At 67.9% G+C, this 44,689-nt stretch carries 40 protein-coding genes and 1 tRNA gene (2 of these 41 running past the window's edge); 20 read left to right on the plus strand and 21 right to left on the minus strand.

What is annotated here, in order from left to right:
- Positions 1–374: the beginning of a phosphoribosylaminoimidazolesuccinocarboxamide synthase gene (gene purC / locus O5O43_RS02630; RefSeq protein ID WP_271086369.1), read on the minus strand. It extends 385 nt beyond the left edge of the window; 374 of the gene's 759 nt are visible here — the first part of the coding sequence; it begins with the start codon at positions 372–374; its stop codon lies beyond the left edge, outside the window.
- A 300-nt stretch (positions 375–674) separates the two neighbouring features.
- On the opposite strand from purC, the gene O5O43_RS02635 reads away from it, so the two are divergent.
- Positions 675–998 (plus strand): DUF1476 domain-containing protein, encoded by a 324-nt coding sequence (locus O5O43_RS02635; protein WP_271085376.1) that lies wholly within the window; start codon positions 675–677, stop codon positions 996–998.
- A 226-nt stretch (positions 999–1,224) separates the two neighbouring features.
- On the opposite strand, the gene O5O43_RS02640 is transcribed toward O5O43_RS02635, so the two are convergent.
- The 4 genes from O5O43_RS02640 to purB form a co-directional block, all read right to left on the minus strand.
- Positions 1,225–1,842 (minus strand): fasciclin domain-containing protein, encoded by a 618-nt coding sequence (locus tag O5O43_RS02640; protein ID WP_271085377.1) that lies wholly within the window; start codon positions 1,840–1,842, stop codon positions 1,225–1,227.
- 81 nt (positions 1,843–1,923) lie between these two features.
- Positions 1,924–2,397 carry a DNA-deoxyinosine glycosylase gene (locus O5O43_RS02645; protein WP_271085378.1) on the minus strand — a complete coding sequence of 158 codons (474 nt, stop codon included), beginning with the start codon at positions 2,395–2,397 and terminating at the stop codon, positions 1,924–1,926.
- A 23-nt stretch (positions 2,398–2,420) separates the two neighbouring features.
- Entirely contained in the window at positions 2,421–3,161 is a 741-nt protein-coding gene (locus O5O43_RS02650) for a 2OG-Fe(II) oxygenase family protein (RefSeq protein ID WP_271085379.1), read from the minus strand.
- Positions 3,162–3,164: 3 nt separating this feature from the next.
- Positions 3,165–4,460: an adenylosuccinate lyase gene (gene purB / locus O5O43_RS02655; protein WP_271085380.1), complete on the minus strand. Its 1,296-nt coding sequence runs from the start codon at positions 4,458–4,460 to the stop codon at positions 3,165–3,167.
- Positions 4,461–4,540: 80 nt separating this feature from the next.
- Here purB and O5O43_RS02660 point away from each other — a divergent pair, with 80 nt between their 5' ends.
- Entirely contained in the window at positions 4,541–5,200 is a 660-nt protein-coding gene (locus O5O43_RS02660; RefSeq protein ID WP_348637155.1) for a glutathione S-transferase family protein, read from the plus strand.
- 88 nt (positions 5,201–5,288) lie between these two features.
- On the plus strand, positions 5,289–5,423 hold the full coding sequence (locus tag O5O43_RS02665; RefSeq protein ID WP_271085381.1) for a hypothetical protein: 135 nt from the start codon (positions 5,289–5,291) through the stop codon (positions 5,421–5,423).
- Between the two features lie 55 nt (positions 5,424–5,478).
- On the opposite strand, the gene O5O43_RS02670 is transcribed toward O5O43_RS02665, so the two are convergent.
- Positions 5,479–7,245, minus strand: a complete 1,767-nt coding sequence (locus tag O5O43_RS02670; protein ID WP_271085382.1) for a lytic transglycosylase domain-containing protein — start codon at positions 7,243–7,245, stop codon at positions 5,479–5,481.
- A 186-nt stretch (positions 7,246–7,431) separates the two neighbouring features.
- On the minus strand, positions 7,432–8,223 hold the full coding sequence (locus O5O43_RS02675; protein ID WP_271085383.1) for a uracil-DNA glycosylase: 792 nt from the start codon (positions 8,221–8,223) through the stop codon (positions 7,432–7,434).
- Positions 8,224–8,419: 196 nt separating this feature from the next.
- Here O5O43_RS02675 and O5O43_RS02680 point away from each other — a divergent pair, with 196 nt between their 5' ends.
- The 9 genes from O5O43_RS02680 (at position 8,420) to O5O43_RS02720 (ending at position 22,111) form a co-directional block, all read left to right on the plus strand.
- Positions 8,420–10,069 (plus strand): electron transfer flavoprotein-ubiquinone oxidoreductase, encoded by a 1,650-nt coding sequence (locus tag O5O43_RS02680; RefSeq protein WP_271086371.1) that lies wholly within the window; start codon positions 8,420–8,422, stop codon positions 10,067–10,069.
- A gap of 53 nt (positions 10,070–10,122) precedes the next feature.
- Positions 10,123–11,925, plus strand: coding sequence for a tetratricopeptide repeat protein (locus O5O43_RS02685; RefSeq protein ID WP_271085384.1), 1,803 nt, complete (start codon positions 10,123–10,125; stop codon positions 11,923–11,925).
- Positions 11,841–12,809, plus strand: coding sequence for a 4-(cytidine 5'-diphospho)-2-C-methyl-D-erythritol kinase (locus tag O5O43_RS02690; RefSeq protein ID WP_271085385.1), 969 nt, complete (start codon positions 11,841–11,843; stop codon positions 12,807–12,809). Before O5O43_RS02685 ends, O5O43_RS02690 begins: the two co-directional genes overlap by 85 nt.
- A gap of 187 nt (positions 12,810–12,996) precedes the next feature.
- Entirely contained in the window at positions 12,997–14,112 is a 1,116-nt protein-coding gene (locus O5O43_RS02695) for a fasciclin domain-containing protein (protein WP_271085386.1), read from the plus strand.
- A 210-nt stretch (positions 14,113–14,322) separates the two neighbouring features.
- Positions 14,323–15,228 carry a glycine--tRNA ligase subunit alpha gene (locus O5O43_RS02700; RefSeq protein ID WP_271085387.1) on the plus strand — a complete coding sequence of 302 codons (906 nt, stop codon included), beginning with the start codon at positions 14,323–14,325 and terminating at the stop codon, positions 15,226–15,228.
- Positions 15,228–17,360 (plus strand): glycine--tRNA ligase subunit beta, encoded by a 2,133-nt coding sequence (glyS, locus tag O5O43_RS02705; protein WP_271085388.1) that lies wholly within the window; start codon positions 15,228–15,230, stop codon positions 17,358–17,360. Before O5O43_RS02700 ends, glyS begins: the two co-directional genes overlap by 1 nt.
- Positions 17,361–17,677: 317 nt before the next feature.
- Positions 17,678–20,368, plus strand: a complete 2,691-nt coding sequence (ppdK, locus tag O5O43_RS02710) for a pyruvate, phosphate dikinase (RefSeq protein ID WP_271085389.1) — start codon at positions 17,678–17,680, stop codon at positions 20,366–20,368.
- A gap of 169 nt (positions 20,369–20,537) precedes the next feature.
- Entirely contained in the window at positions 20,538–21,422 is an 885-nt protein-coding gene (locus O5O43_RS02715) for a 2-dehydropantoate 2-reductase (RefSeq protein WP_271085390.1), read from the plus strand.
- 161 nt (positions 21,423–21,583) lie between these two features.
- On the plus strand, positions 21,584–22,111 hold the full coding sequence (locus O5O43_RS02720) for a porin family protein (RefSeq protein WP_271085391.1): 528 nt from the start codon (positions 21,584–21,586) through the stop codon (positions 22,109–22,111).
- Between the two features lie 49 nt (positions 22,112–22,160).
- Here O5O43_RS02720 and O5O43_RS02725 read toward each other — a convergent pair whose 3' ends face one another.
- The 7 genes from O5O43_RS02725 to O5O43_RS02755 form a co-directional block, all read right to left on the minus strand.
- On the minus strand, positions 22,161–22,421 hold the full coding sequence (locus O5O43_RS02725; RefSeq protein WP_271085392.1) for a hypothetical protein: 261 nt from the start codon (positions 22,419–22,421) through the stop codon (positions 22,161–22,163).
- 106 nt (positions 22,422–22,527) lie between these two features.
- Positions 22,528–23,673, minus strand: a complete 1,146-nt coding sequence (locus tag O5O43_RS02730) for a beta-ketoacyl-ACP synthase III (RefSeq protein WP_271085393.1) — start codon at positions 23,671–23,673, stop codon at positions 22,528–22,530.
- Positions 23,674–23,821: 148 nt separating this feature from the next.
- Positions 23,822–25,900 carry a capsular polysaccharide biosynthesis protein gene (locus O5O43_RS02735; protein WP_271085394.1) on the minus strand — a complete coding sequence of 693 codons (2,079 nt, stop codon included), beginning with the start codon at positions 25,898–25,900 and terminating at the stop codon, positions 23,822–23,824.
- 32 nt (positions 25,901–25,932) lie between these two features.
- Complete coding sequence (locus tag O5O43_RS02740) at positions 25,933–26,772, minus strand: CoA ester lyase (RefSeq protein WP_271086372.1); 840 nt, start codon at positions 26,770–26,772, stop codon at positions 25,933–25,935.
- A complete protein-coding gene (locus O5O43_RS02745) occupies positions 26,769–27,446 on the minus strand; it encodes an SDR family NAD(P)-dependent oxidoreductase (RefSeq protein WP_271085395.1) in 678 nt (225 codons plus the stop codon). The genes O5O43_RS02740 and O5O43_RS02745 overlap by 4 nt, the downstream gene beginning before the upstream one ends.
- Complete coding sequence (locus O5O43_RS02750) at positions 27,443–28,360, minus strand: ROK family protein (RefSeq protein ID WP_271085396.1); 918 nt, start codon at positions 28,358–28,360, stop codon at positions 27,443–27,445. Before O5O43_RS02750 ends, O5O43_RS02745 begins: the two co-directional genes overlap by 4 nt.
- Before the next feature lie 20 nt (positions 28,361–28,380).
- On the minus strand, positions 28,381–28,875 hold the full coding sequence (locus O5O43_RS02755) for a GAF domain-containing protein (protein ID WP_271085397.1): 495 nt from the start codon (positions 28,873–28,875) through the stop codon (positions 28,381–28,383).
- Between the two features lie 263 nt (positions 28,876–29,138).
- On the opposite strand from O5O43_RS02755, the gene O5O43_RS02760 reads away from it, so the two are divergent.
- The 3 genes from O5O43_RS02760 (at position 29,139) to O5O43_RS02770 (ending at position 33,037) form a co-directional block, all read left to right on the plus strand.
- The gene (locus tag O5O43_RS02760; RefSeq protein ID WP_271085398.1) at positions 29,139–30,611 is read left to right on the plus strand and encodes a sel1 repeat family protein; all 1,473 of its coding nucleotides are present in this window, start codon (positions 29,139–29,141) and stop codon (positions 30,609–30,611) included.
- A 13-nt stretch (positions 30,612–30,624) separates the two neighbouring features.
- On the plus strand, positions 30,625–32,100 hold the full coding sequence (locus O5O43_RS02765) for a hypothetical protein (protein ID WP_271085399.1): 1,476 nt from the start codon (positions 30,625–30,627) through the stop codon (positions 32,098–32,100).
- Between the two features lie 109 nt (positions 32,101–32,209).
- Positions 32,210–33,037, plus strand: a complete 828-nt coding sequence (locus tag O5O43_RS02770) for an outer membrane beta-barrel protein (RefSeq protein ID WP_271085400.1) — start codon at positions 32,210–32,212, stop codon at positions 33,035–33,037.
- Positions 33,038–33,127: 90 nt separating this feature from the next.
- On the opposite strand, the gene O5O43_RS02775 is transcribed toward O5O43_RS02770, so the two are convergent.
- A tRNA-Ile gene (locus tag O5O43_RS02775) sits at positions 33,128–33,203 on the minus strand.
- A gap of 197 nt (positions 33,204–33,400) precedes the next feature.
- On the opposite strand from O5O43_RS02775, the gene O5O43_RS02780 reads away from it, so the two are divergent.
- The 3 genes from O5O43_RS02780 to O5O43_RS02790 all read left to right on the plus strand — a co-directional run bounded on the left by O5O43_RS02780 (position 33,401) and on the right by O5O43_RS02790 (position 35,647).
- Complete coding sequence (locus tag O5O43_RS02780; RefSeq protein ID WP_271085401.1) at positions 33,401–34,162, plus strand: SIMPL domain-containing protein; 762 nt, start codon at positions 33,401–33,403, stop codon at positions 34,160–34,162.
- A gap of 290 nt (positions 34,163–34,452) precedes the next feature.
- Positions 34,453–35,166 (plus strand): pirin family protein, encoded by a 714-nt coding sequence (locus O5O43_RS02785; protein WP_271085402.1) that lies wholly within the window; start codon positions 34,453–34,455, stop codon positions 35,164–35,166.
- Positions 35,167–35,257: 91 nt separating this feature from the next.
- Positions 35,258–35,647 carry a DoxX family protein gene (locus O5O43_RS02790; RefSeq protein WP_271085403.1) on the plus strand — a complete coding sequence of 130 codons (390 nt, stop codon included), beginning with the start codon at positions 35,258–35,260 and terminating at the stop codon, positions 35,645–35,647.
- 73 nt (positions 35,648–35,720) lie between these two features.
- Here O5O43_RS02790 and O5O43_RS02795 read toward each other — a convergent pair whose 3' ends face one another.
- Positions 35,721–36,509: a PhoH family protein gene (locus O5O43_RS02795; RefSeq protein WP_271086373.1), complete on the minus strand. Its 789-nt coding sequence runs from the start codon at positions 36,507–36,509 to the stop codon at positions 35,721–35,723.
- A 292-nt stretch (positions 36,510–36,801) separates the two neighbouring features.
- Here O5O43_RS02795 and O5O43_RS02800 point away from each other — a divergent pair, with 292 nt between their 5' ends.
- On the plus strand, positions 36,802–37,332 hold the full coding sequence (locus tag O5O43_RS02800) for a gamma carbonic anhydrase family protein (protein ID WP_271085404.1): 531 nt from the start codon (positions 36,802–36,804) through the stop codon (positions 37,330–37,332).
- A gap of 219 nt (positions 37,333–37,551) precedes the next feature.
- On the opposite strand, the gene O5O43_RS02805 is transcribed toward O5O43_RS02800, so the two are convergent.
- Complete coding sequence (locus O5O43_RS02805) at positions 37,552–38,079, minus strand: PAS domain-containing protein (protein ID WP_271085405.1); 528 nt, start codon at positions 38,077–38,079, stop codon at positions 37,552–37,554.
- A 186-nt stretch (positions 38,080–38,265) separates the two neighbouring features.
- Between O5O43_RS02805 and O5O43_RS02810 the strand changes: the two genes are divergently transcribed.
- Complete coding sequence (locus O5O43_RS02810) at positions 38,266–39,189, plus strand: hypothetical protein (protein WP_271085406.1); 924 nt, start codon at positions 38,266–38,268, stop codon at positions 39,187–39,189.
- Positions 39,190–39,315: 126 nt separating this feature from the next.
- Here O5O43_RS02810 and O5O43_RS02815 read toward each other — a convergent pair whose 3' ends face one another.
- The 4 genes from O5O43_RS02815 to hfaA form a co-directional block, all read right to left on the minus strand.
- On the minus strand, positions 39,316–42,174 hold the full coding sequence (locus O5O43_RS02815) for a M16 family metallopeptidase (protein ID WP_271085407.1): 2,859 nt from the start codon (positions 42,172–42,174) through the stop codon (positions 39,316–39,318).
- Positions 42,175–42,306: 132 nt separating this feature from the next.
- The gene (gene hfaD, locus O5O43_RS02820; RefSeq protein ID WP_271085408.1) at positions 42,307–43,554 is read right to left on the minus strand and encodes a holdfast anchor protein HfaD; all 1,248 of its coding nucleotides are present in this window, start codon (positions 43,552–43,554) and stop codon (positions 42,307–42,309) included.
- Entirely contained in the window at positions 43,481–44,494 is a 1,014-nt protein-coding gene (hfaB, locus tag O5O43_RS02825; protein WP_271085409.1) for a holdfast anchoring protein HfaB, read from the minus strand. Before hfaB ends, hfaD begins: the two co-directional genes overlap by 74 nt.
- Positions 44,491–44,689: the 3' portion of a holdfast anchoring protein HfaA gene (hfaA, locus tag O5O43_RS02830; RefSeq protein WP_271085410.1), read on the minus strand. 236 nt of this gene lie beyond the right edge of the window; the window shows 199 of its 435 coding nt (coding positions 237–435); its start codon lies off the right edge, out of view; it ends in the stop codon at positions 44,491–44,493. The genes hfaB and hfaA overlap by 4 nt, the downstream gene beginning before the upstream one ends.

The following is a 44,689-nucleotide window of genomic DNA, read 5'->3' on the forward strand; positions in this document are numbered from 1 at the left end:
TTCTTGTAGTAGAACTCGATGATCGAGCGGGGCAGGGGCGTGCCCTCTTCCTGGCCCAGGCGCGTCGCCAGGGAGCCCGCCACGATGTTGCGACACACGACTTCCAGCGGAATGATCTCGACCTCGCGGATCAGCTGCTCGCGCAGGTTCAGCCGCTTGATGAAGTGGTTTGTGACGCCGATGCCGTTCAGGCGGCTCATGACAAACTCGCTGATGCGGTTGTTGATGACGCCCTTGCCTTCGAGGACGGCCTTCTTCTGGGCGTTGAACGCGGTCGCGTCGTCCTTGAAATACTGGATCAGGGTGCCGGGCTCGGGGCCCTCGTAGAGGATCTTGGCCTTGCCTTCGTAGATCTTCTTGCGCTTCGAATTCATCATCGTGGTCCCAGACGGGGATGCGCCGTCGCCTGAAAACGAAAATCGCGCGGCCAGAGTGTCGTCTGGGCGGCGCGATCCGGTCTCGGGCTAGGCGGGAAATGGGTCTGGCGCTCCATAGCGGAATGCGCCCTGCGACACAAACGACGCCAGGCGACGGCGCGAAGCCACACCTGGGGTTTGTCAGTGTGCGGGAGGCTTGATGCGAGCCGATATCCGTTGCGTTCGATGACGCCGGGTCATAGACCAGCCCGGCGAGGCCGCCGACCTTCTGGCCCGTGACGGATGGACTGACGACTGATGACGACCTTCGATGATCGGGAAAAGGGCTTTGAGTCCAAGTTCGCGCTCGATCAGGAGCAAGAGTTCAAGGCCATGGCCCGCCGCAACAAGCTGCTGGGACTTTGGGCCGCCGAGAAGATGGGCCTGGGCGCCGATTCGGCCGAGGAATACGGCAAGGCCGTCGTCCGCGCCGATTTCGAACAGCCGGGCGACGAAGACGTCTTCCGCAAGGTCGCCGGCGACTTCAAGGCTTCGGGCCTGACGGTCTCAGAGGGCGAGATTCGCTCCAAGATGGACGAACTGGCCTCCATCGCCCGCGACCAGATCCGCGCCGGGGAGTAACCGGCCAAGCGATTTCGATCGCTTTCCAAGACTTGAGTTCTCGATCGCATCGCAGCCCGGCTGCGGTGCGATTGCCAATGTCTGAACGTCAGACAGGAAAAAGGGCCGCAGCGGGGGGTCTGCGGCCCTTCCTTTATCGGGGGCTGGGGGGAATAGCCTCACCCGATGACTTCTGCGTCTTGCGCATCATGAAAATGCGGCAGTCGGCAAAAGGTTCACGGAAAAATCAGTCAGGCATCACGACGGTGTCGATGATGTGAACCACGCCGTTCGACTGCAGGACATCGGCCTGGGTGACGCGCGCCGTTCCGCCCTTCTCGTCGGTCAAGGTGACCGAGCCGTCCGGGTTCACGTTGGCGGTCAGGGTGTCGCCCTCGACGGTGGTCAGCTCGACCTTGCCGCCGTTGGCCTGGGCCTGGGTAGCCAGATCGGCGGCGGTCAGGCGGCCGGGCACCACGTGATAGGTCAGGATTTCGGTCAGGTCCGCCTTGCCGGCCGGCGCCATCAGGGCCTCGCGCGTGGCGGCCGGGACCTTGTCGAAGGCGGCGTTGTCCGGCGCGAAGACCGTGAAGGGGCCCGGTCCCGACAGGGTCTCGGCCAGGCCCGCGGCCTGCACCGCGCTGACCAGGGTGGTCAGGTTCGAGGCCTTCGCTGCGTTGGTGACGATGGTGTCGTTGGGGCTCATGGCGGCGCCGCCGACCACGGGGTCGGTCGAGGCCGGGGCCATCGGCGCGGCCGGGGCGGCGGTCTCCGCGGCCTTCTCGGCGTCGGAGTTGTTGTTGCACGCGGCTAGACCCACGAGGGCGGCCGAGGCGACGGTAAGGGTGAGAATGCGGGCGTTCATGCGTCTACTCCTGAGGGCCGCCTGTGCTCGGCGGTGTGCGATCAGAGACGGATGAGCGCGGGAAAGGATGCACCTGCGTCATCAGGGCGCGGGGAGAAAGGCCTTGAGAACGGCCCAGCCTTCTGCCTTTTCCGTCAGGGTCCGCGCCGCATACGCTGGGCTGGAAGAGGGCAGGTCGACCAGGGTCAACCCCTCCGCGCCCGCCAGAATCCTCCGCCCGCGCTTCGCCGCCATCGCGCCGTTGAAGGCCACGGCCTTGAGGTCCGGCAGCCCGGCGGTCAGGCCGACCAAATCCGCCGCGTCGGGCGACCGGATGGCGGCATCCAGACTTCCCGCCCGCTCGGCCGAGGCGATCACGTCCCACAGGCCTACGCCCGCCGCCCGCAAGGCCTCGACCCGGTCCGGATAGGCCATGGCGTGCAGGTCGCGCCCGATCACCCCGCCGATCAGACGCCAGAAGCCGTTCTGCGGATTGGCATAGTACTGGGCCGCCTTCAGGGAGGCGTCGCCGGGCAGACTGCCGAGAACCAGAACGCGGGTCCGCGCATCGACCAAGGGCGCGAAGGCCCGCTTGAGCGTCAGCGGCCGGACTCGGCGTAGGGCTTGTCGTCGCGCAGCCAGCCCGTGATCGACAGGCGCGGCGCCCCGGCATAGGGCGCGACCGTCGCCACCGTGTGCCACTGCGGCGTCCTGAACAGGGTCAGGACGTTGAACCGGGGCATCAGGCCGCGCGGCACGTCACCGGCCGCATCGTGGAACAGCAGCTGCCCGCCCCAGTCGGTCCGCCAGTCCCGCGACAGCCCCAGCGTATAGGCGGCCCGTCGCTCCCCCACGCCGGTATCGTCGTGCAGGGTCAGATAGTCCCCGGGCCGGAAAAGGGTCGCCTGGGCGTCGATCTTGGTGATCCCGGTCTCCCCGGCGACGGCGGCGCAGAAGTCGCGGGCCTCGGGGCTGTTCAGCACCACGGCCAGTTCGTGGGTCGCATGCCCCGGATCGCGACCCGCCACGAGGGCGTCGATGATCGGATAGGACAGGAAGCTGAACCCGAAGCCGGTCCGCGCCGCCGCCATGGCGTCCCGCGCCTTCGCCGCCACCCCGTCGCGCCCCAGGGTCTGCAAGGCCTCGGGCGACAGCCACTCCCCCTTGCCGCCCGGACTGACCGACAGGCCCCAGGGCGTCGCGGTCTTCAGCGCCGCCTCCAGCCGGTCGGCGCTCTGGGGCGTCAGAAAATCCGACACCTGCACCACACCGTCGCGCTGGAACGCCTCCGCATAGTCGCGGGCGTCGAGCGTGGGGTTCAGGCGGATCGGATCGGACACGCCCTATCCGAACACGCGCCTGAAGACCGTGTCCACATGCTTGGCGTGATAGCCGAGATCGAACAGGGCCTCGAGCTCGGCATCCGGCACGATGACCTCCGGATCTTCCTTGAGGAAGTCGAGAAAGTTGCCCTCGCCGCGCCACACCTTCATCGCGTTGCGCTGGACCGCCGCATAGCTGTCCTCACGCGACTGGCCCAGCTGCGTCAGGGCCAGCAGAACGCGCTGCGAATGGACCAGACCGCCGAGCTTATCCAGGTTCTTCTGCATATTCTCCGGATAGACCAGCAGCCGCTCCATCACCCCGGCCAGGCGATTCAGGGCGAAGTCCAGGTGAATGGTGGCGTCCGGCCCGATGCCGCGCTCGACCGAGGAATGGCTGATGTCCCGCTCGTGCCACAGCGCAACATTTTCCATTGCGGGCGTGACCGACGAGCGGACCAGACGGGCCAGACCGGTCAGGTTCTCGGTCAGGATGGGGTTGCGCTTGTGCGGCATGGCCGACGAGCCCTTCTGACCCTTGTCGAAGAACTCCTCCGCTTCCAGCACCTCGGTGCGCTGCAGGTGGCGGATCTCGACGGCCAGACGCTCGATCGACGAGGCCACGACGCCCAGCGCCGCGAAGAAGGCCGCATGCCGGTCGCGCGGGATGACCTGGGTCGAGACCGGCTCGACCTGCAGACCCATCTTGTCGGCGACATATTCCTCGACGGCCGGATCGACGTTGGCGAAGGTGCCTACGGCGCCGGAGATGGCGCAGGTCGCGATCTCCTCCTTGGCCGTCACCAGACGCCGCCGCGCCCGCTGGAATTCGGCGTGATATCCGGCCAGCTTCAGGCCGAAGGTCACCGGCTCGGCATGGATGCCGTGCGAACGGCCCACGGTCGGGGTGAATTTGTGCTCCTTCGCCCGCGCCTCCAGCGCCGCCAGCACCCGGTCGACCCCGGCGATCAGCAGGTCCGACGACCGCGCCAGCTGCACCGCGAAACAGGTGTCCAGCACGTCCGAGGACGTCATCCCCTGGTGCAGGAAGCGGGCTTCCTCGCCCACCGTCTCCGAGACGTGGGTCAGGAAGGCGATCACGTCGTGCTTGGTCGTCCGCTCGATCTCGTCGATGCGATCCGAGTCCCACTGGGCGTCCTTGCCCTTGGCCCAGATCGCCTCGGCGGCCTCCTCCGGGATCACCCCAAGCTCGGCCATCTTGGTGGCGGCATGGGCCTCGATCTCGAACCAGATCCTGTACTTGGTCTCCGAGGACCAGATGGCGACGGTTTCGGGGCGGGAATAGCGCGTGATCATGGGCGGGGGTAAAGGCTTCCCCAGCCGAATCTGTCAAGGAAAGTCGGCGTCATCAGGGGAGAACGGCCATCGAACTGATCATCGGAAACAGGGCCTTCTCGACCTGGTCGCTGCGGCCCTGGCTGGTGCTGAAGCGCTGCGGGGCGGAGTTCACGGTTCGCGAAATCCCCCTCTATGGCCCGGAATCGGCGGCGGCGCTGGCCGAGCATTCTCCCTCCGGCAAGGTGCCGGTGCTGAAGGTCGATGGCGTGGCCATCTGGGATTCGATGGCGATCTCGGTCTTCGCCGCCGAGCGGTTCCCGAACGCCCGGCTGTGGCCCGCCGACGCCCACGCCCGTTGGCTCGCCCGGTCGGTGGCCTGCGAGATGCACTCGGGCTTCAACGCCCTGCGCAGCGAATGCGGCATGGGGCCTGACGCCGCCGGCATCATCCACACCATGGTCGGCCCCGACCGCGCCCCGACCCCGACCTCAGAGACCGTCGCCGCCGACGTTAGGCGCTTCGTCGCTATCGTCACCGAGATGCGCGCCCGCTTCGGCGCCGGCGGGCCTTATCTGTTCGGCGAATGGTCGATCCCGGACGCCTTCCTGACGCCCGTCGCCACCCGCTTCCGCCACTACCAGATCGATCTCGCCGCCCATGGCGACAGCGACGGCGTGGCCACAGCCTATGTGGCCGAGCTGCTACAGCAGCCCGACTTCCTCGAATGGACGGAACAGGCTGTCACGGTTCGGCCTTAGGTCAGGGTCACAGCCGATTAATCAGACCTGCGAACTGGCCCTTAAGGGAACGGCGTTACGGTCCTGATCGAACCGAGACTCGAAAGCCATGTCCGCCCAGACGCCGACCGCCCAGAACGTCACGCCGCCGGAGGCCCAGCAGCGTCCGACCCTGATGACCTACGGCGTGTTCATCCTCGTCGGCTGCTGCCTGTGCGCCTCCCTGGTCGGCAGCATCCTTTAGGGTGCAAGGCCGCCTGACCGGTATTGGTTAGAAAAAACCGATCTGAATCAGTCAATTATGGACGATTTCTGGGCTGTCGCTCAGGTGTTGGACTCTCTGGACTCTGGACTGCTCGAGTCCAACCCGTCCCTGCGGACGTCGCCGAAGCCACCTGCACCGGCTCGGTCGAGAACGGCGTCGGCTCCTGTCCCGGCGGCGGCGCGACATAGTCCAGCCCGATCGGGATCAGGGTCTGGCCCGCCACCACGGCGTCAAGGGTGTTGAGCGGCCCGCCCGACATCCGCTGATAGATCCAGTAGGCCGCCACGACCTTCTCGACGTACTCACGCGCCTGGGGCACGTCGATCGTCTCGATCAGCAACAGGGGATCGGGATTCGGACCCAGTCGGCGCAGGGCGTCCAGCATCGGGCCCGGCCCGGCGTTGTAGCTGGCCACCGCGCGCAGCAGATCGCCCTGGAACTCGGGTCGCGCCAACATCCGGTTCACATAGGTCTGGCCCAGCCGGACGTTGGTCGCCGGGGTGAACAGCCGCTGTGGGCTGGAGACGAAACTCCGGTCGCCCGTCATCTCGGCGGCCGTCGAAGGCATGACCTGCATCAGACCATAGGCGCCCACGGGCGACCGGGCCGAGGCGTTGAAGCCGCTTTCCTTCCTCGCGATCGCGTAGACCAGCGACCTTTCCAGGGTCCAGCCGCCCTCGGGGACGATCTCCGGCATCGGATAGTTGGCCACGTCGATGCGCGCCCCGTCGTTGCCGCCGCCGCCGAGACGCGGCCCCAGCACGCGGGCGAGGCCGGTCCACAGGCGACGCGTCCGGTCGGTGGCGGTCCGCAGGCCGTTCCTCAACTCGTCGCGAGCATCCGCCCCCCGACCGATTTCGAAGAAGGCCACGGTGCGCCGGGCGCGGGCGTCGCTGTTGAGGAAGTCGTCCATCTCGCGCTGATTGACGTTGATGGGGCCGTCATTGGCGGAAGGGGTGCGGGCCACGGCCTCGTAGGGCGTAGGACCGTCGCCGTTCAGGATCGCCGGCTCCTCGCCCAGCTGACGCAGAGCGATCTGGCCGTAGAAGGTGGCGGGCCAGCGCGCCGAGATGCGCAGGAACTCCTGGATTCGATCCTGACGGCCGATCTGGCCTGCGGCGCGCGCGGCCCAGACGCCGGCTCCGGCGCGGGTCCAGCTGTCCTCGGTCGGATCGACCGCGACGCGTTCGAAGGCGGTGAAGGCGCGCGGGTAGTCGCCCAGACGCCAGGCGGCCAGGCCCACGACCCACCAGTCGCCGATCTGCTCGCCTTGGGCGACCGCGCCCTGAAGGTCGTCACGGTTCAAAGCGACGCGCGCGGCCTTGGCCGGATCGCTTTCGGAGTTCCCGCCGGCCGCCGCGATCTGGTCCCAGGCGCGGCTGAAGAAGGCGCCGGTCGGACGGCGCGGCTCCTCGGCTCCGTCGGGACGGCGACGCATGGCAAGGGCGTACACTCGCTGGGCGCTCGGCAGGTCGGCGTAGTCGTTCAGCCAGGCCGACAGCTCGTCGTAGGAGGCCGTGTAGTTCGGATGGAACAGCCGCTCGAACTCGACCTGGCCCAGCAGGACCCGGTCGCCGGCCTGACGCGCCGACGCTCGCGCCGCATCCAGATCGCCGCGACGCAGGGCGTCGAAGGCCGAGGTGTAGCTGATGCGATCCGCGTTGGAGAGGGCGTTGGTGCTGATCCGGATGCCCTGCTCGCCCTCACCCTCTGGCGCGGCTCCGCTGGCCTCGCTCGCGACCACCGACAGGTAGGGTTCGGGAGCGGCCAGGGCCGGGCTCGCCACGGCGGCGAGCAACAAGGCGAACGTCGACGCTCCGAGAGCGTGGCGGCGGAAACTGAACAAGGCGGCGGCCCCCTCGTGCTTCGCGTTCCCGTCTCGATTCAGGAGACGCGTGCTCTGCGATCGGTCGTCAAACAGCAAGTATGCCGCAATGCGTCGAATCCCTCAATCACATCAGCGGCATGGAACCCTGTAACTTTGGTTCTAGGCGGAATCCTGTCCGTCCAACCTGACCGCGAGCTCGAGCATATCGGCCCAGACCTGACGCTTGGCCTGGGGCTGACGCAGCAGAAAGGCGGGATGGAGCGTGGGCATGACGGGCGCCGCGACGTCGCCTTCGGCCAGTCGCCAGTCGTGCCACTGACCCCGCATCCGCAGGATGCCCTCGTCGGTCTTGAGCACCGCCTTGGCCGCCGCCGCGCCCAGCAGCAGCACGGCCTTCGGCTTCATCAGATAGAAGGCCCGTTCCACGAAGGGGGCGCAGACCGCCTGCTCCTGCGGCGTCGGCGTGCGGTTGCCCGGCGGCCGCCAGAAGACGGTGTTGGTGATATAGACCCGGTCTGTCAGTCCCGCCGCCGCGATCATCCTGTCCAGCAGCTTGCCCGCCTTGCCCACGAAGGGCTGGCCCGCCGCGTCCTCGTCCGCGCCCGGCGCTTCACCGATGATCAGGATCGGCGCATGCGGATCGCCGCGTCCGAAGACACATTGCCGCGCCCCCATACCGACCAGTTCGCAGCCCTTGAAACTGGCCGCGGCCTCCGCCAGCGCCTCCATCGTGTCCGCGCCATTCGCCAGCCGACGCGCCTCCGACGTCTGATCGACCAGATCCACCACCGGCGTGACCGACTCGGTCGCCTTGGCTACGGCCTTCAGGGCCGGAGCGATGACGATTGTCCGATCGACCGCCGCTTCCTCGAAACAGGCGTCCACCCCCGCGTCGGCCCAGAAGGCGAGCAGGCTTTCGATTGCGGCGATGTCCGAGGTTTGAGCGTTCATGATCTTGGCCCGCAGGGATAGTCCTTGACCGCCCCTGCGTCACGTTCCGATAACCGGACAACCACACGACGCGCGAGGAATAATAAGCGACATGGCCGAGCAAGCGATCGAAGGCGGCGCCACGACCCCCGCGCAGGAAGCCATCCTCGACAACCTGCCGCCGCTCGAGGCGCTGCAGGGCGTCGAGCGCGAGGTCATGGAGTACGACGTCCTGATCGTCGGCGGCGGCCCCGCCGGTCTCGCAGCCGCCATCCGCCTGAAGCAGCGGGCGGAGAAGGACGGCAAGGAGATCAATGTCGCCGTGCTGGAGAAGTCGGCCGAGATCGGCGGCCACATCCTGTCCGGCGCCGTCATCGACCCCAAGGCGCTCAACGAGCTGTTCCCCGACTGGCAAGAACGTGGCGCCCCTTTGGAGACTCCGGTCACCGAGGACCGCTTCATGATCCTGGGGCCAATGGGTCAGGCCAGCCTGCCCATGGCTCTGCTGCCGCCCATGATGCACAACGACGGCTGCTACATCGCTTCGCTTGGCAACGTCGCGCGGTGGCTGGGCGAGCAGGCGGAAGGCCTGGGCGTCGAGGTCTATCCCGGCATGGCCGCCAGTCACGTGGTCTGGGACGAACCGACGGGCCGGGTGAAGGGCGTCGTCGCCGGCGTCTTCGGCATCGATAAGCACGGCCACCCCACGGGCGACTTCCAGCCGGGCATCGAGCTGCACGGCAAGTACGTCTTCATCGCCGAGGGCGTGCGCGGGTCGCTGGCCAAGACCATCATCGCCCGCCACCAGCTGGCCAAGGACTCCAGCCCCCAGAAGTTCGGCATCGGCCTGAAGGAGCTGTGGCAGATCCCGGCCGAGAAGCACCACCCCGGCCTGGCCCAGCACACCACCGGTTGGCCGCTGGACGAGTTCACCGGCGGCGGCTCCTTCATGTACCACTTCGGGGACAACTACGTGGCCATCGGCTACGTCGTGCACCTGAACTACAAGGACCCGTTCCTGTCGCCATTCGACGAGTTCCAGCGGTTTAAGCACCACCCCGCCATCGCCGACCACCTGGAAGGCGGGACCCGCATCTCTTACGGCGCGCGCGCCATCACCGAGGGCGGCTTCCAGTCGGTGCCGAAGCTGGCCTTCCCCGGCGGCGCCCTGATCGGCTGCTCGGCCGGCTTCGTGAACGTTCCGCGCATCAAGGGCAGCCACAACGCCATGAAGACCGGCATGCTGGCCGCCGACGCCGCCTATGACGCCGTCATGGCCGGCCGCTCGGGCGATGAACTGGTCGAATACCAGACCGCCTATGAGAAGAGCTGGGTCGCCAAGGAACTCAAGGCCGTTCGCAACGCCAAGCCCTATCTGACCAAGTTCGGCACGACGCTTGGCGGCGCCTTCGGGGTCGCGGAGATGTGGCTGGCCTCCTTCGGCCTGACGATGCCGTGGACGATGAAGCACTCCAAGACCGACGCGGCCTCGACCGAGCCGGCATCGAAGCACAAGCCGCGCGTCTATCCGAAGCCTGACGGCAAGCTGTCCTTCGACAAGCTCTCGTCGGTGTTCATCTCCAACACCAACCACGCCGAGGAACAGCCGGCCCACCTGAAGCTGATCGACCCCTCCGTGCCGATCCGCGTCAACCTGCCGAAGTATGGGGAGCCTGCGCGCCTCTATTGCCCGGCGGGCGTCTACGAGGTCGTCTACGCCGACGAGACGAACAGGGCCGATCCGAAGTTCGTCATCAACGCCCAGAACTGCGTCCACTGCAAAACCTGCGACATCAAGGACCCGTCGCAGAACATCGTCTGGACCACGCCCGAGGGCGGCGGCGGCCCCAACTATCCGAATATGTAGCAGGGCGGGCGAGGGGCCTTGTCGCGGCCGCATAAGCCGGTGAATGTCGGGGAATGCGTCACGCCCCCCTCCGATCGATCCTGATCGCCGTCACCGCCCTGACGGCCGCGCCCGCCTTCGCCCAGGAGGCGCCACCCGTCGCCGATCCCGCGCCGGCGATCCAGGACGTCGTGCCGACCCCGCCGCTCGCACCGCTGATCGTGGTGGGTGAGGATGCCGAGGCGCCCGCCCCGACCATCGACGCCGTCCCCCGCGTCTGGGCCCCCGTGCCCCGGGACGCTGAGGGCCGCACGGCCTATGGTCTTTACCTCTCCGGCCGCTCCGCCCTCAGCCGCGGCGAGGCCGAGGAGGGCGCCGCCTACCTGAGCGCCGTCGAAAGCCTGACGCCGGAACAGCGCACGGTGCGCGATCAGGCCTTCACCGCCGCCCTCCTGGCGGGAGACCTCGACGTCGCCGCGCGCATCTCGCCCGACCGCGAGACCGCCTCGCCGGTGATCGCCGAGGCCGGAGCGCTCGTCACGGTGGTCCAGACTTTCGTCGCCGGAGACGCCCGCGAAGCCAATGCAGAGCTGAAGGCCCGGCCTGTCCTGGCGCCCCATGCCCGCGCCGCGACCCTGATCGCGCCCTGGATCGCCGCCGCGGCCGGGGACTGGGAGACGGCGCTGGCCGAGCCCAACCCGACCGGAGACGGGCTGACGGTCCTCTTCGGCCGCCTGCATCGGGCGGAATTGATGGAGCATCGTCGGCGTTTCGACGAAGCCGAATCCGAGCTTCACGCCCTGGCTTTCGATGCCCGGTCCGCGCCTCTGTTCCGCGCTCCGTACGGGGCGTTCCTGGAGCGTCGAGGCAAACGCGAAGAGGCCCTGGCCTTCTACGATGCGACCCTGGCGTCCGGGGCCTATGATCCCATGATCGTCGCCGCCAAGGCTCGGGTCGAGGCGCGGGGCCGGGCTCCGGCCCTGTCCGGCTATCGTCAGGGGGCCGCGCGGGCTCTGATCGTCGCCGCCCGTCAGGCCGGCGGCGAGGGCGCCAACGAGTTCGCGGTCGTCTATCTGCGCCTCGCGCTGAACCTGAACGACGAGCCGGAGACCGTCTACCTGCTAGGTCAGACCCTCGCCCAGGCCAATCTGGACACGGCGTCGCGCGCCGTCCTCGCCCGGGTGCCGCGCTCCAGCCCGGTCCTCTACGCCAGCTCCCAGATCGCCATCGGCGTCAGCCTGTCCGAGGACAAGAAGCTGGATGAGGCTCTCGCGGCCTTCCGGGCCGCAGGCGAGGTCGCTCCCGACGACCCCCGCGTCGCCTTCGTGACGGCGGGTCAACTGGTCCAGCTGAGTCGCTACGAAGAGGCTCTGACCCTGTTGAACGGCCCCTTGCTGGACACCGCGACCCAGAGCGCCGACGTCCGGTTCATGCGCGGAGCCGCCTACGAGTCCCTGGGCCGGATTCCGGAGGCGGAGGCGCAACTGTGGGCGGCCCTGCAGGAAAAGCCGAACGATCCGACCTATCTCAACTACCTCGGCTACCTCTGGGTCGACAGCGGAACGCGCGTGGCCGAAGGCGCCGAGATGATCAGCCGAGCCCACGTCGCCGATCCTGACAACGGCAACATCCAGGACAGCCTGGGTTGGGCTCTCTACCGCCAGGGTCAGTTCGACAGCGCGGTGGAAACCCTTGAGAGCGCCGTGGCCAAGGAGCCGGCCAACGCCGAGATCAACGACCATCTGGGCGACGCCTACTGGCAGGTCGGGCGTCGCCGCGAGGCGGGCTTCCAGTGGAACCGCGTCTTGACGCTGGACCCCGACGACGAACGTCGCGCCGAAGTCGAACGCAAGCTGACCGACGGGTTGCCGCTCTGACGTCCCTGACGGCGGTCGCCCGAGCCAAGGTCAACCTGTTCCTGCACGTCGGGCCGCTGGACGCGAACGGCTACCACCCGCTGGCCAGCCTGGTCGCCTTTGCCGACGCCGGGGACGTGGTCACGGTCGCCCCCTCGGACCGGCTGTCGCTGACCGTGACCGGACCCTTTGGCAAGCCTCTGGCCGGAGAGGGCGACAACCTGATCCTGAAGGCCCTGCGCGCGCTGGGTGAGGCGACCGGCGGGGGCGAACCGGCCCTGGCGGTGACCCTGGACAAGCGCCTGCCCATCGCGGCCGGTCTGGGCGGGGGATCATCGGACGCGGGGGCCGCCCTGCGTCTGGCCGACGAGGCCCTGGGACTGAACCTGGGGGACGACAGCCTGACGGCGCTGTCGCGAGCGGTCGGGGCGGACGGGCCCATGTGTCTGGCGATGCGATCGGCCTGGGCCGAAGGCGTCGGCGACCGACTGTCGTTCGAGCCCGCCTTGCCGCCGCTGCATGCCGTCTTGGCCAATCCTGGCCGGCCCTCGCCGACGGCTGCCGTCTATGGCGCCTATGACGCCGGGTCCACGCGGGCCGCGGATCGGCCCGCGCCTCCCCCGAATTGGTCATCCGGCGAAGTGATCGACTGGCTCGCCCGACAGCGGAACGATCTCCAGGCGCCCGCCGTCTCGCTGGAACCGGCCGTCGGCGAGGCTCTGTCGGCCATGGCCGCCACGGGCGCGCGTCTGACCCGGATGTCGGGCTCCGGCGCGACGGTTTTCGGGCTCTTCGAGACTGCAGACGCCGCGCGCGAGGCCGCCGGTAAGCTGCGAAAACTCCATGATAACTGGTGGATCGAACGGGCTGTATTCGGTGATGAACGGGACGAAGCGTCACAATAAATCGAAGTCAAAGCCGAGGGGCGTCAACGACGCCTGAGGTGACGCGAAGCTCTGCTTTGTCGACCCAAATAACGTTAAGTGGTGGAACCTGCACCGTGTGAAAGCCTTTCACTGGCTTCGTAACACTGAGTAACGGGTCGCGAGCGTTTCCTCCCCGACGGCCCCGCAGCATTGAAAGGATACTGTCATGCTTCGCACGCGTCTTCTGACCGCGACCGCTGCTGTCGCCCTGTTCGCCACCGGCTCCGCCTTCGCCCAGACCGCGCCGACCGCTCCGGTCGGCCCCGCCACCACCCCGCCTGTCGCCGCCGAAGAGCCGACGCAGGAGCAACCCATGGCCCCGGCCGCGCAGGCCGCTGCGCCGGCGACGACCCCCGCCGCTCCGGCCCAGACGGCCGCCGCGACCCAGAACACGGTCGTCGATGTGCTTCGCGCCAACGGCCAGTTCACGACGCTGCTGGCCGCGCTCGACGCCGCCCAGCTGACCGAGACGCTCAGCACCCAGCCGGCGATCTCCATCTTCGCCCCGACCGACGCGGCCTTCGCCGCCCTGCCGGAGGCGGACCGCGCCCGCCTGCTAGACCCGGCCAACGTCAATGAGCTCCGCCAGGTTCTGCTCTATCACGTCGTCGTCGCCGATGTTCAGTCGAGCCAGATCGAGGGCGCCAAGGGCGGCGTCCAGACCGCGGCCACCACCGAGGTTCAACTGGACGGCACGGGCGACGCCATCAAGGTCGACAACGCCACGGTGACGACGGCCGATCTCGACGCCGGCAACGGCGCCGTCTTCATCATCGACCGCGTGCTGAACCCGGCCGAGTCGATGGTCGCCGCCGGCGATGCCGAGGAAGCGACCACGCCGGCCGCTGACGACACGGAAACCGCCGCCCCGCCCGCCGAAGACGACAGCGTGGAAGCCACGCCGCCGGCAGGTGATGACATGACGGACGACTCGGCCACCGCCGACGCCATGGACGCCGACAGCGCCACCGACGAGGGCGCCGTCGCTCCGCCGCCGACCACCCCGGCCGCGCCTTCGGCCCCGGCCGCTGCGCCGACCGCGCCCATGACCTCGGCTCCGGCCGCTCCGATGACGCCGCCGGTCGCCTCGCCGATGACCGCCTCGCCGACCACGACGACCGCCACCACCCGTCCGGCGACTGGCGTGAACGCGCCGAACGGCCAACCGGCCGCGACGACGACCACGACTGTCGCTTCGCCGACCGTCCCCAACCCGACCGACGGTCAGGTGGATGATGAGGACGAAACGGACGATACGGCCACGCCGACTCCGCAAGCCTAATCAGGCCCACAGCGGTTGAGTTGGAAGGCGGCAGACCTCGAGCCTGATCGCCAAAAAGAAGCCGGGGCCGCTGCGCGGTCCCGGCTTTTGGCGTGAATCAGGCTCGAATTGTCGCTGGGGCGCGATCCGACCGGAAAACCGGGTTCCACTTTTCCGGATCGCGCCCTAGGGTCCGCCGCCTTTCTCTTTGCCCAGAAGACTGACCTCCCCGTGGCCACACCGTTCAAAGCGCCGGACAAGCCCCTGGCTTTCCAGGACCTGATCCTGACCCTTCAGAAGTATTGGGGCGAGCGAGGCTGCGCGATCCTGCAGCCGTATGACGAGCAGGTCGGCGCCGGCACCCTGCACCCGGCGACCGTGCTGCGGGCGTTGGGCACGAAGCCGTGGAAGGCCGCCTACGTCCAGCCCAGCCGCCGCCCCGGCGATGGCCGCTATGGCGAGAACCCCAACCGCCTTCAGCATTACTACCAGTTCCAGGTCATCCTGAAGCCGAACCCGGCCGACCTGCAGGATCTCTATCTGGGCTCGCTGCGCGCCATCGGCATCGACCCGGCGCTCCACGACATCCGCTTCGTGGAGGACGACTGGGAAAATCCCACCGTCGGCGCCTGGGGTCTGGGCTGGGAGGTCTGGTGCGACGGGATGGAGGTGACCCAGTTCACCTATTTCCAGGGCGTCGGCGGCATCGAGTGCGATGTCGTCTCCGGCGAGCTGACCTATGGGCTGGAGCGTCTGGCCATGTACGTCCAGGGCGTCGACAACGTCTATGACCTCAAGTTCAACGAAGACGGCCTGACCTATGGCGAGGTCTTCCTGGAGAACGAACGCCAGCAGTCCGAAGCGAACTTCCACGGCTATGATGTCGAAGGCCTGAAGCGCCGCTTCGAGGACATGGAGCGCGAGAGCGCTCGCCTGCTGGCCATGACCGGCCCGCAAGGCCAGCAGCTGGTCCTGCCCGCCTACGATCAGGTCCTCAAGGCGTCCCACCTGTTCAACCTGATGGACGCCCGCGGCGCCATCGCCGTCGCCGAACGCCAGAGCTACATCGGCCGCATCCGCGACCTCTGCAAAGCCTGCGCCCTCGCTTACGTCGAACAAGAGCGGAAAACCGCCTGATGCCTCAACTCCTCCTCGAACTGTTCTCCGAAGAGATCCCCGCCCGCATGCAGTCGGGCGCCGCGCGCGACCTGGAACGCATGGCGTCGGAACGGCTGAAGGCCGCCGGCCTGACTTGGGACGCGCTGACGACCTATGCCGGTCCGCGTCGCCTCACCCTGGTGATCGAAGGCCTGCCCGCCGCGACGCCGGATCGCTCCGAAGAGCTGAAGGGCCCGCGCGCCAACGCCCCGGAACAGGCGCTGGAAGGCTTCCTTCGCAAGACCGGCCTGACGCGCGATCAGCTGACCGAGCGCGACGGCGTCCTGTTTGCCGTCATCGACCAGAAGGGCGTCGAGACGACCGCCGTCGTCGCCGAGACGGTCGAGCACGTCATCCGCAACTTCCCCTGGCCCAAGTCGATGCGCTGGGCTGATGCGACCCTGCGATGGGTCCGCCCGCTGAAGCGGATCGTCTGCCTGTTCGACGGCAAGGTCGTGCCCTTCGCCATCGCCGACGGCTCGCCGGAGGGCCGGATCGTCAGCCGCGACACGACCGAGGGCCACCGTTTCCTCGGTTCCGGCCAGCCGTTCGCGGTCAGGGATTTCGCCGACTACCGCACCAAACTCGAACAGCAATTCGTCCTGCTCGACGTCGCCGATCGCAAGCTGAAGATCCTCGAGGCTGCCCGCGCCGCCTGCCAGGCCAAGGGTCTGGAGCTGGTCGATGACGACGGTCTGCTGGAAGAGGTCGCGGGTCTCGCCGAATGGCCGACGCCGACCCTGGGCGACATGGACCCTCAGTTCCTCGACCTGCCGCCCGAGGTCGTGCGTCTGTCGATGAAGGTGCACCAGAAATACTTCGCCGTGCGCGACCCGCAGACCGGCAAGTTGGCCCCGAACTTCATCGTCGTCGCCAATGTCGAGGCCTCGGACGGCGGCGTGGCCCTGGCCGCCGGCAACAGCCGGGTCCTGTCGGCCCGGCTGAACGACGCCCGCTTCTTCTGGGACGAGGATCAGAAGGTCGGCTTCGACGCCTGGCTGGAGAAACTCTCCGGCGTCACCTTCCACGCCAAGCTGGGCACGATGGCCAAGCGCGTCGACCGCATCTCAGCTCTTGCCCGCGAGATCGCCCCCTTGGTCGGCGCCGACGCCGATCAGGCCGAAAAGGCCGCCCGCCTCGCCAAGGCCGACCTCGCCTCCGGCATGGTCGGCGAGTTCCCGGAACTGCAGGGAATCATGGGCGGCTACTACGCCCGCGCCTTCGGCCAGCCCGACGCCATCGCCGACGCCGTCCGCGACCACTACAAACCCCAAGGCCCCGCTGACACCGTCCCGACCGCCCCCCTGACGGTCGCCGTCGCCTTGGCAGACAAGCTCGACACCCTCGTCGGCTTCTTCGCCATCGACGAAAAGCCCACCGGCTCGAAGGACCCGTTCGCGCTGAGGCGTGCGGCGCTGGGGGTTATCCGGTTGGTGCTGGACAACGGCCATCGTCTCCCGCTGACGGATGTCTGCGAGTACGCGATGCGCGGGGCCGGACCGGAGCGCCCGCTCGCTATCTCGGAGTGGACGAAGACCGCCGTTAACAACGAGAACGGTCGGAAGATGAACAGCGAGATCGAGGTCGGCTACGAAGTCGTCGCGTTCTTTGCCGACCGCCTGAAAGTCCTCCTCCGCGACCAGGGCGAACGCCACGACCTCGTGGACGCCGTCTTCGCCCTGGGCGACGACGACCTCGTGCGCATCGTGCGGCGGGTGGAGGCGCTGGACGCCTTCCTCGCCACCGACGACGGGGCGAACCTGCTGGCCGGCTACAGGCGTGCCTCCAACATCCTTAAGGCCGAAGAGAAGAAGGGCGCCGTCCCGACCGGGATGGTCCAGACCGGTCTGCCGAACCAGCCGCCCGCCGAGACCCAGCTCGCCATGGCCGTCGCCGCCGCCTCCAACGCCGTCGATCAGGCTTTGGAGACCGAGGACTTCGCCGCCGCCATGACGGCCCTGGCCGCCCTTCGCGCCCCGGTGGACGCCTTCTTTACCGACGTCCTGGTCAACTCCAACGTGGCCGAGGAGCGGGAAAACCGCCTGAAGCTGCTGGGCCAGGTCCGTGCCGTCATGGGCAAGGTCGCCGACTTCGGGCAGGTGGCAGGCTGACTCTGATCCCTCTCCCGGTGGGAGAGGGCTTGAGGCTCGCAGAGCGAAGCGATGCGTCTTCAGCCGAGAGCGTGAGGGTCGTCTCTTGCCTGTGAGGGCAAACCCTCACCCTTTCGCACAAGTCTGATCGCCTGGCGGCTCTCAGGTGCTCAAGCCCTCTCCCCACGGGAGAGGGAAGTCGTCGGGCGTCTGGAACCGAAACACGCCATCACCCTTTGTTACAGCCCGCCCTCGCCTTCGCGCTCGCAGCACGGTAGTCAGGGCGGCACGCGAGCGGGGACAACCCGCCGGCACGATCCGACTTCAGGGGACTACCGATGACTCAGTGGGTGTACGGCTTCGGCGGCGGCTCGGCCGATGGCGAGGCGTCGATGAAGAACCTTCTCGGCGGCAAGGGCGCCAACCTGGCCGAGATGGCCAAGCTGGGCCTGCCCGTGCCCCCTGGCTTCACTATCACGACCGAGGCCTGCGTCCACTATTTCTCGAACGGCGCCCAATACCCCGCTGACCTCGCCGATCAGGTCGCGGCCGGGCTGAAGACCGTCGAATCGATCGTCGGCAAGACCTTCGGCGACGCCGCTAACCCGCTCCTCGTTTCGGTCCGCTCCGGCGCCCGCGCCTCCATGCCGGGCATGATGGACACGGTCCTGAACCTCGGTCTCAACGACGAGACGGTCGAAGGACTGGCGAAGCTGTCGGGCGACCGCCGCTTCGCCTTCGACTCCTACCGCCGCTTCATCACCATGTATTCCAACGTGGTGCTCGGCCTGTCGCACGACGACTTCGAAGAGGTTCTGGACGACCACAAGGACCGTCTGGGCGTCACCGTCGACACCGACCTCTCGGCCGCCGACTGGGAGAAGGTCGTCGCCGAATACAAGACCGTGGTCGAGCGCGAGCTGGGCCGCCCCTTCCCGCAGGATCCGAAAGAACAGCTCTGGGGCGCTGTCTCGGCGGTCTTCGCCAGCTGGATGAACGACCGGGCCAAATTCTATCGTCGCATGCACGACATCCCCGAAAGCTGGGGCACCGCCGTGAACATCCAGTCGATGGTCTTCGGCAACATGGGCGAGACCTCGGCCACGGGCGTCGCCTTCACCCGCAACCCCTCGACCGGCGAGGCGCGCCTGTACGGCGAGTTCCTGATCAACGCTCAGGGCGAGGACGTCGTCGCCGGCATCCGCACGCCCCAGTCCCTGACCAAGATCGGCCGCGAGGAAATGGGGGAGACGGCCCCGTCGATGGAAGAGGCCATGCCCGAGGTCTTTGCCCAGTTCGTCGATGTCGTCGGCAAGCTGGAAAGCCACTATCGCGACATGCAGGACATCGAGTTCACGGTCGAACAGGGCCGGCTCTGGATGCTTCAGACCCGCAACGGCAAGCGCACCGCCAAGTCGGCGCTGAAGGTCGCCGTTGATCTGGCCGCCGAGGGCGTCATTTCCCAGGAAGAGGCCATCAGCCGCGTCGAACCCTCCGCGCTCGACCAGCTTCTGCACCCGACGCTGGACCCCAACGCGACCCGCAAGGTCGTGGCCGCAGGCCTGCCCGCATCTCCGGGCGCCGCCACCGGCAAGATCTGTTTCGACGCCGATGAGGCCGAGCGCCTGAACCAGCTCGGCGACGCCGTCATCCTGGTCCGCGAGGAGACCTCGCCGGAGGACATTCACGGCATGCACGCCGCGCGCGGCATCGTCACGGCGCGCGGCGGCATGACGAGCCACGCGGCCGTCGTGGCGCGCGGCATGGGCCGCCCCTGCGTTTCCGGCGCCGGCGAAATTCATATCGACGAAGCGGCCCAGACCTTCACCGCGCGCGGCCGCACCTTCAGGGCCGGCGAGGTCATCACCATCGACGGCTCCAAGGGTGAGGTTCTGGACGGCGCGGTGCCGATGATCGAGCCGGAGCTGACCGGCGACTTCCAGACCCTGATGGGCTGGGCCGACGGCGTGCGCCGCCTGAAGGTCCGCGCCAATGCCGAGACCCCGCTGGACGCCAAGACCGCGCGCGGCTTCGGCGCCGAGGGCATTGGCCTCTGCCGCACCGAGCACATGTTCTTCGACGACACCCGGATCGCCGCCGTGCGCGAGATGATCCTGGCCGATGACGAGGCCGGCCGTCGCACCGCCCTGGCGAAGATCGAGCCGTTCCAGAAGTCCGACTTCGTCGAGCTCTTCACCATCATGGCCGGCCTGCCGGTCACGGTCCGCCTGCTGGACCCGCCGCTGCACGAGTTCATCCCGCACACGGACGAGGACATCGACGCCCTGGCCGCCACATCGGGCATCGACGCCGCCAAGCTGAAGCGCCGGGCCAAGGAGTTGCACGAGACCAACCCGATGCTGGGCCACCGCGGCTGCCGCCTCGGCGTCGCCTATCCCGAAATCTACGAGATGCAGGTCCGCGCGATCCTCGAGGCCGCGCTGGAGGTGAAAAAGACCGCCGCCGAGGCTCCCATCCCGGAGATCATGCACCCCTTGGTCGCCCTGGGTCTGGAGATGAAATACCTCCGCGAACTGACCGACCGTGTGGCCAAAGATGTCTTCGCCAAGGCCGGGGACAGCGTCGAGTATCTCGTCGGCACCATGATCGAACTGCCGCGCGCGGCTCTCCGTGCGGGTGACTTGGCCGAACATGCGGAGTTCTTCTCCTTCGGCACCAATGACCTGACGCAGACGACCTTTGGCATCTCGCGCGACGACTCCGGCCGCTTCCTGCAGGCCTATATGGACAAGGGCATTTTCGAGACCGATCCCTTCGTCCGCCTGGACCAGGACGGCGTCGGCGATCTGATCCGCATCGCCGCCGAGCGGGGCGGGGCGGTTCGCGCCGACATCAAGATGGGCATCTGCGGCGAACATGGCGGCGACCCCGCCTCGATCGCCTTCTGCGAAGAGGTCGGTCTGGCCTATGTCAGCTGCTCGCCCTACCGCGTGCCGATCGCCCGTCTGGCGGCGGCCCAGGCCGCGCTCGTCTCGCGCGGCGGCGAGGCCCGCGAGAAGGACCGGTAGAACTTCCTTTCTCCCCTTGCGGGAGAAGGTGGCCGAGCGCAGCGAGGTCGGATGACGGGTCACCCCGACGCCGGAGATCAGACTTGCCAAATCCCATCACGATTGCCCGTGTGCTCGCTCATCCGTCAGCCTTCGGCTGCCACCTTTTCCCGCAAGGGGAGGTGGATCAGTGACCCGACTCTCCATCGCCGTCGTCGGCCCGGGCGCCATCGGCGGCACGGTCGCCGCCTGGCTGTCGCACAGTCCGTCGGTCGCCGCCGTGACCCTGTGCGCCCGCACGCCGCTGGACCGGCTGGAGGTCGTCGCCCCTGACGGACGTGTCATCAAGGCCAGCCCCCGCGTCGTCACGGACCCGTCGGAGATTACCGCCCCCGTCGACTGGGTGCTGGTCGCCACCAAGGCCTATGACGTCGCCGCCGCCGCGGCCTGGCTCAAGCCCCTCCTCGGCGCGGAGACCCGGGTCGCGGTGCTGCAGAATGGCGTCGAACACGTCGAGCGCTTCACCCCATTCCTCGACGCCGACCGCATCGTCCCTGTCATCGTCGACATCCCGGCCGAACGCAGTGCGCCGGGTCGCATCCACCACCGCCGCGACGGCACGGTCACCGTTCCGGCGGGCGAGGCGGGCGAGACCTTCACCTCCCTGTTCGCCAAGAGCGTCATCGAGGCCTCGACGACCGACGACTTCACCACCGTCGCCTGGACCAAGCTCAGCCTGAACTGCGCCGGCGCCATCAACGCCCTGACGCGGCAACCGGCCGGAGTGGTGCGCAAGCCCGGCGTCGCCGACCTGATGCGGGCCATGGTGTGGGAATGCGTATGCGTCGGCCGGGCGATCGGGGCCGATCTGAGCGATAATATTCCCGACTGGGTCTTGGAGCGGACCGAGAGCTCCCCGGCCGATTCTGTGAACTCTCTGCTGGGCGACCGTCTGGCAGGCCGTCGCATGGAGTGGGACGCCCGCAACGGCGTCATCGCCCGTCTCGGCACGAAGCATGGCATACCCGCACCGTTAAACAGTATGGCGGCGACCCTGCTGTCAGCGATGGAATAGGGCGATAAGGCGGCGAGTATAACGCTGTCTGTGCTCTCGTGCGCACAGTTTCTTCCTTGTAATCGCGCGGCCATGGAACGGCCCAGCCTACTACATACTTGAGCAATCGCTGGATGGGGCCGGGGCGATCAAGTCCCGCATCTAGGAGTTAAAAAGAAACAATGCGTAACATTCTTCTCGCGACCGCCGCTCTTTCTCTGATGGCTGTGCCGGCCATGGCTCAGACCGTTTCGAACCCCCAGTGGTACGGCACGGGCGGCTATACCCACCTCGACGCCGAGGGCGCCGATCTGGGCGCCATTACGGGCCGCCTCGGCGCCCGTCTGTCGCCGAACTTCGCCGTCGAAGGCGAAGGCTCGATCGGCGTGCGCGACGATGAGTTCAGCACCGCCGGAGTCACCACCAAGGTCGAGCATGACTACGATGCCGCCATCTACGGCGTCGGCATCCTGCCTGTGAGCCCGAACCTCGAACTGTTCGGCCGCCTAGGCTACGGCACCACCAAGCTCAAGGCCAGCGCAGCCGGCGTCTCGGTGGAAGAGGATGGCGAGAGCTTCAACTATGGCCTCGGCGCCAACTACATGCTCGACGCCCAGAACGGCCTGCGCGCCGACTGGACTCGCCGTGATTTCCGTGATGACGGCGGCGAGGCCGACACCTACGGCCTCAGCTACGTGCGCCGCTTCTAAGCAGAAGATCTGAGATGGAGCCCCGTCCGCATCGCGGGCGGGGCAGTTCTCACGCGGGTTCCGCGATCAGCGCCCAACGCTTCGACCCGTCGCCGAAGGGCCGGGTGAACCACTCCGAAAACGCCTCGAAAGCCTCGACCACGGCCTGGCGCAGGTCCTGCGTGACGGGTTCGCCGCGCGTGCGTTTCAAAGCCGCGACGCAGTCGATGACCGTGTCCTGATGCGCTGAGCCGCCGAGCGACTTCAGCACCATCGCCACGTCCCGGGCGAGAGATTCAAGGAAGCCGGGTTTTGCGGGCGTCTGGGTCAATCCGGACTCTCCGTCGCATCGGTGTCTTGGATGCCACAGTGCTTCTCAGAAACATCCGGCCACTGCAAGCTAAGCCGGTGTTCTGTGGGTCATCTCTTTGTGAGACTCACCGTTTGCGAACGAAGACCGTCCCCGCAGAGTAGCCTGCGCCGAAGCTGCAGATCAGCCCCACCTCACCGGTCTCGAACCCCTGCTGGTTCAGGTGGAAGGCGATGATCGAGCCGGCCGACGACGTGTTGGCGTACTCGTCCAGGATGATGACGTTCTCCTGCGGTTCCGGATCGCGACCCAGGACCTTGCGACCGATCATCTGGTTCATGTTGATGTTGGCCTGGTGCAGCCACATCCGCTTCAGGCCGGTCGGCTCGATGCCCAGCTCGCCTGCGTGGTCCACGATCATGTCGGACACCAGCGGCACCACGTCCTTGAAGACCTTGCGGCCCTGCTGGATGAACAGCTTGTCGTCCTGCTGACCGGCCGCGCGCTCCGTCGGACCCGCGCCCGTCTCCTCGGCCCAGCGGTTCAGGAAGCCGAAATTGTTGCGGATGTTGTTGGAGAAGACGGTCTTCAGCCGCGTCCCCAGAACGTCCCAGCCGCCGGGACCGGCCGTGTCCGAACTCTCCACGATCACGGCCGTGCAGACGTCGCCGAAGATGAAGTGGCTGTCCCGGTCGGTGAAGTTCAGGTGGGCGGAACAGATCTCCGGGTTCACCATCAGCACGGCTTTGACCGAGCCCGAGGCGATGAAGTCCGCCGCCGTCTTGATGCCGAAGGTGGCCGAGGAACAGGCCACGTTCATGTCGAAGCCGAAGCCCTCGATACCCAGCGCCTGCTGGATTTCGACCGCCAGGGCGGGATAGGGGCGAGGCATGTTGGAGGCGGCGCACAGGACCGCCCCGATCTCCGAGACCGGCTTGCCCCAGGCCTCGATCGCCTGACGCGCGGCCCTCACGGCCATCTCGGCCATGATCGACAGCTCGTCGTTGGACCGCTCGGGCAGGTTCGGCGCCATCCGCTTCGGATCGAGAATGCCCGCCTTGTCGAGCACGAACCGGCTCTTGATGCCCGAGGCCTTCTCGATGAACTCGACCGAGGAGGGGGTCAGGGCCGCGACGTCGCCCTCGGCGATCTGCAGCGCGTGGTCCCTGTTCCACTGATCGGCCCAGGCGTTGTAGGCCTCGACCAGTTCGGCGTTGGAGATCGACTGTTCGGGGGTGAACAGGCCGGTAGCGGCGATGACGGCGTGGGTCACTCTTTTTCGTCCCTATCGCTCGGCGCGCGGCGCCTCGCTGCTTGAGGGACATTTGAGTGTCCCTATCGCGGGCCTCGCGGAGGCTCGCTGCTTCAGGGACGGCTTGGCCCGTCCCGGTCGAGGGATGTCATCGCCCTCGTTGATGGTTTCAATAGGCCGGTGGCGGGCGGCGGTCGAGACTGGCGCGAATGCCCTTCCACCACCGCGCGATCTGGTGCGGCGGCGCGGCGGGCGGCGGATCGTTCCGGGCGGCGATCAGGGCCGCGACGAGATCTTCCGCCTCGCAAGGCCAGCCCTCGGGCGTGACGTAGATCGGATACTCGATCAGAGCGGCGGCCACGATGGCGTCAAGGCTCGACCGCCGCGTACGGCGCTCATAGGTCATCCGGTCCTGGGTCAGCCCCCAGCCGCCGTAGAAGGGTCGGCCGTATACGGCGACCGTCTTGCCCCGCAGCAGGGCCTCGAACCCCGACAGGGACGTCAGGGTCGCCAGCCCGTCGCAGGCCTCTAGACAATCGATGATGTCGAAATCGTCCGCCGTCGCATCGACCGCCTCGATCGCCGAGGCGTTCAGCATCCCCGGCCGGTTGCCGTTCATGACGTCGGGGTGGTTGCGGTAGATCAAGTATGCGTCGGGGAAGTCCGCACGCGCCGCCGCGACCAGACCCGAGTTGGTGCGAATGTCGCCGCAGCCCTTCAGGATCGACTTGTCGTTCTCGACCTGACCGACGACGAGCACCTTCTGGCGATCCGTCGGCCAATCGGGCCGCGCTTGGCTGGCCGCCAGATTGTATTTCGACAAGCCTGCCTCGACGACACGGGTTCGCAGCATCGCCGCCCGCGCCAGCATCGCCTCCGACTGCCCGCCGCCTTCGATCAGGCTCTCCAGCCGGGATGGCCGGGTCGGGTCGTAGTAGACGCCCTGATCATCCAGGGCGACGCTCAGCGCGCCGAAGAAGTCCGAGCCCAGGCCGCGCGAGCGGATGAAGCCGTCCTCCATCCGCACCACCGGCGCCCTGGCCGTCTCCGCTACGGCGGCGATCTCCGCCGTCTCCTTGCCGGCCCAGTAGATCAGCCGCCCGCCGAGAGCCTCCGCCTTGGCCGCCGCCCGGCTGGCCGAGGCGAAATACTTCATCCTCGTCTTTGGCCCGTTCAGCAGCCGCCGGATCGGCGGCCGCTTCGCCGGCGAGAAACCGACGCCCGCCCAGTAGCCCGCAAGTCGGTGCGACCGCTCGCGCAGCGAGATCAACCGCTCCACCGCGGCCTCGGCCTCGCAGCGCAGCCCTGTCACCGGATCGACGTAGCGCGGATAGGCGATCAGGGCGGCGGCCGTCACGGTCTCCAGATCGCGCGCGACCCCGCGCCGCCCTGTCTGGACCTCGTCCGTCGTCAGTCCCCAGCCGGAATAGAACGACGCGCCGAAGCATCGGACCGGCAGGCGGCGCAGCAGTGCCTCGAACCCCAGCGCCGAGGTCACGCACCACACCTCATCCACCTCGGCCAGCAGTTCCGCCGGACGCACGTCGGCGTCCAACATGGTGACGCCGGACAGGTCGGCCTCGGCGATACAGCCCTTCTTCCTGCCCGCTGCGACGGCCGGATGCCTTTTGACGATCAGCTGGGCGTCGGGGCGCTCGTCCTTCGCTGTCCGCACCATGGCGGCGAAACTCTCCGGCCCCGCCAGACCGTTGCCGATCGAGGCGTCGCCCGCCGTCTGGTCGACCAGCAAAATGCGCTTGCCCGGCCTCAAGATCGACCGATCCAGCGGCCCGCCCATATTGGTCTTCGACAGACCCGAAGCGACGATCCGCTCGATCAGGGCGCCCGCCCGCGCCCGCATCGCGCCGTCGCACCAGTCCTCGGCGGTCTCGATCAACTGCTCCAGCCGCGAGGGTCGGGTCGCGTCATAGTAGACCCCGACCTCGTCGACGATCAGGCTCAGCGACGCCGCCCCGGTCTCGCCCAGACCGATGGAGCGCAGGAAGCCGTCCTCGAGGGCGACGTAGGGCAGGCCCTTGGCCGCGGCGCGATCCCGCCCGATCTTCGAGGTGTCCTTCAGCCCCCAGCCGACCACGGCGTCGATGGCCGTAAACGGACTGGCCTTGAGGTCGAACTCGGGCAGGAAGGTCCGCAGGAAGGGAACCTCCAGAATGCCCGGCGAACACACCCAGGCGCGCCGCGGCGAACCGCCGGGCGCATCGGTGCTGAGAGGGACAGGGTGTTGCAACCGTTACGCTTTCGCCGAGCTCGGCTGCTGGTCTATCGACTGACGGCCGCGCGCGCCAGCACGGCTTGAGCCCGCGCAAGATGAAGGCGCTCGACCATGGCGCCTCCGACGCGGATCGCGCCCAGCCCCGCAGCCTCCGGCGCGGCGTATGCGTCGACGATGGTTTCGGCCTGCGCGACTTCCTCCGGGGTCGGAGAAAAAGCCGCGTGGCAGGCCTCGATCTGGTTCGGATGGATCAGGCTCTTGCCGTCGAAACCGTAGAGCCGCCCCTGCGCGCATTCCGACGCCAGCCCCTCCGGGTCGCTCAACCCATTGAAGACGCCGTCGATGGCCGCCAGCCCGTGGGCCCGCGCCGCCGCCACCGTCGCGACCAGCCATGGCTTCAGCGGTTCCCGGTCCTTCGAGGCCCCCGTGCCGAGCGCCGAGGTGAGGTCGTTGACCCCCAGCATCAGGGCCTTCAGCGGCCCTCCGGCCCCGGCGATATGTTGGAGATCGAACAGCGCCTTGGGCGTTTCGATCATGGCGCAGAGTCGCACGTCTTCAGCCATACGGGCATCATAGGCATCGACGATCCCCGGCTCCTCGACCTTGGGCGCGACGATCCAGTCCAGCGGCAGGCCGGGCAGCGCCTCCAGATCGGCCTCGCCCCATTCGGTCCCCAGCGCGTTGACCCGCACTCCGACCGCGCCCCTGAAGCCGCCGGCCCTGATCGCCGCGACCGCCGCCGCCCGCGCCTCGGCCTTCATTTCCGGCGCGACCGCGTCTTCCAGGTCCAGAACGGCCAGGTCGCACTCCAGTCCGCGCGCCTTCTCGACGGCGCGGGCGTTGGAGGCGGGCAGGAACAGCAGGCTGCGCGGGATGTCCACGCTCAGACCCGGCCGGTGACGGGCAGGAGGGCGCCGGTGATGGCGCGGGCTTCGGGCGAGGCGAGGAACAGCATGACCTCGGCCAGATCGGACGGCTGGACCCATTTCGCCGGATCCGCGTCGGGCATGTCCTTCCTGTTCTGCGGGGTGTCGAGGATCGAGGGCAGGACGGCGTTGACGGTGACCGAACTGTCCTTGGTCTCCTCGGCCAGGGCTTCCGTCAGCCGGTGCACCGCCGACTTGGAGGCTCCATAGGCCCCCATGCCTGCCGCCGCCTTCACCGCGCCGTTGGCCCCGACATTTACGATCCGCCCCTCGGCCGAGGCCTTCAGATGGGGCAGGGCGGCGCGGCTGGCGTTCAGGACGGTGGTCAGGTTGAGCGCGAACATCCTGTCCCAGGCGGGGTTGGCGTCGTCCATCGTCTGCCAGACGAAACCACCCGCGATGTTCAGCAAGGCGTCCACGCCGCCGAACTTCGCCACAACCTGGGCGATGGCCGCCTCGGCCGCGTCCGCGTCGGTCAGGTCGATCCCGCCGATCTCCAGCGCGCCCTCCGGCGCCGCCTCGCCCGTCGCATGATCGATCAGGGCGACGTTCAGTCCCCGTGCCGACGCCGCCTTGACGACGGCCTTGCCGAGGACTCCGTGGCCGCCGGTTACGACGATTGTGCGCGTGCTCATGCGGCTTCTCCTTGAACTTCATCTAGCGACCAAAGCCGCGCCGCCCCCCGCACGCCCGAGGAATCCCCCCAGACGGCCGGCGCGATCCGTCCTTCCCAATGGTCGGAGAAGGCATAGCGCTCCACCACGGCCGGCAGCCGGTCGTACAGCTCCGTCACGTTCGACATCCCGCCGCCGAGTACGAAGACGTCGGGATCCACGAGGTTGGCGGTCATGGCGATGGCGCGGCCGAGCCGATCGATATAGCGCTCCAGGCTGTCGACCGAGGCGGCTTCGCCCCCCCGCGCGGCCGCGACGATGTCGGGCGCATCCAGGCTCTGACCGGTTCTCTCACGGTGATCGCGCTGCAGGCCCGACCCCGACACCCAGGTTTCCAGACAGCCGTTGAGGCCACACCAGCACGCCGGCCCCGGCGCCTCCTCGGCGCTGGGCCACGGCAGGCTGACATGTCCGATCTCCGCGGCGACCCCGCCCGCGCCCTCGACGAGCTTTCCGTCGACGACGAGGCCGCCGCCGCAGCCGGTGCCGATGATGATGGCGAAGGCCGCCCTGGCCCCCGCCGCCGCACCGTCCGTCGCCTCCGACAGGGCCAGACAATTGGCGTCGTTGGCCAGACGCACCGGACGGCTCAGACGCGCTTCGAGGTCTTCACCGAACCTGCGCCCATTCAGATAGACGGAGTTGGCGTTCCGCATCAGGCCGGTGGCCGGCGACTGCGACCCCGGCGTGCCCATGCCGATGGAGCCGGTCCGTTCGGTCTCCGACTCGATGAAAGCGACCAGATCGGCGACCGTCTGGATGGCCGCGTCATAGTTCCCGGGATTGGGCACGCGCTTTCGGGCCAGAACCACGCCGTCGGCGTCCAGCCCCACGGCCTCGATCTTTGTCCCGCCGAAATCGATCCCGATGCGCATGCGACGGCTCTAGCAGAGGATCAGGCGGCGAACACCTTCCCCAGCAGCCGTTCCAGCGCCTCCGCATCCACGGCGTCAAAAGCGGCCTTGCGCGTCGCGTCCACGTCGAACACGGCGATCAGCGCCCCCGACCCATCGAATACCGGCACCACGATCTCGCTCTCGGAGCGTCCGTCGCAGGCGATATGCCCCGGAAACGCATGCACATCCTCGACGATCTGAGTCTGCCGCGTCTCCGCCGCCGTGCCGCAGACCCCTCGCCCGAAGGCGATCCGCAGACAACCCAGCGTCCCCTGATACGGTCCGACCACGAGCTCCCGCTGCTTCGCCGGATCGACGACATAGAAGCCGGTCCAGAAATAGTCGTCGAACGCATCGGCCAGCATCGAACCGACTGTCGCCATCCGCGCGGTCACGTTCGGTTCGCCGTCCAGTACGGCCAGAATCTCCGCCTCGATCTCTGTATAGCGGGCGGCCTTATCGGCGGGGCGGTCGTCGCGGGCGACGTAGGACATGCGGACTCCGCCGGTTCGGTGAGGACGCGCGGCATATAGGTCGCAGGGGCGGCGAGCGCGAGGGAGCAAACGTCCGCGATCGATAAACCGCTGCTTTTTGACAGCTAAATATGGCCAAGCCTAATTTTGGCCATCCTGCGGCAACGCTTTGTCGCAAAACAGCGTTAACCATGATCGGAAGTTCACTGGACCAAACCGCTGGTTTGGGAAATGGTTAACGCCAAGCTGCGGTGAGCTTGGAAACGGGGCACGGGGTGAGGGGAATGCGCGACAGCGACGCGAGGGATGACGACCGCACGCGCAGCAGTCGTCTGCGCGGCCCCATCGTGGCCGTCGCCGCTGTCGCCGCCCTAGCCCTGACGGCTGGCGCCGTCGCCAGCTGCAGTGATTCGGGGGCGCAGTTCTGGCGCCGTGGCGACAACGCCGCCGCCAACGCCTGCCCCCGGCCGCAATCCGTGACCGGATCGGAGTTCAATGCCCAGGAAGCCGGCCTGCGCCAGCTGCGCCGCGCGGCTTTCCGGGGCGACTTCTTCGCCCAGCTGGAGCTCGGCTCTCGCTACGCCGCCCTGCGCGCCACCGACAAGAATATCGAGGACCCGATCGAAAGCGCGGTCTGGACCGGTCTGGCGCTGGCCAATGACGAGGGCTACGCCCCGATCAACCGGGCGGATCGCGGCGGCCTGTTCGGCGGGCTGCGCAACGTCTCGCGCTACGACGATTGTCGCGCCTGGGAACGCCACGTGGCCTACCAGCGACTGGACGCTCAACTCTCACGGATGACGATGGAGGAGCAGGCCGAGGTCCGGAACCGCATCATCTACGTCCTGTCGACCCAGGACGCGGAAGGCTTTCGCACTCTGGCCCGCTTGCATGACGCCCTCTACGGCCCCTTCGGCGAGCCCCAGGACAACGCCCAGGCGCGCGAGGCCTGGGGCCGCAATGCCGGCGGCCAGCCGGATCGTCGCCGCACCGGCTACTACGCGGCGACCAGTCTGTTTCCGCGCAATGACGTAGATGCCTACCTGTACAACTACCTCGCGGTTCAGACGGGCGATGTCGGCGCCTATGTCCTGCTCAAGGACTTCGAACGCTCGTCGCCCGGCCGGTCGCGCTACGGCGCCTTCGTCGAGGCCAAGGCGCGGCAGTGGGTGCCGCCGTTCGAATTCTACCCGAACGAGGCTCCGGCCTCGGGCGTGCCCTTCTCGGACGAGAGCCGCCCGCGCGGCGACGCCTATGAATATGCCCTGGGCCGGATGACCGAACTGCCCTTCGTCCACGTTGGTCGCGCCCTGCGCTACCTCGGCGTGACGGAGGAGGTGGTCCAGGCTCCCGACAAGCTGTCGGCACGCCAGATCCAGTCGCTGGAGGCCATGCTCGGCCACAACATGGAGTCGCGCCTCTCCTATCTGGAGATGGTGCGCGCCATCCAGCTGGCGGCGGTCAACGGTTCGTCGGAGGCCCAGCTCGTGCTGGCCGTCATGTATTCCGAAGGCATCGGCGTCCCGACCGACTACGCTCGCGCCTTCCATTGGTACACCCAGGCCGACAAGCAGGGCTCGCCTGAGGCCAAATTCGCCATCTCCACCTATTTCGCCCTCGGCGTCGCCGGGGTGGCGAATCAGGACAAGGCGGAGGCCGTCGCCTCTCGTATCGATTCGGCGCTGGCCGGCTTCGGCCCATCCGCCTCTCGCCTGCAGGCGGTCCTCGCCCAGGTTTCCCGTTCGCAGCGCCGCTAAGGAGGGGCGAAAGATGAAGACCTTCAGCCTCAGCCTCTTCGCCCTGGCCCTCGCCGCAGGAATGACGGCCGCCGCGCCCGAGGCCGAGGCCCAGACCCCCGCCCGCGTCGAAAGCCAGACCCGGCCGAACTTCGGCCTGCTGCTCGACCCGCCGGCCAGCCGTTCGCGCCCGTCCCGCCAGTCGGGTCGCTGGAACTACGGCGCGCATCGCCCCGACTGGCGTCCTGGCTACCAGCCGCCCTACGGCGGCCCGTTCCGGCCGGGCGCCGAGGAAATCGTCCTGGTCGACTGCGGCGGCAATCCCGGCACCAACGCTGTCGAGGACGCCGTGCGTCGCGTGCGGCCCGGCGGCACCCTGGTGATCCGCGCCCGCGCCGGCGCCTGCGTCGGTTGGCTCAACGTCGACAAGCCCATGACCATCATCGGCGAGGGCGGCTTCGACCCGCGTCGCTGGAACGAGACCACGCCCGCCGTGCTTCAGGCGCCCGACGGCATGCCCTGCATCACCGTGGCCTCCGGCGTCCGGCTGGAACTGCGCGATATCGTCCTGTCCTCGCCGCGAGGCGGGGACGCGGCCTGTATCGTCAGCTACGGCGGCTCCGTCATCGGCAATCGCCTCGGCATCCGCCACGCGGGCGACGAGGCGGCCATCTACGCCGACGGCGGCGAGGTCGATCTGCGCGACACCGTCATCGACGCCCAGACCATCGCCCCGGCCATCTATGCCGACGGCGCGACGCTGACGACCTGGGAAGCCGTCATCTCCGGCGCCCAGTCGGGCATCGAGATCCTGATCGGCGGCACGGGCCAGCCGTCACGCATCGATTCCACGACTATCAGCGGGACCGAGAACGCCGCCGGCTACGGCCCGCGTTCGATCGGCGTCCTCGTGCGCTCGCGTCGCGATCTGGGTCGGGTGGACGTCACCAACACCCGCATCTGCGGCTTCACCGAGGGCGTCGCGGTCGAGGGCGCGGCCCTGACCGTCTCCCACTCCAAGATCTGCCGGGCCGACCGGGGCGCCATCGTCTACAACGGCGAGCTGACCCTGACCGACAGCCGCGTTCGGGCCGAGGCCGTCGGCGTCGCCGTATCCTCGGGCCGCGCCACCGTCCGCAACAACACCTTCGTCGGGGTGCGCGAGGTCTTCTATCGCGACTACCGCGCCCAGCTGGACGTCTCCAGCAATCGTGTCTGGTCCGACCAGCTGTGTCGCCCGCGCTGGGAGCCGCGCTACCGCGACCGCTATGCGCCACAGTGGTACCAGCGTCCCGATCAGGGCTACGAATGCCAATTCACCGCCTACCCGCGCGACTGGTGGGACGAGATGGACGGCGCCTACGGCGACCCCTACGCGTCGAACGCCTATCTCCCGGACAACTATGGCCGGTTCCAGCAGGGCTACGGCTGGTACGATCAGAACGGCCGCTACATCGACGACAACCAGTCCCGCGGCGACGACCGCTGGCGCGACCGTCGCCGCCGGTAGCGGCAGGATGTCGCACCTGGGGCAAAAACGCGGCGTTGATGCGTCCGAAGCTTCGCTGATGCGTATCTGCTTGATCAGGCCCTCTCCGGCCGTTTGAAGGAAGACGTTGATGATGAAGACCTTCGCCGCCGTGAGCGCGGCCGCTCTCGCCGTGGTCGCCATGCCCGCCGCTGCCCAGGATTGGTCCGGCGCCTATTTCGGCGGTTTCGCCGGCTATCAGGGCCTCGGTGAGCAGGAGGGCGAGACCGTCCGTTTCGACACCAATCTGGACGGCACCTACGGCGACACCGTGCGCACGACTGCCGCAGCCGACGCCTTCTCGCCCGGCTTCTGCGACGGTCAGCCGAATGACAACAACGCCGCCGCCGGTTGCGAAGGCGACGACGACGGCAACGGCGAGTTCGGCCTGCGTTTCGGCTATGACTGGCAGGCCGGCCCCATCGTCTTCGGCGTCGTCGGCGACGCCGGCACGAGCAGCCTGGAAGACCGCGTCACCGCCTTCTCGACCACTCCGGCCAACTATGTCTTCGAGCGCGAGACTCAGTACCTGCTCGCCGCCCGCGTGCGCCTCGGCTACGCCATGGGCCGCTATCTTCCCTATGTGACCGGCGGCTACGCCACGGCCCGTCTGGAGAACAACTTCTCCAGCTCGAACGTCGCCAACAGCTTCGCCCCGCGCACGGACGAGACCGACGCCACAGGCTACCAAATCGGCGGCGGCATTGAGACCAAGGTCAGCGACCGCATCAGCCTGGGCGTGGAATACCTCTATTCCGACCTGGAAGAGGACGATCCCTACATCGTCCGCACCGGCCCCGGCACCGCCCCGGCCACCAACCCGTTCCTGCTGGTGAATTCGCAAGGCACGGACATGCGCCGCTCGAGCGAGAACCTCGAACTGCATTCCTTCCGCGTGACGGCCGCCGTCCGCTTCTAAAGGCTCCGAACCGGGCGCTCGCATCCCCCCGGAGCGCTCCCGACGGCCCGGCCCCTTCACAGGAGCCGGGCCGCTTCTTTGTCGGGAGGGTGGTAGGCCCGGAGGGACTCGAACCCCCAACCAGACCGTTATGAGCGGTCGGCTCTAACCATTGAGCTACGGGCCCCCGATGGCGAGGGATCGGCCTAGCAGGGGCCGCCGCGCCGGGAAAGGGCCGCGACACTGTCGGCGATTTCATTCCGATGAACGGTTCCTGCCAGCGGACCCCGTCCCGCCGTTCAGGCGTTCAAGGCCAAGGTTCGGCCACGGCTCGCGCAGAGAACGGGGGCCGTCACCGTTTCGCTTCTCGATGAGGACCTCCCCATGACCCGCACCTTCAAGGCCTCCTTCCTGGCCAAGATGATGGCTGCGACGGCCCTGACGTTCGTCGCTGCGCCCGCCTTCGCCCAGTCCGCCCCGACCACTCCGATGCAGGTGCACGCCATGGCCGCCCAGCCCGCCCTCAACCTCTCGGCCTATGGCGAGGTCAAGGTCGCGCCCGACATGGCCACCATCACCTTCGGCGTCACGACGGAGGCCCCGACGGCCCAGGCCGCCATGGCCGACAACGCTCGCCGCATGCAGGAGGTCTTCGCCGCCCTCAGCCGCGCCGGCATCGCCGATCGCGACATCCAGACCTCCGGCCTGAACCTGTCGCCCCAGTACGACTACCAGAATGACCAGCCGCCCCGTCTGCGCGGCTACCAGGCTTCGAACCAGGTCACGGTGGTCATCAACGACCTGACGAAGGTCGGTTCGACCGCCGACGCGGTGGTCGGCGCCGGGGTCAACCAGATCAACGGCATTTCCTTTGGCCTCAAGGATCCCAAGGGCGCCGAGGATCAGGCCCGCGTCCTCGCCGTCCGCGCCCTGCAGGACAAGGCGCGCCTCTACGCCCAGGCCCTGGGCGTCGAATTGGGCGCCGTCCGCTCGCTGAACGAAGGCGGCGGCTACACGCCCCAGCCGCCGATGCCGATGTACGCGTTGCGGGTTCAAGCCACCTCGGCCGATGCGTCCACGCCGGTTTCCGCGGGCGAGATGACCATCCGGATCGACATCACCGGGACCTACGATCTGGGTCGATAGTCGCTCAGTCTCCCTCTCCCCTTGCGGGAGAGGGAGATCGCGCACGGCGGCGAAGCCGTCGTTACGGCGCGATCGGGCGAGGGGTCGCGCCGGCTTCACCGGTAAGTTCAGCCAAACCCCTCACCCGCCGGCGCAAGAACGATCGCTGCGCTCTCGCGCGCCGCCAACCCTCTCTCGCAAGAGGAGAGTCGTTAATCGACACATGAACTGTTGCAGTTCAAAAATCGCCCCCTATGTTACCGTTCGAGCAACAGCGCGGAGGGATGTCCCCCCGCGGGGAGACCAAGACGATGATCGAGCGCAGACCGTTCGAAAGCCTGGGCGGCGCCAACCATGGCTGGCTGAACGCCAAACACCATTTCTCCTTCGCCAACTACTATGATCCGAACCGGATGAGCTGGGGCAATCTGCGCGTCTGGAACGACGACGAGATCGCCGCCGGGTCGGGCTTCCCACCGCATCCCCACTCGGACATGGAGATCATCACCTACGTCCGCGAAGGGGCGATCACCCACGAGGACAGCCTGGGCAACAAGGGCCGCACCGAGGCCGGCGACGTCCAGGTGATGAGCGCCGGCACGGGCATCCGCCACGCCGAGTACAATGCCGAAGCCACCACCACGACCCTGTTCCAGATCTGGATCGAGCCGACCAAGCGCGGCGAGAAACCCAGCTGGGGCGCCAAACCCTTCCCCAAGGGCGATCGCTCGGGTCAGTTCGTGGTCCTGGCCTCCGGTTTCGACGGCGACATCGAGGGCAAGGGTGGCGACGCCCTGCCGATCCGCACGGACGCCCGTCTGGTCGCCGCGACCCTGAAGGCCGGCGAAAGCGCGACCTATCCTCTGGGCGCCAACCGTCGCGGCTATCTGGTCCCGGCGGTGGGTCAGGTCGAGGTCAACGGCGTCCGCCTGAACGCCCGCGACGGCGCGGCCATCACCGACGAGGCGACGATCACGGTCACCGCCGTCAACGACGCGGAGATCGTCCTGGTCGACGCGGCCTGACCGCCTTGCACTTCGGCCCGTGCGGCGTAGCTTCGCCGTACGGGCCGCACCGCTTCAACGCGGTCCTTCACAACGACAGGGGCTGAAACACATGAACATTTTCAATGGCGCGTCGAAATACCAATCCCAGGCGCTGGCGATCCTTCGCATCGTCACCGGTCTGACCTTCATGGCCCACGGCATCATCAAGCTGTTCGGCTTCCCTGCGGGCGCCCAGCCGGGCCAGCAGGAAATCATGTCCCTCATGGGCGTGGCCGGCCTTCTGGAAGGCGTCGGCGGCCTTTTGATCGTCCTCGGCCTGTTCACCCGTCCGACCGCCTTCATCCTCTCGGGCATGATGGCGGTCGCCTATTTCATGGCCCACTTCCCGCAGAGCTTCTATCCGGCCGTGAACGGCGGCGATGCGGCCATCCTGTTCAGCTTCATCTTCCTCTACCTGGTGACGTCGGGCCCCGGCGCCTGGAGCCTCGACAAGCGATAAGGCGACGCCAGAAACGAGAAAGGCCGGCGGATGATGCGATCCGCCGGCCTTTTGCTTGTCCGGGCGGTGGTCCTTACAGGACGCCGATCATGCTCGCGACCAGCGGGTGCCGGACGATGTCGCCCTCGGCCAGACGCACCACCGAGATCTCAGGCACGACCTCCAGCCGGGCCGCGATATCGGCCAGCCCCGAAACGCCGGGCAGAAGGTCCGACTGATGCGGGTCGCCCGTCACGACCATGGTCGAATGCCAGCCCAGGCGCGTCAGCAGCATCTTCAACTGGGTGTAGGTGCAGTTCTGCGCCTCATCGACGACGACGAAGGCGTTGTTCAGCGTGCGGCCGCGCATATAGCCGATCGGGGCGATCTCGATCAGGCCCTCCGCCATCAGGGCGCCGACCCTTTTCATCGACAGCCGGTCCGACAGGGCGTCGTACAGGGGGCGCAGATAGGGGGCCAGCTTGTCCTCCATCGCGCCGGGCAGGAAGCCGATCGACTCACCCGCCTCCACCGCCGGGCGGCTCAGCACGATGCGCCCGACCTTGCCGGCTTCCAGCGCCTCCACAGCCTTGGCGACGGCCAGATAGGTCTTGCCCGTGCCTGCCGGGCCCAGCGCGAGGGTCAGGTTGTGGGCGTCGATGGCGTTCAGCAGCGCGGCCTGTCCCTCGGACTTGGGCTTCAGCGTCTTCAGATAGGCCTGATCGCGGTCGTCGTTCGATGGATGGGGCGACCAGCCGCCGCGCGTGTGGGGTGTCGGCAAGCGGCGGACTTTCGTGTCCTGGCCATAATCGGGACCGTCAAAAGCTCCGCCTTCGCGAGCTTGACGCTTCAGGGCTGCACGCTTGGTCATCAACGCCTCCAGGGCATGAAAAAAGGCGATGCTGCGAAAGCATCGCCTCGAACGAGGGTGGGGAGGAGAGGGAAGGCGACGACAGGCCGTCCCGGGTCGGCGATGTATCCCACATCCGACGGGCATGCCCGCCGCCGAACCGAAAGCGCCACTCGACGTCCCCCGACATCTGACCGGACCGGGATTGATCCGGCTTCGGATTCAGGGCCGAAATGGCGACCTCGAATCGCATCAACAGAGTGATGCTATCGTGGTTAGCGAAGGGTTAAACCCCTCACAGGCTTGAGAATAGGGTGATGCTTCGATGACGATCTATTCGCTGGCGGACAAGAAACCGCAGCTTCCGCCAGAGGGCGAATACTGGATCGCGGACAGTGCTGATGTCGTAGGAGACGTGATTCTGAAGTCGGGCGCCAGCGTCTGGTTCGGCGCCGTCGTCCGCGCCGACAACGAGACCATGACCATCGGCGAGAACACCAACATCCAGGACGCCAGCGTCCTGCACTCCGATCCGGGTTCGCCCCTGGTCATCGGCCGCGATGTGACCGTGGGCCACAAGGTCATGCTTCACGGCTGCACGATCGGCGACAACACCCTGATCGGCATCGGCTCGGTGATCCTGAACCGGGCGGTGATCGGAAAGAACTGCCTGATCGGCGCCAACACCCTCATTCCCGAGGGCAAGGTGATCCCCGACGGGTCGCTGGTCATGGGCCAGCCGGGCAAGGTCGTCCGCGAACTGACCGAGGCCCAGATCGCCGGTCTGGCGATGTCGGCTCAGCACTATGTGCAGAACTGGCGGCGATACGCGGCGGAGCTGATCCCCCTGTCATAGGACCTGACCCCTCTGCCGAAGGCAAAGGGCGCAACCATCTTACCCCATCAACGCATGCCGAAAATTCCCGAGCCGCTCTAACGTATTAACAAGAACTGCAGCTCAATTCTCGACGCTCCTCACGCCCGTGCGACAATGCCCATGGTCTTTGACATCGCAAACCCCAATCCGACTTAACGGACTATCCCGACTCCAGACTCCGGAGTCTGGTGATTTCGACTAGGCGATCCGCCGCCCATCTAGGGCCGCCAGGGTCAACGGCGCGCGGCTCGGCAGTCCAACGCCGATCGACAGGCGCGCCGAGAGGGGCCCGACCGCTTCGGAGCGACGCTCCTGCTCCATGATCGGCTGATAAAGGCCGATCAGGCGATTCGGCGTCCCGTCCGGCCGACGCACGGGGGCGATGACGATCTCCAGCACGCCTCTCAGGCGCGCCGCCTCGGCGACCATCACGACGGGGCGAGCCTCCCGGAAGATCTGGACCACGGCGTCGGCCACCAGGGGCCGGCTGTCCGGCGCCCACAGCTCCAGCCAGGACACGCCGCGCATCGGCCGGGCGTGCAGGGTCTCGATCCAGGCTCCCGCCAGCCTGAAGGTCGCGCCCTCCGTGGCGCGGTCCGCCGTGAACAGTTGCGGGACCAGCCGCCCCATGCCCATCGGCTCGAAGGCCGCGCGCGCGGGAATCCGACCGGCCTCGGGCAAGGCCGCCCAGTGATCGATCAGTGTCTGCGTGCCGGGATGAAACATCGTCCTCGCCTTCGGCGGGTGAGGGGCAAGGGCCGGACCAGCCTCAAGCAGCGAGCGGCCGCGCCGCGAGCGTCAGGCGAACAAGAATGGCGACTAACGGAAACGAAACACCTTTGCCGCCAGATGTCAGGCTGAACCGGCCCGCGCCCAGCGTGACGCCGTAGAGTTTTTGCAGGAGGCCTGCCCATGCGGATCAAGACCTGGCTGATAGCGGCCGCCGCCGGCGCCGGCCTTTGGGGGCTGGCCAGCGCGGCCGGCTCGGCCCAATGCAACTCTGGCTGCCAGCCGCCCCCGCCGCCGTGCGATATGGGCTGCAACCCGCCGCCGCCTCCGCCCCCTCCGCCGCCCCCGCCGGACTGCTGCACGCACCCCGGGCCGCCGGACTATCCCCCGCCGGGCGACATCAACATCAACGTCAACGTCAATGCCAACGCCAACGCCAACGCCAATGCCGCGGCGCGTGCGGGCATCAACGCCCGCGTCGGCGGCTACGGCAACATCCGCGGCGGAGGCGGCGCGGCCTACTTCAACGTCGACCAGCCCTACCCGACCGTCATCCAGAATCTGAATGTCGAGGCCGGCGCCGTCGCCCAAGTCATCCGTGTTCCGTACGAAGCCCGCCGTCGCTGGGAGAAGCGCGTCGTCATCCAGGCGTTCTGCATCGATGACCGCAACATTCCCCACCCCGCGTCTCAGGTGATCCCCGACCGCGACATCGCCGACAGCTATGAGGGCGAACTGTACCGCTGCATCGCCGGCACCCATCTGCAGGTCACCTGGTCGGAGTGGTCGTCGTCCTACGGCCAGGCCGGCTACGGCGGTCCGGGCGGTCCCGGCGGCCCGGGCGGCGGCGAGACCTTCGCCTGCGAGAAGGGCAACGCCCTGTGGCGCTCGCGAACCGGCGAGATCACCTGCCGCATCCAGCGCGAGGAGCGCGACTGCAACGAACGGTCTCTTCTGCGTCGCTACGGCGCGGGCGTGAAGGTCGTCACGTGGGTCCGCGAAGAGGTCTACACCGAATACCGCGAGGAAACCGTGATGGCCCAAGGCGCCGCCATCGTCGGCGCGACCATGATGCTGGACGGCGGCGTCGGCGGCCGGGTGTTCTGAACGGCGGACAACGGCGCGTTCAGCCTGGGCGCATCAGTCCGGGCGTAAGGTCTGATCGTCGGTCATCGCCGGCGATCCTGAGTGAAGACTTGGCCCCGGAGCGAAAGCCCCGGGGCCTTTTTCGTCTTACTGAGCCGGAGCCGGGAGGCTGGCGGATACGACCGAGGCGCGCCAAGCCTTGGACGGGACCAGATAACGCTGCGCCAGGGCCTGGATGTCGGCCGGCGTGACCGCTTCCAGATCCGAGATGTGGCTGGTGATCTCGCCGGGCGTGTTCGGCCGGCTGGATAGCTCGCCGAGCATGGACAGCCAGTAATCGTTGCCGGCCTGGCTGCGACGCAGAGCCTCGACCTGAGGGGTACGGGCCCGGTTCAGCTCATCCTCGGTGATCGGCGTATCGCGTAACGAAGCGGCGATGGCGTCGACCTCGGTGAAGAACGGACCCTGGTTCTCCGGCGTGGTCTGGGCCGTGACGTAGATCGAGCCGTAGTTTGCATAGACATCCGACGCCGACGAACCCGAGCCCGGGCTGTAGGCCAGGGCCAGTTCCTCGCGGATCCGGGCCAGGACACGAAGCTCCATGACGGCCGACAGCAGATTCACCCGACGCGCTTCGGTCTCATCCTCGACCGAATCCGCCGTCGGCCAGGCGACGTAGCCCAGGGCCTGTTCGGCCGGACCGTTGTGGGTCAGGCGGATCGGTTCTGGCGTACCGGCGGGGAAGCGAAGGACATCGGCGCCCGGAGCGTGCGGCGCGGCCGGGCCGCGCGTCGGCAGGGCGGCCAGGGTCGAACCCACGGCGGCGACGGCGTCATCCACCGTCGTGTCGCCGACTATGACGACCTCGATAGGACCCGAGGCCAGACCGGCCGTGAGGCCGGCCTTCAACTGTTCGTTGGTCCAGCCGGCGATGTCGGCGGCGGTTGGGAAGGCCTGACGCGCATCGCCGGACGCCAGAAGCGAGGACGACTGGATGGCGAAGGCCCCGCCGGGCGTGGCCATCTGCTGGGCCAGGATTTGCGGGAAGAAAGCCTTGATCTGCTCGAACGGCGCCGGGCGCAGGCCGGGATCGGTCAGGTAGGCGGTCAGAATCTGCATCTCGAGCTGCAGGTCCTGGGGCCGGGTGGCGCCGCTCAGCTGATAGCTGTCGCCGCCGACCGAGAAGTTGGCGCCATAGATGCGGCCGCTCAGCACGCGGGCCAGCTCGTCGGCGGTCAGGCGGCCGAGACCCCCGGCGGTGTAGGTGAACCCGGCCAGGGACTGGATGTCGGGTCGCTCGGGCGACAGGCCCAGCTCGCCGATGCCGGTACGCACGCTGATCAGGATCTGTTCGTCGCGGAAGTCGGTCGGCTTGACCACCAGGCGCGTGCCGTTGGCGAAGGTGACGACGGTCGTGCCGATCTCCGCGATCTCCTGACGGCCGGTCGGCTGGGCGGCGGCGCCGAAGCTCGCGTACGGCCATTCCAGAGCGGCTTGCTCGGCTCGGGCGGTGACCGGCACGGCCTGCGACGCGGCGAGCATGGCGGTGACGGCGGCCTCTCCGCCCTCGATGGGTTCGGGCGTGACGACCAGGGCCAGGGGGCCCTGACCTTCGAAGACCGCGCGCACGGCGGTGTCGACGGCGGCGGGCGTCAGGCCTTCGACGGCGGCGTTGAAGATGTCGAGATTGGTTTGGGGCGCGGTGAAGACCCGATCGTCGTTGATGCTGTTCAGAAGGCCGGCGGCGAGGCCGGTCGTCGTTCGGGTGGCGGCGGCGGCGACGGCGTTCTGCAGAGCGGTCCGGTTGTCGGTGATCTCGCGCGCCAGTTCGGCCTGCGTGACCCCGAACTCGACGAGGCGACGCTTCTCCTGCTCGATCGCTTCCAGCGCGCGTTGCAGCCCGCCCGGATTGAAGTTGGCCGAGATCGTGCCGACATCGAAGCTGTCGACCCACGACTGGGCGCCCGCGCTGCCGCTGATGAACGGCGGGTTGTCGGCGCGGGCCAGTTCGCCGAGGCGACGGTTCAGAACCGCCAGACCGAGCCCGCGGCGGATGCGCGAGGCGCGCTCGTCCACCGTATCGGGATCGAGGTCCGGAGACTGGATCCAGTTGATCTGGATGGAGGACTGCACGCCCGGTTCGACCAGGATGCGGGTCTCGGCGTCGCGCGGGGCGACCGTGCCCAGGTCAGGTTCGGGACCATCCGGGGCGGACGGCTGCCAGCTTTCGAAGGCGCCTCGAATCTTGGCCTCCATCTGATCGACGTCGAAGTCGCCGACGGCGATCATGGTGGCGCGCGAGGGACGGTAATAGGCCTCGTAGAAGTTGACGAAGCGCTCGCGCGGCGCGGTGCGGATGACTTCCATATCCCCGATCGGGATCCGCGAGGAGACGCGCTGGCCCGGCCCGAGCAGGGCCAACTGGGCGATCAGGGCCCGCAGCCCCGGCGAGTTGCGGGTGCGCTCCTCGCCCTGGATCACGCCGCGTTCGGCCTCGATCTGGTCGGGGGCCATCAGGGCCTCGGACACCTGTTCGCGCATGATGCGTAGGGCGGTATCGACCGTCTCGTCGTTCGTGCGCGGCAGGTCGAGCTGGTAGAAGGTCTGGTCGAAGCCTGTCTGGGCGTTGGTGTCGGCGCCGAAGGCCAGGCCCAGACGCTCCAGGATCGCCAGGAGCTCGTTCTCCGGGATATTGGTCGTCCCGTTGAAGGCCATGTGCTCCATGAAGTGGGCGAGGCCCCGCTGGTTCTCTTCTTCCATCAGCGAGCCCGCATCGATGCGCAGCCGAAGGCTGGCCTGACCCGGAGGCGTGGCGTTCCTCAGGATCGCATAGCGCATGCCGTTGGGCAGGATGCCGAAGCGGACGTTCGAATCGGCGGGAATATCACTGGCCGCCTGGGCCCAGGGGTCGGACGGCTCAGCCGTGGTCTGGGCCGCCGCGGGCAGGGCGCTCAGAAGCGCCAGGCCAGAGGCGGCGGCAAGAAGAAGACGGCGGGCGTTGGACATGCAGGCTCCGGTGGAACGGACCGCACCGGGGTCGGCGCGGCGGAACGAGGTTGACGATAGACAGCCGACGGCCCCCCGCCGGTTGTCGTCACCTTCGCTCCGAACCGGCGCGGGTGTAAAATGAACTTTACGTCAGGTTCCGGGGCGCGAAACGTAGAAGGTGGCCGAGTTGCCGATGGCGTTCGCGCCCGTGGCCACCGAACGGCCGCTGCCGCGGACGGTCGTCGCTGCGGTGGCCGAGACGGTGCCGGAGTTCGTCTGGCTGTTGGTGACGTCCATCTGGCCATCGCACTGGGAGCAGGCGTAGCCGGTCACCGAGTTGCCGACGGCCTCGGCCGCGACATAGGCGTCGTAACCGTAGGCGCCCTCGAAGGTCGAGCTCACTTCGACGCCGCCCGAGTTCACCTGGGAGTTGTCGATCTCCAGATAGCGGTCGTTATTCCCGATGGAGACCTCGTTGCCCGTGCCATAGGCGTTCGAGGTCGCCGCGCCGAAGTCGTAGCTGGTGACGCGGCTGGCGGTCTGAATCTGCGAGAGGTTCGACTGGTCCGTGGTCACGACGGCCGAGCCGCCCTGATTGTACAGCAGCGCCTGGTTGCCCGTGGCGCGCGCCCGGCCGGCCAGGTCCCAGGCATTTCCGGAGTTGGCGCTTGTGGAGGCGGTGACCTGATCGCCGGACTGGCGCTGGCGGATGGTCAGGTCCTGACTGGAAGCGAGGCCGGAGTTCACCGTGACGACGTTGCCGGCTGACTGGCTTATGAACTCTCCCGTCTCGGGGATGTATTGCGTCCCGGCGAAGTTCGAGGCGCGCACGCCGGCGGCGGAGTTCTGGATCACCGTGCCCTCGACGCGCGAGCCGCTGGCGCCCAGCGAGGTCGTGTTGGCGATGGCCGTGACGCCGACCGAAGCGCCGCCGATCAACCGGGCCGAGGATCCCGTGATGGTCGACGAGGCGGTGACCTCGGACGGACCGACGGTCTGCGTCGCGTCAATGCTCAGATCGGCGCCATAGGCCCCGGCGCCCAGATAGGTCCCGCGCGCCTGGGTCGTCGCATTGACGGGCCCCTGGGTGTCGCCGGTCAGGGTCATCGTCGTCGTGGCGGAGGTATTGCCGCGCATGGTCTGCTGGGACGACAGCTCCAACTCGCCGTTCTCGACCGTCCCAGACAGGGTGACGCCCTGAGCCGCGACATTGACGCCGACCTCGCCGGTGGCGCCTTCGACATTCAGGGTCTGGCCCGCGATGACGTCGCCGAGCTGAAGCTGCTGGTTCAGGACGATCGATCGGTCCTGCTGCGCGCTGGCCTCAGTAGCGGCTACGACGCACAGCGCCGTCGCGGCCAGAGTGCCAGCGAGACGGATCGGCGCGAGTCTGGCCATTGTTCGTTCCCGTGTTGTCGTAGGCGGCGTAGTAGCCGCCGGTCGCGCCTACCGTGTTCAGCGGATCGTTGGCCGCATCGATGCAGACCTCCGGTCCCGGTGCGCCGTACAGATTGGCCATCATCTCCAGAGTGGCGCGCTCGATCAGGGCGCGGACCGCCAGCCCGACGGGCTCCATCGCGCCGGTGCCGGCCGACACATCGAAGACGTTGCCGTTGAGGAAGTCGAACATGCCGGCCGAGACTTCGCGGCCGATGATCTGCTTCTGGTAGGAGATGACGTCGACCACTTCGAGCGTGGTGGTCTGGACCAGACGCAGGTCAAGGGCGACGTTCATCACATAGACCTTGCCCTGGATGATGCCGGACCCCGGCACGTCGGTATCGGTCTCGCCCACCCCGGCGTCGAAACCGGCCGAGCGGATGTTGTAGTTCATCTCGGTGATGCCGCCGACGATGTAGAAGTCCGAGCCCGGCACCTGACCCGCCAAGATGCGGCGGTAGTTGGCGTCGGCGGGCGCGTCGGGGCCTTCGTCGCCGATCAGGCGGTTGTTGGCGTAGCGGAGCTCCATCTCCGAGATGGAGGTGTCGTAGCGCTCGACCATCCGCGCGCCGGCCTTGGCCAGGGCGGAGTTGGCCATCAGCGAAGCGCCCTGGGTGATCTGGCGACCGCCGTCTGACGAGACCGAGCCCGTGTAGTCGCCGATCCGGCCCACCGCCATGCGCGGCGAGGGCAAATTATATCGACGCGCGTAGTCGGCCAGGCAGTAGAGCGCCTGGGAGTAGGGGGTCGAGTTGGACGTCACCGGCGCATTGCCGATCGGTCGGGCGTAGAGGCCGCCCGGGCCCGCCACCGGACTGACGCAGGCGGACAGGAGTGCGGCGACCGCAGCGGCGACGACGCCGCTCCGCAACCGGGGACGAAGCGTGCGCGCGATCATTCGAGACCTGTCAGTGTGCCGGTCAGATCCGTGCGGGCGCTGACATTGCCCGTATTGGTCTGACGCGAGTTTACGATGACCGTGTTGTGGCTGCCCTGGACCACCACGTTCAGATTGTTGCCGATGGCCGTGGAGCCGGCGATCGTCGTGCCCTGAGAGCCACCGGCTCCGGAATAGGTCTGGGACACGCCCCCG

The sequence above is a fragment of the Brevundimonas sp. NIBR11 genome (assembly GCF_027912535.1).
Classification (GTDB): domain Bacteria; phylum Pseudomonadota; class Alphaproteobacteria; order Caulobacterales; family Caulobacteraceae; genus Brevundimonas.

What these genes read in the sequence shown, in the direction of transcription:
- O5O43_RS02770 (WP_271085400.1), top strand. Translation starts at nt 32,210, where the DNA reads ATGATGAAGACCTTCGCCGCCGTGAGCGCGGCCGCTCTCGCCGTGGTC.
- O5O43_RS02750 (WP_271085396.1), bottom strand. Translation starts at nt 28,360, where the DNA reads ATGCGCATCGGGATCGATTTCGGCGGGACAAAGATCGAGGCCGTGGGG.
- O5O43_RS02695 (WP_271085386.1), top strand. Translation starts at nt 12,997, where the DNA reads ATGCTTCGCACGCGTCTTCTGACCGCGACCGCTGCTGTCGCCCTGTTC.
- O5O43_RS02635 (WP_271085376.1), top strand. Translation starts at nt 675, where the DNA reads ATGACGACCTTCGATGATCGGGAAAAGGGCTTTGAGTCCAAGTTCGCG.
- ppdK (WP_271085389.1), top strand. Translation starts at nt 17,678, where the DNA reads ATGACTCAGTGGGTGTACGGCTTCGGCGGCGGCTCGGCCGATGGCGAG.
- O5O43_RS02800 (WP_271085404.1), top strand. Translation starts at nt 36,802, where the DNA reads ATGACGATCTATTCGCTGGCGGACAAGAAACCGCAGCTTCCGCCAGAG.
- O5O43_RS02665 (WP_271085381.1), top strand. Translation starts at nt 5,289, where the DNA reads ATGTCCGCCCAGACGCCGACCGCCCAGAACGTCACGCCGCCGGAGGCC.
- O5O43_RS02675 (WP_271085383.1), bottom strand. Translation starts at nt 8,223, where the DNA reads ATGAACGCTCAAACCTCGGACATCGCCGCAATCGAAAGCCTGCTCGCC.
- O5O43_RS02785 (WP_271085402.1), top strand. Translation starts at nt 34,453, where the DNA reads ATGATCGAGCGCAGACCGTTCGAAAGCCTGGGCGGCGCCAACCATGGC.
- O5O43_RS02755 (WP_271085397.1), bottom strand. Translation starts at nt 28,875, where the DNA reads ATGTCCTACGTCGCCCGCGACGACCGCCCCGCCGATAAGGCCGCCCGC.
- O5O43_RS02810 (WP_271085406.1), top strand. Translation starts at nt 38,266, where the DNA reads ATGCGGATCAAGACCTGGCTGATAGCGGCCGCCGCCGGCGCCGGCCTT.
- O5O43_RS02640 (WP_271085377.1), bottom strand. Translation starts at nt 1,842, where the DNA reads ATGAACGCCCGCATTCTCACCCTTACCGTCGCCTCGGCCGCCCTCGTG.
- hfaD (WP_271085408.1), bottom strand. Translation starts at nt 43,554, where the DNA reads ATGGCCAGACTCGCGCCGATCCGTCTCGCTGGCACTCTGGCCGCGACG.
- O5O43_RS02790 (WP_271085403.1), top strand. Translation starts at nt 35,258, where the DNA reads ATGAACATTTTCAATGGCGCGTCGAAATACCAATCCCAGGCGCTGGCG.
- O5O43_RS02685 (WP_271085384.1), top strand. Translation starts at nt 10,123, where the DNA reads ATGCGTCACGCCCCCCTCCGATCGATCCTGATCGCCGTCACCGCCCTG.
- glyS (WP_271085388.1), top strand. Translation starts at nt 15,228, where the DNA reads ATGCCTCAACTCCTCCTCGAACTGTTCTCCGAAGAGATCCCCGCCCGC.
- O5O43_RS02745 (WP_271085395.1), bottom strand. Translation starts at nt 27,446, where the DNA reads ATGAGCACGCGCACAATCGTCGTAACCGGCGGCCACGGAGTCCTCGGC.
- O5O43_RS02760 (WP_271085398.1), top strand. Translation starts at nt 29,139, where the DNA reads ATGCGCGACAGCGACGCGAGGGATGACGACCGCACGCGCAGCAGTCGT.
- O5O43_RS02765 (WP_271085399.1), top strand. Translation starts at nt 30,625, where the DNA reads ATGAAGACCTTCAGCCTCAGCCTCTTCGCCCTGGCCCTCGCCGCAGGA.
- hfaB (WP_271085409.1), bottom strand. Translation starts at nt 44,494, where the DNA reads ATGATCGCGCGCACGCTTCGTCCCCGGTTGCGGAGCGGCGTCGTCGCC.
- O5O43_RS02680 (WP_271086371.1), top strand. Translation starts at nt 8,420, where the DNA reads ATGGAGTACGACGTCCTGATCGTCGGCGGCGGCCCCGCCGGTCTCGCA.
- O5O43_RS02780 (WP_271085401.1), top strand. Translation starts at nt 33,401, where the DNA reads ATGACCCGCACCTTCAAGGCCTCCTTCCTGGCCAAGATGATGGCTGCG.
- purB (WP_271085380.1), bottom strand. Translation starts at nt 4,460, where the DNA reads ATGATCACGCGCTATTCCCGCCCCGAAACCGTCGCCATCTGGTCCTCG.
- O5O43_RS02720 (WP_271085391.1), top strand. Translation starts at nt 21,584, where the DNA reads ATGCGTAACATTCTTCTCGCGACCGCCGCTCTTTCTCTGATGGCTGTG.
- O5O43_RS02815 (WP_271085407.1), bottom strand. Translation starts at nt 42,174, where the DNA reads ATGTCCAACGCCCGCCGTCTTCTTCTTGCCGCCGCCTCTGGCCTGGCG.
- O5O43_RS02805 (WP_271085405.1), bottom strand. Translation starts at nt 38,079, where the DNA reads ATGTTTCATCCCGGCACGCAGACACTGATCGATCACTGGGCGGCCTTG.